General features: G+C 35.3%; 59 protein-coding genes and 3 pseudogenes (1 of these 62 running past the window's edge). 22 read left to right on the top strand and 40 right to left on the bottom strand.

The window, feature by feature from the left end; genetic code table 11:
* Positions 1 to 337 precede the first annotated feature (337 nt).
* Complete coding sequence (locus ACE199_RS18845; protein WP_375351134.1) at positions 338 to 511, top strand: SNARE domain-containing protein; 174 nt, start codon at positions 338 to 340, stop codon at positions 509 to 511.
* A gap of 38 nt (positions 512 to 549) precedes the next feature.
* Here ACE199_RS18845 and ACE199_RS18850 read toward each other — a convergent pair whose 3' ends face one another.
* On the bottom strand, positions 550 to 747 hold the full coding sequence (locus tag ACE199_RS18850) for a cold-shock protein (protein WP_110928937.1): 198 nt from the start codon (positions 745 to 747) through the stop codon (positions 550 to 552).
* Positions 748 to 953: 206 nt separating this feature from the next.
* Entirely contained in the window at positions 954 to 1433 is a 480-nt protein-coding gene (locus tag ACE199_RS18855; RefSeq protein ID WP_252293123.1) for a hypothetical protein, read from the bottom strand.
* A 188-nt stretch (positions 1434 to 1621) separates the two neighbouring features.
* Here ACE199_RS18855 and spx point away from each other — a divergent pair, with 188 nt between their 5' ends.
* Positions 1622 to 2017 (top strand): transcriptional regulator Spx, encoded by a 396-nt coding sequence (spx, locus tag ACE199_RS18860; RefSeq protein ID WP_375351135.1) that lies wholly within the window; start codon positions 1622 to 1624, stop codon positions 2015 to 2017.
* A gap of 43 nt (positions 2018 to 2060) precedes the next feature.
* Here spx and ACE199_RS18865 read toward each other — a convergent pair whose 3' ends face one another.
* The 3 genes from ACE199_RS18865 to ACE199_RS18875 all read right to left on the bottom strand — a co-directional run bounded on the left by ACE199_RS18865 (position 2061) and on the right by ACE199_RS18875 (position 4580).
* Complete coding sequence (locus ACE199_RS18865) at positions 2061 to 3494, bottom strand: HAMP domain-containing sensor histidine kinase (protein ID WP_375351136.1); 1434 nt, start codon at positions 3492 to 3494, stop codon at positions 2061 to 2063.
* Positions 3478 to 4173 (bottom strand): response regulator transcription factor, encoded by a 696-nt coding sequence (locus tag ACE199_RS18870; RefSeq protein WP_375351137.1) that lies wholly within the window; start codon positions 4171 to 4173, stop codon positions 3478 to 3480. Before ACE199_RS18870 ends, ACE199_RS18865 begins: the two co-directional genes overlap by 17 nt.
* Before the next feature lie 263 nt (positions 4174 to 4436).
* Positions 4437 to 4580 carry a hypothetical protein gene (locus tag ACE199_RS18875; RefSeq protein ID WP_375351138.1) on the bottom strand — a complete coding sequence of 48 codons (144 nt, stop codon included), beginning with the start codon at positions 4578 to 4580 and terminating at the stop codon, positions 4437 to 4439.
* Positions 4581 to 4739: 159 nt separating this feature from the next.
* On the opposite strand from ACE199_RS18875, the gene ACE199_RS18880 reads away from it, so the two are divergent.
* Positions 4740 to 4859: a YjcZ family sporulation protein gene (locus tag ACE199_RS18880; protein ID WP_375351139.1), complete on the top strand. Its 120-nt coding sequence runs from the start codon at positions 4740 to 4742 to the stop codon at positions 4857 to 4859.
* Between the two features lie 23 nt (positions 4860 to 4882).
* On the opposite strand, the gene ACE199_RS18885 is transcribed toward ACE199_RS18880, so the two are convergent.
* Positions 4883 to 5479, bottom strand: coding sequence for a DedA family protein (locus tag ACE199_RS18885; RefSeq protein ID WP_252289050.1), 597 nt, complete (start codon positions 5477 to 5479; stop codon positions 4883 to 4885).
* A 295-nt stretch (positions 5480 to 5774) separates the two neighbouring features.
* Here ACE199_RS18885 and ACE199_RS18890 point away from each other — a divergent pair, with 295 nt between their 5' ends.
* The 3 genes from ACE199_RS18890 to ACE199_RS18900 are packed head-to-tail and all read left to right on the top strand — an operon-like array spanning position 5775 to position 9519.
* Positions 5775 to 7310: a spore germination protein gene (locus tag ACE199_RS18890; protein WP_375351140.1), complete on the top strand. Its 1536-nt coding sequence runs from the start codon at positions 5775 to 5777 to the stop codon at positions 7308 to 7310.
* On the top strand, positions 7307 to 8407 hold the full coding sequence (locus tag ACE199_RS18895; RefSeq protein ID WP_375351141.1) for a GerAB/ArcD/ProY family transporter: 1101 nt from the start codon (positions 7307 to 7309) through the stop codon (positions 8405 to 8407). Before ACE199_RS18890 ends, ACE199_RS18895 begins: the two co-directional genes overlap by 4 nt.
* Positions 8404 to 9519 carry a Ger(x)C family spore germination protein gene (locus ACE199_RS18900; protein WP_375351142.1) on the top strand — a complete coding sequence of 372 codons (1116 nt, stop codon included), beginning with the start codon at positions 8404 to 8406 and terminating at the stop codon, positions 9517 to 9519. The genes ACE199_RS18895 and ACE199_RS18900 overlap by 4 nt, the downstream gene beginning before the upstream one ends.
* A gap of 356 nt (positions 9520 to 9875) precedes the next feature.
* On the opposite strand, the gene ACE199_RS18905 is transcribed toward ACE199_RS18900, so the two are convergent.
* From ACE199_RS18905 to ACE199_RS18920, 4 genes are all read right to left on the bottom strand, one after another.
* Positions 9876 to 11258 (bottom strand): allantoinase, encoded by a 1383-nt coding sequence (locus tag ACE199_RS18905; protein ID WP_375351143.1) that lies wholly within the window; start codon positions 11256 to 11258, stop codon positions 9876 to 9878.
* Between the two features lie 4 nt (positions 11259 to 11262).
* A complete protein-coding gene (locus ACE199_RS18910; protein ID WP_375351144.1) occupies positions 11263 to 12516 on the bottom strand; it encodes a pyridoxal-phosphate-dependent aminotransferase family protein in 1254 nt (417 codons plus the stop codon).
* Positions 12517 to 12531: 15 nt separating this feature from the next.
* Complete coding sequence (allC, locus tag ACE199_RS18915; RefSeq protein WP_375351145.1) at positions 12532 to 13776, bottom strand: allantoate deiminase; 1245 nt, start codon at positions 13774 to 13776, stop codon at positions 12532 to 12534.
* Positions 13777 to 13998: 222 nt separating this feature from the next.
* The gene (locus ACE199_RS18920) at positions 13999 to 15051 is read right to left on the bottom strand and encodes an aromatic ring-hydroxylating dioxygenase subunit alpha (RefSeq protein ID WP_375351146.1); all 1053 of its coding nucleotides are present in this window, start codon (positions 15049 to 15051) and stop codon (positions 13999 to 14001) included.
* 203 nt (positions 15052 to 15254) lie between these two features.
* Here ACE199_RS18920 and ACE199_RS18925 point away from each other — a divergent pair, with 203 nt between their 5' ends.
* The 4 genes from ACE199_RS18925 (at position 15255) to uraH (ending at position 19310) form a co-directional block, all read left to right on the top strand.
* Positions 15255 to 16871: a PucR family transcriptional regulator gene (locus tag ACE199_RS18925; RefSeq protein WP_375351147.1), complete on the top strand. Its 1617-nt coding sequence runs from the start codon at positions 15255 to 15257 to the stop codon at positions 16869 to 16871.
* 196 nt (positions 16872 to 17067) lie between these two features.
* Positions 17068 to 18390: a nucleobase:cation symporter-2 family protein gene (locus ACE199_RS18930; protein ID WP_375351148.1), complete on the top strand. Its 1323-nt coding sequence runs from the start codon at positions 17068 to 17070 to the stop codon at positions 18388 to 18390.
* Between the two features lie 15 nt (positions 18391 to 18405).
* Complete coding sequence (gene uraD / locus ACE199_RS18935) at positions 18406 to 18954, top strand: 2-oxo-4-hydroxy-4-carboxy-5-ureidoimidazoline decarboxylase (protein WP_375351149.1); 549 nt, start codon at positions 18406 to 18408, stop codon at positions 18952 to 18954.
* Entirely contained in the window at positions 18951 to 19310 is a 360-nt protein-coding gene (uraH, locus tag ACE199_RS18940) for a hydroxyisourate hydrolase (RefSeq protein WP_375351150.1), read from the top strand. The genes uraD and uraH overlap by 4 nt, the downstream gene beginning before the upstream one ends.
* A gap of 125 nt (positions 19311 to 19435) precedes the next feature.
* Here uraH and ACE199_RS18945 read toward each other — a convergent pair whose 3' ends face one another.
* Positions 19436 to 20341 (bottom strand): hypothetical protein, encoded by a 906-nt coding sequence (locus ACE199_RS18945; RefSeq protein ID WP_375351151.1) that lies wholly within the window; start codon positions 20339 to 20341, stop codon positions 19436 to 19438.
* Between the two features lie 260 nt (positions 20342 to 20601).
* Positions 20602 to 22176, bottom strand: coding sequence for a gamma-glutamyltransferase (gene ggt / locus ACE199_RS18950; RefSeq protein ID WP_375351152.1), 1575 nt, complete (start codon positions 22174 to 22176; stop codon positions 20602 to 20604).
* Between the two features lie 221 nt (positions 22177 to 22397).
* Between ggt and chrB the strand changes: the two genes are divergently transcribed.
* Positions 22398 to 22994: a chromate efflux transporter ChrB gene (gene chrB, locus ACE199_RS18955; protein WP_375351153.1), complete on the top strand. Its 597-nt coding sequence runs from the start codon at positions 22398 to 22400 to the stop codon at positions 22992 to 22994.
* Entirely contained in the window at positions 22991 to 23530 is a 540-nt protein-coding gene (gene chrA, locus ACE199_RS18960) for a chromate efflux transporter ChrA (protein WP_375351154.1), read from the top strand. The genes chrB and chrA overlap by 4 nt, the downstream gene beginning before the upstream one ends.
* A gap of 303 nt (positions 23531 to 23833) precedes the next feature.
* Here chrA and chrS read toward each other — a convergent pair whose 3' ends face one another.
* Positions 23834 to 24307: a chromate efflux transcriptional regulator ChrS gene (gene chrS, locus ACE199_RS18965; protein ID WP_180319817.1), complete on the bottom strand. Its 474-nt coding sequence runs from the start codon at positions 24305 to 24307 to the stop codon at positions 23834 to 23836.
* A gap of 450 nt (positions 24308 to 24757) precedes the next feature.
* The gene (locus tag ACE199_RS18970) at positions 24758 to 25702 is read right to left on the bottom strand and encodes a DMT family transporter (RefSeq protein ID WP_375351155.1); all 945 of its coding nucleotides are present in this window, start codon (positions 25700 to 25702) and stop codon (positions 24758 to 24760) included.
* Between the two features lie 125 nt (positions 25703 to 25827).
* On the opposite strand from ACE199_RS18970, the gene ACE199_RS18975 reads away from it, so the two are divergent.
* Entirely contained in the window at positions 25828 to 26718 is an 891-nt protein-coding gene (locus tag ACE199_RS18975; RefSeq protein ID WP_375351156.1) for a LysR family transcriptional regulator, read from the top strand.
* 91 nt (positions 26719 to 26809) lie between these two features.
* On the opposite strand, the gene ACE199_RS18980 is transcribed toward ACE199_RS18975, so the two are convergent.
* Positions 26810 to 27607 (bottom strand): enoyl-CoA hydratase/isomerase family protein, encoded by a 798-nt coding sequence (locus tag ACE199_RS18980; RefSeq protein WP_375351157.1) that lies wholly within the window; start codon positions 27605 to 27607, stop codon positions 26810 to 26812.
* A 459-nt stretch (positions 27608 to 28066) separates the two neighbouring features.
* Between ACE199_RS18980 and ACE199_RS18985 the strand changes: the two genes are divergently transcribed.
* Positions 28067 to 28702, top strand: coding sequence for a hypothetical protein (locus ACE199_RS18985; RefSeq protein WP_375351158.1), 636 nt, complete (start codon positions 28067 to 28069; stop codon positions 28700 to 28702).
* 94 nt (positions 28703 to 28796) lie between these two features.
* Here ACE199_RS18985 and ACE199_RS18990 read toward each other — a convergent pair whose 3' ends face one another.
* Positions 28797 to 29390: a hypothetical protein gene (locus ACE199_RS18990; RefSeq protein ID WP_375351159.1), complete on the bottom strand. Its 594-nt coding sequence runs from the start codon at positions 29388 to 29390 to the stop codon at positions 28797 to 28799.
* 561 nt (positions 29391 to 29951) lie between these two features.
* Between ACE199_RS18990 and ACE199_RS18995 the strand changes: the two genes are divergently transcribed.
* Positions 29952 to 30611, top strand: coding sequence for a transglycosylase domain-containing protein (locus ACE199_RS18995; RefSeq protein WP_375351160.1), 660 nt, complete (start codon positions 29952 to 29954; stop codon positions 30609 to 30611).
* Positions 30612 to 30848: 237 nt separating this feature from the next.
* On the opposite strand, the pseudogene ACE199_RS19000 reads toward ACE199_RS18995, so the two are convergent.
* From ACE199_RS19000 to pssA, 4 genes and pseudogenes are all read right to left on the bottom strand, one after another.
* A pseudogene (locus tag ACE199_RS19000) lies at positions 30849 to 31034 on the bottom strand (stage V sporulation protein R); the annotation flags it as partial.
* A gap of 135 nt (positions 31035 to 31169) precedes the next feature.
* Positions 31170 to 31301, bottom strand: a pseudogene (locus ACE199_RS19005) (DNA-binding response regulator); the annotation flags it as partial.
* 47 nt (positions 31302 to 31348) lie between these two features.
* On the bottom strand, positions 31349 to 32626 hold the full coding sequence (locus tag ACE199_RS19010) for a VTT domain-containing protein (RefSeq protein ID WP_375351162.1): 1278 nt from the start codon (positions 32624 to 32626) through the stop codon (positions 31349 to 31351).
* A gap of 187 nt (positions 32627 to 32813) precedes the next feature.
* A complete protein-coding gene (gene pssA / locus ACE199_RS19015) occupies positions 32814 to 33305 on the bottom strand; it encodes a CDP-diacylglycerol--serine O-phosphatidyltransferase (RefSeq protein ID WP_375351163.1) in 492 nt (163 codons plus the stop codon).
* 368 nt (positions 33306 to 33673) lie between these two features.
* Between pssA and ACE199_RS19020 the strand changes: the two genes are divergently transcribed.
* A complete protein-coding gene (locus tag ACE199_RS19020) occupies positions 33674 to 34099 on the top strand; it encodes an efflux RND transporter permease subunit (protein ID WP_375351164.1) in 426 nt (141 codons plus the stop codon).
* Between the two features lie 8 nt (positions 34100 to 34107).
* On the opposite strand, the pseudogene ACE199_RS19025 reads toward ACE199_RS19020, so the two are convergent.
* A pseudogene (locus ACE199_RS19025) lies at positions 34108 to 34740 on the bottom strand (SpoVR family protein); the annotation flags it as partial.
* Between the two features lie 120 nt (positions 34741 to 34860).
* Positions 34861 to 35295 (bottom strand): YhfM domain-containing protein, encoded by a 435-nt coding sequence (locus ACE199_RS19030; RefSeq protein WP_483878207.1) that lies wholly within the window; start codon positions 35293 to 35295, stop codon positions 34861 to 34863.
* A gap of 132 nt (positions 35296 to 35427) precedes the next feature.
* Here ACE199_RS19030 and ACE199_RS19035 point away from each other — a divergent pair, with 132 nt between their 5' ends.
* Positions 35428 to 36603, top strand: coding sequence for an HNH endonuclease (locus ACE199_RS19035; protein ID WP_375351166.1), 1176 nt, complete (start codon positions 35428 to 35430; stop codon positions 36601 to 36603).
* A gap of 157 nt (positions 36604 to 36760) precedes the next feature.
* Here ACE199_RS19035 and ACE199_RS19040 read toward each other — a convergent pair whose 3' ends face one another.
* The 7 genes from ACE199_RS19040 to ACE199_RS19070 all read right to left on the bottom strand — a co-directional run bounded on the left by ACE199_RS19040 (position 36761) and on the right by ACE199_RS19070 (position 43852).
* Positions 36761 to 37612, bottom strand: a complete 852-nt coding sequence (locus ACE199_RS19040; protein WP_375351167.1) for a hypothetical protein — start codon at positions 37610 to 37612, stop codon at positions 36761 to 36763.
* A 1-nt stretch (position 37613) separates the two neighbouring features.
* Positions 37614 to 38561: an ATP-grasp domain-containing protein gene (locus ACE199_RS19045; protein WP_375351169.1), complete on the bottom strand. Its 948-nt coding sequence runs from the start codon at positions 38559 to 38561 to the stop codon at positions 37614 to 37616.
* Between the two features lie 4 nt (positions 38562 to 38565).
* Entirely contained in the window at positions 38566 to 38772 is a 207-nt protein-coding gene (locus ACE199_RS19050; RefSeq protein WP_375351170.1) for a hypothetical protein, read from the bottom strand.
* A 391-nt stretch (positions 38773 to 39163) separates the two neighbouring features.
* Positions 39164 to 40219 (bottom strand): DUF4179 domain-containing protein, encoded by a 1056-nt coding sequence (locus ACE199_RS19055; protein ID WP_375351171.1) that lies wholly within the window; start codon positions 40217 to 40219, stop codon positions 39164 to 39166.
* Positions 40209 to 40739: a sigma-70 family RNA polymerase sigma factor gene (locus ACE199_RS19060; protein ID WP_375351172.1), complete on the bottom strand. Its 531-nt coding sequence runs from the start codon at positions 40737 to 40739 to the stop codon at positions 40209 to 40211. Before ACE199_RS19060 ends, ACE199_RS19055 begins: the two co-directional genes overlap by 11 nt.
* Before the next feature lie 279 nt (positions 40740 to 41018).
* Complete coding sequence (locus ACE199_RS19065; RefSeq protein WP_375351173.1) at positions 41019 to 42431, bottom strand: SpoVR family protein; 1413 nt, start codon at positions 42429 to 42431, stop codon at positions 41019 to 41021.
* 422 nt (positions 42432 to 42853) lie between these two features.
* Entirely contained in the window at positions 42854 to 43852 is a 999-nt protein-coding gene (locus tag ACE199_RS19070) for a toll/interleukin-1 receptor domain-containing protein (RefSeq protein ID WP_375351174.1), read from the bottom strand.
* Between the two features lie 625 nt (positions 43853 to 44477).
* On the opposite strand from ACE199_RS19070, the gene ACE199_RS19075 reads away from it, so the two are divergent.
* A complete protein-coding gene (locus tag ACE199_RS19075; protein ID WP_375351175.1) occupies positions 44478 to 44906 on the top strand; it encodes a DUF3888 domain-containing protein in 429 nt (142 codons plus the stop codon).
* Positions 44907 to 45290: 384 nt separating this feature from the next.
* Here ACE199_RS19075 and ACE199_RS19080 read toward each other — a convergent pair whose 3' ends face one another.
* The 9 genes from ACE199_RS19080 to ACE199_RS19120 all read right to left on the bottom strand — a co-directional run bounded on the left by ACE199_RS19080 (position 45291) and on the right by ACE199_RS19120 (position 52106).
* Positions 45291 to 45605 (bottom strand): hypothetical protein, encoded by a 315-nt coding sequence (locus ACE199_RS19080; protein ID WP_375351176.1) that lies wholly within the window; start codon positions 45603 to 45605, stop codon positions 45291 to 45293.
* Positions 45606 to 45687: 82 nt separating this feature from the next.
* Complete coding sequence (locus tag ACE199_RS19085; RefSeq protein ID WP_375351177.1) at positions 45688 to 45885, bottom strand: hypothetical protein; 198 nt, start codon at positions 45883 to 45885, stop codon at positions 45688 to 45690.
* A gap of 125 nt (positions 45886 to 46010) precedes the next feature.
* Positions 46011 to 46523 (bottom strand): hypothetical protein, encoded by a 513-nt coding sequence (locus tag ACE199_RS19090; protein WP_375351178.1) that lies wholly within the window; start codon positions 46521 to 46523, stop codon positions 46011 to 46013.
* Positions 46524 to 46655: 132 nt separating this feature from the next.
* Positions 46656 to 47117 carry a hypothetical protein gene (locus ACE199_RS19095; protein ID WP_375351179.1) on the bottom strand — a complete coding sequence of 154 codons (462 nt, stop codon included), beginning with the start codon at positions 47115 to 47117 and terminating at the stop codon, positions 46656 to 46658.
* 75 nt (positions 47118 to 47192) lie between these two features.
* The gene (locus ACE199_RS19100) at positions 47193 to 47864 is read right to left on the bottom strand and encodes a hypothetical protein (protein WP_375351180.1); all 672 of its coding nucleotides are present in this window, start codon (positions 47862 to 47864) and stop codon (positions 47193 to 47195) included.
* Between the two features lie 132 nt (positions 47865 to 47996).
* Positions 47997 to 48371, bottom strand: a complete 375-nt coding sequence (locus ACE199_RS19105) for a DUF2750 domain-containing protein (RefSeq protein WP_375351181.1) — start codon at positions 48369 to 48371, stop codon at positions 47997 to 47999.
* A gap of 567 nt (positions 48372 to 48938) precedes the next feature.
* Positions 48939 to 50459 carry a recombinase family protein gene (locus tag ACE199_RS19110; RefSeq protein ID WP_375351182.1) on the bottom strand — a complete coding sequence of 507 codons (1521 nt, stop codon included), beginning with the start codon at positions 50457 to 50459 and terminating at the stop codon, positions 48939 to 48941.
* Entirely contained in the window at positions 50446 to 51954 is a 1509-nt protein-coding gene (locus ACE199_RS19115) for a recombinase family protein (protein ID WP_375351183.1), read from the bottom strand. The genes ACE199_RS19110 and ACE199_RS19115 overlap by 14 nt, the downstream gene beginning before the upstream one ends.
* Positions 51951 to 52106 carry a hypothetical protein gene (locus ACE199_RS19120; protein ID WP_375351184.1) on the bottom strand — a complete coding sequence of 52 codons (156 nt, stop codon included), beginning with the start codon at positions 52104 to 52106 and terminating at the stop codon, positions 51951 to 51953. Before ACE199_RS19120 ends, ACE199_RS19115 begins: the two co-directional genes overlap by 4 nt.
* A gap of 158 nt (positions 52107 to 52264) precedes the next feature.
* Here ACE199_RS19120 and ACE199_RS19125 point away from each other — a divergent pair, with 158 nt between their 5' ends.
* Entirely contained in the window at positions 52265 to 52597 is a 333-nt protein-coding gene (locus tag ACE199_RS19125; RefSeq protein WP_375351185.1) for a helix-turn-helix domain-containing protein, read from the top strand.
* Positions 52598 to 52692: 95 nt separating this feature from the next.
* On the opposite strand, the gene ACE199_RS19130 is transcribed toward ACE199_RS19125, so the two are convergent.
* Complete coding sequence (locus ACE199_RS19130) at positions 52693 to 52938, bottom strand: hypothetical protein (RefSeq protein ID WP_375351186.1); 246 nt, start codon at positions 52936 to 52938, stop codon at positions 52693 to 52695.
* A 112-nt stretch (positions 52939 to 53050) separates the two neighbouring features.
* On the opposite strand from ACE199_RS19130, the gene ACE199_RS19135 reads away from it, so the two are divergent.
* From ACE199_RS19135 to recJ, 3 genes are read left to right on the top strand one after another with little or no spacing between them, the layout of a single operon-like run.
* Positions 53051 to 54514: a recombinase family protein gene (locus ACE199_RS19135; protein ID WP_375351187.1), complete on the top strand. Its 1464-nt coding sequence runs from the start codon at positions 53051 to 53053 to the stop codon at positions 54512 to 54514.
* A gap of 14 nt (positions 54515 to 54528) precedes the next feature.
* Positions 54529 to 54921, top strand: a complete 393-nt coding sequence (locus ACE199_RS19140) for a hypothetical protein (protein ID WP_375351188.1) — start codon at positions 54529 to 54531, stop codon at positions 54919 to 54921.
* Positions 54918 to 56576: a single-stranded-DNA-specific exonuclease RecJ gene (recJ, locus tag ACE199_RS19145; protein WP_375351189.1), complete on the top strand. Its 1659-nt coding sequence runs from the start codon at positions 54918 to 54920 to the stop codon at positions 56574 to 56576. The genes ACE199_RS19140 and recJ overlap by 4 nt, the downstream gene beginning before the upstream one ends.
* Before the next feature lie 784 nt (positions 56577 to 57360).
* Here recJ and ACE199_RS19150 read toward each other — a convergent pair.
* On the bottom strand, positions 57361 to 57671 hold the 3' portion of the coding sequence (locus tag ACE199_RS19150; RefSeq protein WP_375351190.1) for a hypothetical protein. Its footprint extends 112 nt past the window's final position; 311 of the gene's 423 nt are visible here — the last part of the coding sequence; its start codon lies off the right edge, out of view — the gene reads right to left on this strand; its stop codon occupies positions 57361 to 57363.

Below are 57671 nucleotides of genomic sequence, written 5' to 3' on the forward strand. Positions count from 1 at the left end.
GTTGTTTAAATTCTTGTGTAAATGTTCTCCGCTCTCTTTTGGTCATGGTAGGTTCTCCTCGTTTATATTAACTGTAGTCTACTTGACCTTAAAATTTCTGTCCAACTAAGTGTAGCCTATCCATAGACTTATCCAAAGAAAGCTTAATATAATAAGAAAGCCAAATAATTTTTTCACTATTTGCTATTCCTCTCTAATTTTAAACATTATAACTTTCATAGTTTACTATGAGGAATAGCTATAAAAACAGAGGTACTTTTTAGGTATTTTCCATAAAACACTCTCCGTTACTCCATTTATTGGTATAATATATTGACGAAAGGCAGGGGATTGTAAGATGCACTTTAATATTGGAGATATTATTTTTCAAGTAGTCTTCCTTATTTCTCTCGTAGTACCGATTGTTCTTATTATCCTATTTATTACATATCTTACAAAGCAACGGCAGCAAACAAATAGAATCGAAGAAAAGCTAGATCAGCTATTAAAGGACAAGAATAGCACAAAATAAAAAGACTCCGATAAACGGAGTCTTTTCTTAGCGTTCAATTATTTTTGAACGTTAGCAGCTTGTGGTCCACGAGCGCCTTGCTCGATTTCGAAAGTCACGTCTTGACCTTCTTCAAGAGTTTTGAAACCTTCACCTTGGATAGCTGAGAAGTGTACGAATACGTCGTCTTGACCTTCAACTTCGATGAAACCGAAACCTTTTTCTGCGTTAAACCATTTTACTTTACCTTGTACCATTGTAGTGCCTCCCATTTGGAAAAAATCCATTTTATTACTATTCTTGATTCTGGATAATGTCTCAAGAGGAAACCTATAACGGTACTTCCTTCTATCAATCTTATTCCGAACAAAAATAATTATCTATAGTATATCATGCAGATGCTTAAAAAAACAAGGTTATCCCTTAATAATTCAACGACAAATTCCGCCAAAATCCCACGAATTTAGCTCTTTTTTTTACGAAATCCCTCTTCCAATAAGTAACGTTCTGCTTCAATCGGTGATTCAAAACATTCCTCAAGATTCACTCCTGCATATATATTCCAGAGTAAATCTTCTTGAGCAAGCGTTAACTCTTGCTTTTCCGGCCCTATCCAAACGCCTTCAAGATCAGCAAATTCGTCCACCATTTCTTCCGCTTCGTCAAAGTGCGATAAATAAGCGATGCTGTCTTCTACTACTGTTCGAAGCTCTTCCTCTGAATATTCACGGATATTAACCATCCCTTTTTTATCGGTCATGTTAGGAGATAAATGACCTGCATAAACAAATCCATTACCGTTTGGATGTAAATGCTGCACTACAACTTTTCTATCATACACACTTTCTTCAAAGTGAAAATTAACACGTCCTAATGACACATCTTTTCTTTGTAGCTGTGGAAAAGATTCAATAATAGCTAATTTTTCTGCAAACGTTAACAAACACTCATCCTCATTTCCTCTAAATCATGTTGTACATTGTACCACAATCGCCTTTAGTATATTCGAAAAAAAAAAGAATTTTATTCTTGACATACTGCTGACACATAACAAGGTTAAAGTAAATGTATCATCATCCAATACAATAACTCACTTAAATAGAGAAGAAAATATAAAGGAGTCGATGTGAAATGGTTACAATTTATACTACTCCAAGCAGTTTGGCTTGTCGTAAAGCGAAAGCCTGGCTTCAAAAAAACGACATTATTTATACAGAACGCAACTTATTCTCACAACCTCTTTCTGTCAAAGAAATTAAAGCTATTTTACAAAAAACAGAAGGTGGAACAGATGAAATCATCTCGACACGTTCTAAAAAATTTAAGAACTTAAAAATGGATATCAATAGTATCCCTTTAAATGAGCTGTGTGAATTAATTCAACAAAATCCTGACCTTCTTCGCCGCCCTATTATTTTTGATGAAAAAAACCTACATGCAGGGTACAACGAAGAAGAAATGGGCCGCTTTCTTCCTAGAAAAGCTCGCCACCTTCAATTATGGCAAGCAATCAGTCAATTAGTATAACAACAAAAAGCCTTTTCCTTAGTTTTGGAAAAGGCTTTTTATATTATGCCTGGCTGTCTTTTTCAATATATAAAGTGAAAGTCGTTCCCTGCTCACTGCTTTCTTTTAAAACGAGGTCACCATTTTGTGCTTTAGCCAGCATTCTGCTAAACGGAAGCCCTAATCCTAAACCGCGAATTTTCAATTTTTTATTTTCCCCGCGATAAAATGGTTCAAATATAAAGTCCTGTTCATGTTTAGGTATCCCTCTTCCATCATCTTGAATATCAATACCGATTAAAGCTTCGTCCGCTTCATATACAAGCAGGCTAATACTTCCTTTACCTTCTATTGCTTGTTTAGCATTATTCAACAAATTAATCATAATTTGCTGCATTCTTAATGAATCGATTCGCCCGAATAGAACTTCATCAGGAAGATGAACAACTAATTCAATATGTTGTTCTTCCTGCGTAACCTTCCAACGATGGGAAATTTCCTGAATAAATTGATTCATATTTTCTTTTTCTACTTGCATTTTAAAAGAGCCTGAAGACATTGCATTATAATCCAGCAAATCTTCAATCATTCGTTGCAAACGCTGCGTTTCTTTTAAAGATATATCTAAAAATTCCTTTCTTTCCTCCCCTGTCACGACATCATCTTTTACAGCCTGAATAAGTCCACTTATAGAAGTTACGGGGGTTTTTAAATCATGGGTCACCCCAGCAAGCATTTCAGCTCTCATTTTATCACTTTGTTTCAATCGACTTGTCATCGCCTTAAATGACTCCACCAATTCATAAATCTCTTCTTCACGGGCTTCTTCTTCTTTTAAGTTAGTATCATAATTTCCTTTGCGTACTTGAACGGCAGCATTCGCAACATTTTGAATAGGGCGTGATATTTTTCGTGAAAGAACATAAATGACACTACAGCCTAATACAAGTACTGCCCCCATCATCATCGCCAACCAGCCGTGATCTTGGTTTACTTCCTTCAACGCCCCTTCTTCTTGAGCGATTACGACCCATCCTTTTGTCTCATAGTCAAAATTAATTGGAGACTTAATCACATATAATTGACTATCTTCCTTTATTTCAACTCTTTGCATGATATCCTTACTATCCATAATGATAGACGGAAGCTGCCTGTCCTCAGGCTTAATGTATAATTGCGGCATCGTATAAATAATATTACCGTCCACATCCACAATATAAATAATAGGCTGTTGATCCAAATGAAGAATTTTTTCCCGTTCTTCAATAATTTCAGCCAACATTGGTCCAACAACAATTTGTCCATTATCCTTAATCGCACGATCGGCTGTTTCATCTGCTAAATACTTAAGCAGGCTTAAACGATATTCCAGTGCTGTTTTTTCCATCCACCATAAAGAAAAAAGCGATAAAATAAGCACACCTGTCATCAAAGTAATAATATATCTAGTAGTCCAATATCGTAATAATGTCGTCCGTTTTTTAACTTTGATAGACACTTAACTGATACCCCAATCCACGCAACGTTTTAATTTCCCCTTCTGACTCAGGCCACTCTTCAAGCGCCTTCCTTAGACGTTTAATCGCCAAGTCAACCGCTCGATCGCTTCCGCCGTAATCCATTCCCCAAACATGTTCAATCAACTGCTCCCTTGTAAAAATTTGATTAGGATGCTTCGCAAAGAAAAGAAACAACGACAAATCGCGTGGAGTTAAATTGACTTCCTTATTGTCTAGCTCTACAGTATAGGCCTGAAAGTCTACACGTAATCTTCCAAACTTACGAATATGCTCTTCACCTTCATCCGTAACAAAACGGGGCGACCGACGCAATACCGCTTGTACCCTTGCAACAACTTCATCCGCTACAAACGGTTTAGCAATATAATCATCCGCCCCCGATTGAAAGCCAGATAATCGATAATCTACATCCGTTAAGGCTGTTAACATAATCACTGGACATGCACTTTCCTCACGAATTTCAGTAAGGATGTCCCAGCCCTCTTTTCCCGGCAACATGACATCTAATAACACAAGATCCGGCTGAATATCCGTAAATACAGACATTGCTTTAAGCCCATCATATACTTGAATTACTTCAAACCCCGCACGCTGTAAATAGGCTTTCAACACCATAGAAATGGCGATTTCATCTTCCACCACTAATATCTTTTTCATACTAATCGGACGCCCCCTCTCCCTAGATTATAATCAATTGACAAAACAAGCGCCATTGAAGGTAACAGCTCCTGACAGACATAGCTTTAGCATACTTTAGAAATGTGTCAAGAACATGTTGACTGTCCCCCTTTAAAATAGGCTTTGTTAACTAATATTGCTGATTATACAATTGAGGGCGTTTCATGGGGGCAGAACGAAAATGAGCCAAGCATCAACAGAGCCTTAAAGTAAAAAAGAGCTTAGCCAGCTCTTTTTCTCATTTACATGGAAGTTTCATCCTCAGCACGAGCCGTATCATCTACAATAGCTCTCAGGTCTTTTTCAAATAATTCATCACTGCAAACAAAACTATGCTGGTCTAAGGGTTCTTCCTTTTTCTGTAAAGTCAGATTCTTTTCTTTCATAAGTTAAGCCTCCGTTCTTTATTTGAGACTTATTTTATCCAAACTGTTAAATCCTATGAGAAGGATGAAAAGTCCGCCCATTTTTCTCAATACAATAAACAATGCAGCCTAGTTGGCATAGTATGAATGTATTCTAGGCTTCAAAGGAGGAATGCACAAATGGGTGGTCATGTTGATGGAGGCTGTGGTGGACACAGCTCTGGCTTTGCATTGCTAGTTGTTTTATTTATTTTGTTAATTATTATTGGTGCTAGTTGGGGATTTGGCGGCTGCTTCTAAGAAAAACAAAAAGGTGCCTCTTGTTAGGCACCTTTCTGTTTATTTTTTCTCGCTTTCACAATAAGCCAAACAACAAACAAGAAAATCGGAATTAATAAATAGTTTGCATATTGAGAGAAAATTTCACCAGCCTGCTCCCAACGCGGTCCAAGTTTATACCCTAAATAGACATAAGCTGCGGTTACGGGCAGCATAGCAAAAAAAGTATATACACAAAACTTCCATACGCTCATCTTCATGATGCCGCATGGCAATGAAATCGCAGTCCGAATCCCTGGAACAAAGCGCCCAAAAAAGGCGATGCTTGCACCATACTTATCAAAAAAGCGATCCGCTTTATCGATTTGTTCTTCCTTAATTAAAAAATACTTTCCATACTTCTTAACAAGCGGGCGCCCTCCATATCTTCCTAACGCATAAAGCGTCAAAGGACCAAGTACCCCCCCGATAGTTCCAAAGAGAATAACGACATATAAGTTCATATCGCCTTGATACACCCAGTATCCTGCAAGAGGCAGCACCAACTCAGCCGGCACAAATTCAAAACATAAAGCGAGCATAACGCCAAAATAAGATAATGATTTAAACGCTTCAATCATACTAAGAATGATGTCTTCCATATTGTTTGTCCTTTCACATACATAAAAGAAGGAGCCCCTATTTGAATATCTAGGCACGCCCCCGCTTACCGTCCTTACATTTCTATTAACTCGTTATATCGTATAATATCGCAAATAGAAGAGTCAATCTTTTGTTACCTCTATTTTAACATAAGGAACTATACCATATAACACGGTTAACCAGCACTATCCTTATTACGGTTATGACATAATGTGCTTTTAAAAAGAAAACAAATGCATGATTTTCCAACCTAAGATACAAACTAAATCATCATAATATTAGGTGGAATCCTTAATGCTATTTTTTCGAAGATACAATCAGAAACCCAGTTCTTCTCAACAACTTAATAATAGCCTCCACCAAGGTCTGATAAGCTCCGAATTAATGGACAATATTGCAGAAGTTCATTCCATTTTTTGCGATGCACCAGATCTCATTGTGAGGTATTTAGTGATAAAACAAACACAGAGCCAAGCAGCACTAGTTTATTTGAGTGGAATAACCGATAGTACAACAATTTTTGATCATGTGCTGAACCCACTTTTATTTGAGGATGGCAAGAATAATAGTGAATCTGATTTAAGAATATCACTTGGTCACATCAAAGAAACGAATACGTGGCCACAAATTGAGAGCGCGATTTTAAATGGTGAATGCGTCTTGTTTGTAGATAAACGTACAGAAGCCTATATATATGATACGACTAATTTTCCTAAAAGACCTATTGAAGATACACCAATAGAATCTTCCCTAACTGGACCACATGTTGGATTTACCGAGACCGGAAATGATAATGTTGCGCTAATTCGTAATCAGATTCGCAACCGGGAACTGAAAATAAAAGAAATGACTGTTGGTGAAAGGGGGAAATTGAAGCTATCTATCTTGTATCTAGCAGATGTCGCGAATCCAGAAGTGTTGAAGGAGCTTGAGGAACGAATACAGAAAGTGGATGTCGATAGCATTATAAACGCGGGTGTACTTGCAGAATACATTGAAGATCATCCATACTCTCCTTTTCCGCAACTATTACTGACAGAACGTCCTGATTTTGCGGCTTCAGAGATTTTACAAGGAAGAATCGCAACAGTGGTAGACCGATCACCGAATGTAATAATCGGACCCGTAACATTTGATTCCTTCTTCAAAACCATAGATGATTATAGCTCCCGCTGGATGGTCGCTTCTTTTATTCGTCTAATGAGATATTTCGGTTTTTTTATGGCCATATTTCTACCTGCTACATATATCGCCATTATTTCCTTTCATTTTGAAGTCATCCCTTTAAAGCTGCTATTGTCCTTAGGCGCATCAAGAGAACGGATTCCCTTTCCTCCTTATATTGAAGCATTTATTATGGAGCTTACTTTAGAAATGCTAAGGGAGGCGGGGATCCGACTTCCAACTAAAATTGGACAAACGGTAGGGATTGTTGGCGGTATTGTCATTGGTCAAGCGGCTGTAGATGCAGGAATTGTAAGTAATATCATGGTGATTGTTGTAGCTTTGACAGCCGTGGCCTCTTTTATTATTCCCAATTATGAAATGGGTTCAGCCATTCGAATCATCCGGTTCCCAATGATGATACTTGCTTCGTTGTTCGGATTTGTGGGACTTACGGTTGGTTTAATGATCTTACTAGGACATTTCATTGCGCTTGAATCTTTAGGAACTCCGTACGGCAGTCCAATTGCACCTTTACGATTTCCAGATTGGAAGGACGTATTTATTCGATTTCCACAGTGGTCAATCAATAAGCGCCCTTTAAGCACAAAAGCCATTCAAATGATAAAAGCAAATTCCAATCGTCCAAAGGATGACGAGCAATGATGATAAACATAAACAATAAAATTACATTGATGCAATTTATTTTATTGATTCACGGAGTGCAAATGGGGGTTGGCGTATTAACCCTGCCACGTGAATTAGCTCAAAAAGCAGGGACAGATGGCTGGATAGTCATTATCATTTCTTGGTTTCTTGCGACAATGTCTAGTTTAATCATTATCCAAATTATGAAGAAATACCCGAATGGAACAATCCTTGATCTTTTAACCCATTATTTCGGAAAATGGATTGGAAGGGCAGCTACTATCATATTTGCATTGTATTTTGCTTTATTGGCTAATGTTGTTTTTATTAGAGAGGCTCTCTTTATCCAAGCATGGATTTTACCCCGTACCGAGGTATACGTATTAATTTTGCTGTTATCAATTCCTAGCTATCAAATCGCTCGGAAAAACATCAATATATTAGGCAGGTATTCTGAACTCATTTTTTTCATGACATTGTGGACGATTATCATTTATTTAATTCCTTTACAATATGCCCATTGGCTTCATTTATTTCCGGTTCTTAAGGAAGGGTGGTTACCAATTATCACCACTGTAAAAACGGCCATTTTTTCTTTTTTAGGTTTTGAAATAGTATTTTTTCTCTATCCTTTTTTACAAAAGAAGGAGAAAGCCTCTATAGGAGTTGTTATTGCTAATACACTTTCGTTGCTCGCATTCTTAATGGTCACTATAGGAGCCTTTGTCTTTTATAGTCCTGATGAAATTACCATATATAATGAACCTACAATCGAGATGTTAAAGGTTCTTGAATTTAAATTTATCGAAAGACTGGAAATTGTATTTTTTTCTTTTTATTTATTTGTGATGTCTACAACGGTCCTGCCATTCATGTTTATGACAGTATTTTGTACAAGTCAGTTGGTTGGAAAACAAGATCATAGTAGACATTTAGCCTGGTTTTTGCTAATTGAATTTGCAGTTGTTGTGTTATTTCCTCCTAGTTTTGATGGAAATACCCACCTTCAGCAAGTAACCGAACAAGCTGGAATGATTCTTGCGTTTGCTTTTCCTTTATGTTTATGGGGATATGTCTGGGTGCACGGGCTTTTTAAAAGGAGGACAATTAAATGAAACGCATGTGTCTTGCCATTCTTTTCATTTTTCTTATCGCGATACTTTCAAGCTGTGGAAGACATGTCCCACTAGAGGATTTAACGATTTCCTTGATACTTGGTGTTGATCTCGATGATCAAAATAATCTAATCATTTCTGAATCAAGTCCAGTCTTTAATAAAGATGCCAAAAAAAATATTGAAACCTACGAATTAAAGGCAGAATCAATACGGGGATCTAGGAAATATTTTGATGCTTTGGCAACAGGAGAGGTCACTGCTGCGAAAATTCAAGTATTACTGTTAGGAAAACGAGTACTAGAACATGAAGATTGGTTTTCTATCTTGGATACGGTATATCGGAATCCTACCTTTTCCATAAATACAAGAGTCATTGTAGTTGATGGTCCTGTATCTGACGTTATTTTTTATAACCCAGCAGATAAACCACAATTAGCTTTGCATTTGAAGGAAACCATCGATAAAAACAATGAGAGATCAAGAACTGTAAATAATACTCTTCAGGTGCTCCATAGACAAATGTACGAGAAGGGATTGACTTCTTCAATTTCGGAAATAAAAAAAGAAAAAAATCTTGAATTCGTTGGAGTGTCATTGTTGAATGAGAATGGAAAGTATGTTGACACTCTTGGTATTCAAGATTCGTCACTCCTGCTTATCTTAAAGGAGGAACAGAAGCAAGAATTAACCCTTACCATTCCGATGAAATCGTTGGATGACAAGGGAGGAATCTTTAATAAGAACGAGTTAAGTATAGATGTTAATCGGGTTAAATCCAAAGTAAAGACCAAATACGACCAGCATAAATTTCATTTCAACTATAAGATTCATATGACCGTAACTATTGTAGAACAATTATTTCCTGTAGGTAAGGTAAAAGAAAAAGAACTGGAGAAGATGATTGAGAAAGAATTAAACTCTCGATTTGTGGGTCTTATTAAGAAAATCCAAGAAAATAAAATTGATCCAATCGGACTCGGACTTTATGCGAGAGCCTATCAATATGAACAATATAAAAAAGTTGAGGAGCATTGGGGTGAAGCTCTTGCGGAATCAAACATTAATGTTTCCGTAGACATAGACATAAAATCGATGGGTGCCATAAAGTGATTTCTTACAAGTTTAATGGTTAAGGCGTGCGATAAATACAATGGGGAACATTCATAAATTCTCTCACATAAGTGTCTATGATTGTAAAATGTTCGAAGACTTTATGACAAAGTGTTCTACATATGAACATTCTCAGTCTTTTAAAATACCAGCCATGTTACCTGAACTAGTGCGGCTTTGAAGTAAAGTTTAATCAAAAAGCGCATGACACAAAAAAGTATCATGCATTTTTGCAACTCAATAGCAGCATATACGAATACCGGTCAATGGATGATGAAAGCTTTCTACATACATATCAATTAAATGCTAGCGAATATGAAGAGTTTCTAACTTTTTTCATATACGGAAGTTTCACTTTATTTAAAAATAATAGCCGGCTCTTCTTTTCGCTTGTTCTTCATCCATTTTCCTTTATATTTACTAAAGCCTCCTCTATGATACACAACACGTCCACGATTCATTGTGGCGACGACTGTACAAGGAAATGTATGACCGTTATAAATCGTTTGCTTATGCTTCGCAAAGAATCGATCCTCTGTCACCATAAACGGCTCCTTCAAGGAAACAATGGCAAAATCAGCATCCATTCCGACCTGTATGCTCCCTTTCGTAGCTGATAATCCAAATCTTTTTGCAGGAGCAGCAGCGGTTACTTCAGCTATTTTGAAAAAAGGAATATCATGCTCGATTGCCAATTGAATGACAGACAGCAATGAAAATTGGCCGCCGCTAATTCCTCCCCAAGCTTCAAAAAAACTATGAACCGCTGGATCCTTCAATTCATACGGACAAGGTGAATGATCGGAAGAAATCATATCAAATTTGCCTTCTTTAAATAATTCGATAAGCTTTTCTTGTTCAGATTGAGATCGTAACGGTGGTGCACATTTTGCAACTGGTCCTTTTTCTACAACAGCCTCATCACTAAACAGTAAATAGTGCGGACAAGTTTCTACTGTAACATTAAGCCCTCGTTTTTTCGCCTGCTCAATTTTTTCAACAGCCGCCGCACTGCTAATGTGAACAAAATGGAGCGGGCATCCCGTTAATTCTGCATACGTTAATGCTCGTTCTACCGCCTCTACTTCCGCAAGCACCGGTCTTGCAGCAGCATAGTCCTTTGCACTGATTAGCCCTGCCTGAACTTTTTCTGCTTGTAACCAGCTTGTGATTGCCTCACTTTCAGCATGCAATGCCAATACTTTGCCTAATGAAGCAATCGTCTTCATCCCGTTCAATAAGGTTAGATCGTCCACTCGTTCAAACTCTTCATTACCAGACGCTGAAAGAAAGGCTTTAAACCCTACTACTCCGGACTCCGCAAGCTCTCTTAAATCCGCAATATTTCCTGGGACAAGTCCGCCCCATAATCCAAAATCAATAGATGATTTTCGAGCAGCCATATCCGCTTTCTCAAGCAATGCTTCTTTATGGACCGTTGAAGGAATCCCATTCAGCGGCATATCGAAATACGTTGTACAGCCTCCTGCTGCCATCATTTGCGATCCCGTTTCAAATCCTTCCCAATGCGCACGTCCCGGCTCACTGAAATGAACATGAACATCAATCATCCCTGGAAAAACATATTGACCATCTGCTCGCCATTCCGCTGCAGCCTCTCCAACAAGATGATCGGCAATCTCAACAATCACTCCATCTTTCACCGCAATATTCGTTCGTTTAACTTCCGTCGGTAACACAACTAAGCCATCACGGATAATTAGATCGTATGTCTCCATACTCTTACTCCTCCTTCACAGGCTCTTTCACTTCCGCCATGTAAACATTAAGAGCGGCTTGTAACGCTTCTCCTCGCTTCACTTCAAAACCGTGACGCAATAACACCGCCTCTAAAGCACCTAGCACAAACAAAACATTTTCCTTTCGACAGCTATAACCCATCGTTCCAATTCTCCAAATCTTTCCTTGAAGCGGTCCAAATGAAGACGCAATTTCAATCCCAAATTGATTTAATAACATACTGCGTACGGATTCCCCGTCTATGCCTGAAGGAATTTCGATACACGTGACACAAGGCAGCTTATGTTTGCGACTTCCGAACAAGGTTAACCCCATTGCTTCTAGACCAGCAACTAATGCCGCTTCATGAAAGGCATGACGCTCAAATCTCTCTTCTAGCCCTTCTTCCAAAACGAGACGTAATCCCTCTCGAAGCGCGTACAACATTGAGGTTGCTTCTGTATGATGATTCAAGCGGCGCGGTCCCCAATAATCTTGAAGCATACTTAAATCAAAATAATTACTTTTAATCGGTATACCCTTTCGAACTTGTTGTAAGTCCTCCGCTGTCGCAATCCCGCGCTCTACTTTTTTTCTTTCTGACAGAATTTTCTCAATTCTATCGTTATACGTAATCGGTGCCATACCAGAGGGTACCGATAAACATTTTTGAGTACCGCCAATCATAGCATCAATACACCATTCATCTACTTTAATATCTGTACCGCCAATTGAAGCAACCGCATCAACGACTAGAAGAACATCTAGCTCTCGACACGCCTGACCAATCTCCTTCAATGGCTGCATGCACCCTGTTGACGTTTCCCCATGAACTAGCGCCACGATCTTCGGTGAAACTTTTTTAATTTCCTCAATAACCTCTTCCGGTTCAAATACTTCTCCCCAAGGACATTCTATCGTGTGTACTTCAGCACCATAACGTTCGCAAATCTCGACAAACAAATGACCAAACCGACCGAAAATCGGTACTAATACACGATCTCCCGGTTCAATAATGCTGCAAAGAACCGCTTCGTTTCCTGACCTTGATGTCCCATCTACTGGAAATGCCCAACGATTATTCGTTTGAAAAAGTTGGCGAAGCATCTCCATAACCTCATTCATGATGTTTGTAAAAGCAGGATCAAATTGTCCTAATATAGGTGTGCTCATTGCTCGTAGCACTCGTGGATCAACTTCAACTGGCCCCGGCGTCATAATCGTTCTTAGCGGGGTATGTAGTTCAGAATATTTCATGATTGTCAGCTCCCTTTAATACGCTAATTTATATAATATTTCACTTAAAATCTCGATTCCTGTTTCTAAATCTTCAACGCTCGTAAACTCTCTTGGAGAATGGCTAATTCCATTATGACTAGGAATAAAAATCAGGTTCGTTGGACAAAAACTTCCAAATACTTGCGAATCATGTCCAGCGCCGCTTATCATATTTTGATAGGAAATCTGGTGTGTATCAGCCAATTGCTGAATTACTGTATTCATTTCACGATTCAATTCAACAGGCTTTACATCCATCCATTTCGAAATCGTGATGGTCATACCTGCTTTCTCTACTTTTTCTTCCATATATGCAAAGAGTTCTTGGCAATATCGCTGTAACACTTCTTCTTGATGATGACGAATATCTAGACTAAATTCAATTTCTCCAGCAACTACATTCGGAACATTCGGCTTAACCACTATCTTCCCAACGGTTGCTACTAAATGCGAATCGATTTCTTGTGCACGCTTTGTTAAAAAAGTAATAAGCTCCGAAGCAACACTGACAGCATCTTTTCTAAAATACATCGGTGTTGTTCCAGCATGGTTACTTTCACCAACAATCGTGACCGTAAAACGACGTTGACCAACAATATGACTTACAATGCCTAATGATTTCTTATTCTTCTCTAACACAATACCTTGTTCGATATGAACTTCAACAAATCGTTCAATATCCTGACGTTTAGGTGATTGATAATTCTCCGGAGGAAAACCCGCTTCCCTCATAGCATCAAGAAATGAAATCCCTTCTGAATCCTTTACGACTCGTACTTGATCCAGACTGTATGCACCCTGAATGTTTCTTGAACCCCAAAATGTTAATGGAAAACGACTGCCTTCTTCTTCGCATAAAGACACGACCTCAATTGTTTTTTTCGGTGTTCCATACCTAGCTTTCAATCTTTTTACAGCTAGTAAACTGGCAATAACCCCGTAAGCCCCATCATATTTTCCACCATCAACAACCGTGTCAATATGAGAGCCTGTTAAGATTGCTTTACCATCTGATTCAGTTCCGTCTAATCGACCGAATAAATTCCCTACACTATCAAAATATGCATCGAGTCCAATCGATTTCATTTCTGCTTTTAATGCTTGTTGTGCTTGAACCCATGCTTTCGAATATAGTAAACGAGTGACGCCTCCATTTGCTGTAGCTCCAAAGGAAGCCAGCCATTCAATCATTGAGACAACATTGTTTTTCCCTGAAATAGTTTCTAGCGGTATCGCCATCACAATCCTTCCCTTCAACTGTTCTGTAGTTGACTACTATTTTACGTTTTAGCATCGCAGGCTTCATTAGCAAATATGTGCGAATTTGTTTATCTTTTTGTGCAATCTAACCAACGCTAAAGCTGAATTGTATAAAGCGATTAATTAGCGATATCGTTTAGCATAGCCGAGGTTACAAAGAAGAGCGTGCCTACAGATTATAGGACACCCTCTTCATACAAATTAACTCGTATAATTCTCCCCTAATCCCATTTGTCTCAGAATTTGACGATAATTAATCGATGTTTTATCTGCTGCAATATGAGCCTCCGCTTGCAGGTCTAAAGGTAACTCTTCGGGCTTTTGATTTTCCACCATTTCACGGTCTTCATTAAAAATTTGCAAATTAAACTCGTACGTATCTTCAATCGGTGCATCTTTATCGAAATTTCTTGCCATTGGGGAAAACATGCGCGTTTGACGGGCAGAAACAGGACTTGCACAATTTAAAATAAACAACTTCCCGTTATTCGGAAAATGAACAGTCAAACGAGCAGCAAAAGGAGGATATACATCAAACACTCGTAACCATTTAAAACCGGGCGGCTCTAAATGTTGTTGACTCTTGCCATAATTGCTAACCGTACTTACATACTCGACATGCAAACCATAATCTGTTTTATCTACTTTGTAGCTTGGAACAAATGCATTATTTCGGTCAGCAAAGCTTTTCGAATGAACCCAAGCAAAGTGGGCCACATCCAAAAATCCTTCCATTTGACGACCAGCAGATCCTGCAATATCAATAAACGGCGGTAAAATATTCAAATATTCTTCATCATCCCACGCCTCAAGCGGCGGAATATTCTCTTCCTCTCCAGCTAGCGAAGTCCATACTAACCCATAGCGCTCTACAGTCGGATAAATGGTGATACAAAGACGCGGAGAGATTTTCGCATCAGGATGAGCTGGAATAGATGTACAATTTCCTTCAGGTCCATAACGAAATCCGTGATAAGGACAAACGATGTCATCTCCTTCCACCCACCCCATACTAAGTGGAACACCACGATGAAGACATAAATCGCGCGCGACAATAATCTTTCCATTCGCCCGATATAACACAAGATGAACATCTAATAACTTAATACCGATTGGCTTTTCCGTCACTTCTTCAATCGTCGCCACCGGATACCAATATTGAGATAAAACGGTCCAATCTTCCGCACTAAATGTACACTGTTTCGGCATTGGAGTGACTCTTTTTTTCTTTTTTATCGCCATAGATTCATTCATCCGTATTCGCTTCCTTTCATGCTACTTTTTTAAATAGTAGCAAAAATTGTAACAAAAATCATTCTTATATGTTATATTTCCTTACATATATTGATATTTTGTAACCTTTCACAATCGAAAAAGTTCATTTTAGAAGATATGCCAAAGGAATTGTATGATAATATAAAAGAAATTTTATTGTTAGCACACTAAGGAGGTTCGTTATGAAGATTGCCGAATTATTGCAAATTCCCAACTTAGCCAACACAAATCTAATCGCCGGATCAGCAGGAATGGAACGCGAAGTTTTTACCGTCAATATGATGGATGCACCCGATATCATCCCTTATCTCAAACCAAACGAGCTGCTCGTCACAACAGCCTATCATTTAAAAGACCACCCAGATGCCCTTCTCGAGCTTGTTGAGGCTATGGCTGAACAAAACTGTGCTGGACTTGGCATTAAAACAAAACGCTTCGTTCAGGAGGTACCTGAAAAAGTTATCGAGACAGCTAATCAATTAGCCTTTCCTATCATAGAGCTCCCATTGGAACAATCACTCGGCGAAATTGTCAATCACTCCCTCCATGCAATCCTTAATCAAAGAGCCAATGAATTAACATATGTCATGGAAACACATAAACAATTCACTAATTTAATCATGGACGGAAAAGGGATTCCAAAATTATTAGACCGTTTATCAGAAATGATTGGCTTTCCTATCGTATTAATTAACCAATACCTAAAACCAACTTCACAGCCAAACTCAAACTCCAAGCCTCTCACCATCATCAAGCATTTACTAACAGAAGGGTTTAGTTTTTCCATCTCAAAGACAACGTTCCTTTCTTTTTCCGTTCTCTTTAACCAGCAAACCTATTCCGTCTTTCCTATCTATACAAGTGGTAAAAATTTTGGTTATTTAGCTATTTTAGGAGAAATCAAAGGGTCCGACCACCTTACTACACTAACAATCGAACAAGCTACCAATGTCATTTCTTTTGCCCTTATGCAAGAACATACACTCAAACAACATGAACGTAGTGTTCGCAATGATTTTTTCACTCATTTTCTAGAAGATGCTTTCTCATCCCAGGAGGAAATTACAAATCGCGCAAAAGAATTTTCCATACAAGTGAACAAACCGTACATATGCTTAGTCGGCAAATTAGATGAAACAAACATAAACACTAGTTATAGCGAGCTCCAACAAAAAATAGATACGATTTTTGAATTCATTGAAGAAGAGTTGTTCGATTCAACGATTTCCATTCACTTTTTTTCAAAAGGAAAGCTATGCATTCTGTTATATGAAGGAGAAGAAGTTTCAAGTGACACGATGGACTTCATTACCGAACTATTGAGCGAGCTTCAAACGAAGATTTCCACACACTTTGAAACAACGATTTCATTCGGGGTTAGTAACTTTAGTCAAAATTTCTTTCATATAAAAAACGCCTTCATAGAAGCAAAGAGCGCTCTAAAAGAAGGCAGTCTTTCACGAAAAACGCAATATATTAGCTTTTACCGAACAAAAGACATTATCGAATTATTGCGCGCTATTCCTCAAGAAGATCTTAAAAACTTCTATACTTACACATTGCAAGGATTTACTACAACGAATAAAGAGGAAGAGAATATTCTGTTGCAAACCATGTCTGTTTATTTAGAAACGCACTGTCAAATCTCGGAGACAGCTAAACGTCTATATGTACATCGAAATACAGTCATATACCGGTTAGAGAAATGCGAAGATTTATTAGGAAAAAGTTTAAAAGATGCCGATACAACCCTTCAAATCCGAATTGCTCTGCGAATTAAAACATTATTAAATCTATAGGAGAGACTTTTGAGTTAGATTTTTCTAACTTAGAAGTCTTTCTTTTTTATCCCACACTTAGACAAAATGCCTAGATAACTAGATGAATATTGTCTATATTATCTAATGACAATTTTCAGAATATTTATTAGTATGTAAATATCAATAACATTTTATGTTAATAAAAGTAACATTTATTTCAGGAAGGAGTTTTATTATGGGTGATCAAATCGGAAAAACAAAAACGCTTTCACTCGGGCTTCAACATATACTTGCTATGTATGCTGGTGCTGTTCTTGTCCCATTAATTGTTGGCGGAACACTAGGATTTAATGCACAGCAGCTATCTTATCTAATCGCTATTGATTTATTAACGTGCGGAATTGCCACTTTACTTCAAACATGGAAAAACAAATTTTTCGGCATTGGATTACCTGTTGTATTAGGCACTTCCTTCGTTGCTGTTACACCGATGATTTCAGTTGGTATAAACTACGGAATCACCGCTATATACGGAGCTATTATCGCAGCCGGACTATTCATCATTCTCTGCTCAAACATCTTAGGTAAACTGATTAAATTATTTCCGCCTGTTGTAACAGGTACAGTAGTCATGATTATCGGACTTTCACTCATCCCTACAGGTATTAAAAATATGGCTGGCGGACCAAACAGCTCTACTTTTGGATCAGCCGAAAATTTAATTCTTTCCCTCGGTGTTTTAACAATCATCTTATTAATCAATCGTTTCTTCACAGGCTTCATTCGTTCCATTTCCGTTTTAATCGGTATTATCATTGGAACAATTGCCTATGCATTCACAGGTAAGGTTGATTTAACTCCTGTTCGCGAAGCATCTTGGTTCCACTTACCAATGCCCTTTTACTTTGGTGTCCCGACATTCGAGGTTATTCCTGTCCTAACAATGATTATCGTTGGAATCGTCATTATCGTGGAATCTACCGGCGCTTTCCTTGCACTTGGAAAAATTACGGGTCGAGAGCTTTCTGAACAAGATCTCGTTCGCGGCTATCGAGCGGAAGGGCTTGCCTTCACATTAGGAGGTCTTTTCAACGCTTTCCCCTACAGTACTTTCGCTCAAAACGTCGGACTTGTTCAATTATCAGGCATTAAAACACGAAATGTTACAATCGCCGCTGGATTTCTTCTAATCGGGCTTGGTTTAGTTCCAAAAATCGCAGCATTAGCAACAATCATCCCAACCCCTGTACTCGGCGGCGCAACGGTTGTCATGTTCGGAATGGTTGTTTCATCCGGTATTAGAATGCTGAATAATGTAGATTTTTCCGATAACAACAACTTACTGATTATCGCTTGCTCAATCTCACTAGGTCTTGGTGCAACAGTAGTTCCTGAATTATTCTCCAGCCTTCCGGAAGGATTAAAAATCATTGTCGGAGATGGTATCATTACGGGGAGCTTAGCAGCGATTTTAATCAATTTACTTCTCTCTAAAACAAAAACAAAGCAGGCAGATCCTGTCTCTCAACAAGTCGAATTATCATCTAAAATTTCTTAAAAGGAGCTACCATATATGTTAACTCTCGAAACCGTCAATCAAACAAGCCGGGAGGAGTTCGTCCAACTGTTCGGCGATTTATTTGAACATTCAGCTTGGATTGCTGAAAAAGCATATGATGCCAAACCATTCTCTTCTTTTCAAGAGATGCATCAACATATGGTGAGCATTGTTAAAAACGCCTCCACTGAAGAAAAGCTTACACTCATCCAAGCTCACCCTAATCTCGGCGACAAAGTGCAAATGAGCCAAGATTCTATCAATGAACAGCAAGGAGCTGGATTACAAAATCTCACTCCTGCAGAATACGAAAACTTTCTTACATTAAACCAACATTACCAATCTAAATTTGGCTTTCCATTCATCATTGCTGTTCGCGGCAAAGATAAACATCAAATTTATGAAGCGATGAACATAAGAATTGACAATCCAGCAGAAGCGGAATTCGAAACAGCATTATTACAAATTTACCAAATATCTAAACTGCGGCTACTTGAAAAAACGACTATGAAAAACGAAGCTGCAGCAGCAAACAATAATCTTATCAATAAGGAGCGCTTATGACAGGCTTAACAACACATATTCTCGATTTATCTCACGGCCAACCCGCTGCCAACGTAAAAATTGAACTGTATTATTTCGAACCAACATCAAACGAACGAAAACTTATTCGTACAGCTGTTACGAATGAAGATGGACGTTGTGACGCTCCCCTGCTTTCAGATGAGGAGGTCACAACAGGAAGCTATGAACTACTCTTTTATATTGGTGAATATTTCAGAAATAAGGAGGTAGTTTTACCAGATCCTCCTTTTCTAGAACAAATCCCAGTCCGGTTCGGAATCTCCAATCCTGCGTCCCACTATCACGTACCCCTGCTTGTTTCTCCTTGGGGATATCAAGTGTATCGTGGAAGCTAAAAAAATGCCTGTCTCATTATAGAGATAGGCATTTTTTGAGGGGAATTTTCCCTACATAATAAATTGTTCTAAATAAAAAATACACCAATAATGCTTCATTTTGAGCAAATCTTTATGTCTATCTTTTATTTATACATATAAAAATATTTATCTGAAACAATATATAATTTGTCTTTATACAACTTTCCATCCCAAATAGATTGCTCACTAAGTTTAATTTCTTTCAATGTTGAATTCTTTTTGTTCAATACTTTAATGATAGCATAAGGTTTTGATACATCCCTTTTATTCAACGAAACATATATATTTTCTTTTGTAGAAACGTCTATGTCCGCACCATGATAGTCGCCAAGGTCTTTTTGTGATAAATATTTTCCGCTCTTTGAAAAGGTAAAGAGCACAGAATGTGAAGAGCTTTCCTTACCTGCTTTTGTGCCAGTAATACTATAATTGGCAAGGATGTATACAGTAGACCCTTGTGATTCAGCTGTATAATATGAATAATAACTAGCTCCTTTTCCGTACTTTTTCTCAAACCCTTTTTTATCTTTAATAAAAGCAGGAAGCTTCGTTTTTTCTAATGTTTGTACAATTTTTTTAGAAGGTTCCCTATCCCAGTTTTCCATATTCGGCTTAACAATTGTTAGATTTTTGAGTGCCTTATCTGAGTATTTAATAGAGGAAATTTTTTTTCCTTGTTCATTGATTTCTATTATGTTCTTCATATTCTCGTCAAGCACGTATAAAGTGTCCTTTTTCGAAACCCCATGAAATTCACGAAGTTCTGTACTCCAAACCTTTTTCCCTTTAGGGCTTAAGATAATCATTTTGGCATAACCCGTTCCAGTACCCATAATATAAAACGCTGAACCATTTTTGGTTACATGATATATCCATTTTTCCGGCAATGAAGATTCACCAACTTTGTATGTCCACTGTTTTGTCAACGTAAATTTGCTGGCTGCAAAAGTAGTTGAGGTAAAAGTGAATACTAATAAAAATGATAAGATACATATGAAATAACGCTTCATATTAAACCTCCTTTGATAAAATAGTATGATGTGCATATAAGGAAAAACCCAGAAAACATTATAGGTAATTATAACTAACTTTAATACAATAAAGCAATAAAATAGATCTAAGTCACCGAATGATTCGATGGCTTAGATCTTGAAGTATTTATGGTCATTAAATTATAAGAAAAGGCTATTATTTTAATTTGGATAAGAGGTTATTTTACAAGTCTCACAAGACTAGTTGTCTATATTTATACGTATAAACAATTCTTCTTTTAAGACCCAATTGCAGCGCCATCGCCCCTTGGATCGACTCCACCTTGAAGGAAATTATGCTCATCAATTCGAATGGCTTGAGCGTGCCCCATGATGCCATCGAATTCTTCAACTACTTCTACGAGATGTCCTTTGTTCTTTAACGTTTGAATGGCATCGGCTGCTACTCGACTTTCGATTTTTAAAGCCTCACTATCTTCTCCCCACGTTCTTCCCCAAACAAAGCGCGGCTCACTAATAGCCTGTTGCGGGTCCATTCCGTAATCAATCATCCGAGTAATAATCGCGGTTTGTGTTTGCGGCTGTCCTTCCCCGCCTTGCGTTCCGTACAAAATACGAGGCTCTCCATTTTGACAAGCAATAGCCGGCATTAATGTATGAAACGAACGCTTAGCAGACTCCAACGTATTTACATGGTGCGGATCCAACGAGAAGAAGGAACCGCGGTTTTGTAAAAGAACACCCGTATTCCCCGCAACAACCCCTGAACCAAATTCAAAATATAAACTTTGAATAAACGACACCGCATTTCCATCACCATCAACGACTGCGGCATAAGCTGTATCACTTCCAAGCGAAGGACTCGTCAATGGCTTCGCATCCGTTTGAATCGCATCCGCTAGTTTAGACGCGTATTGCTTACTTAATAATTTTTCAAGCGGGATATCAAAAAACTCCGGATCTGTTAATACCTGATTTCGATCACGAAAACCTGATTTTAAAGCCTCCACAAGTAAATGATAATATTCGGCTGATCCATGTTTGATTTCTTGTAACTGAAAGTTCTCAAGAATATTTAATGCCATCAAACCAACAAATCCTTGAGAGTTAGGCGGCACTTGATAAATCGTATAACCGCGATAATCTGTTGAAATAGGCTCTACCCAATTGCCACGGTGAGCGGCAAAATCATCTATTGTAAGCAATCCGCCTTGTTCTTTTAAAAAGGAAACAATCTCTTCTGCTAGTTCACCTTTATAAAAAGCATCTCGTCCTTTTTCTGCAAGCAACGCTAATGTAGTAGCTAAATCCTTTTGAATAAATCGCTCACCAGCTTGCGGAATCTTTCCATTTGGCATATAAATATCCGCAGTAACTGGGGTTTTCGCAATCCACTCTTGATTCTTCTCTGTATAGACAACTTGATTTTTTGTAATGGGGAAGCCCTTTTCTGCATACTCGATTGCAGGCTGTAATACTTCAGCTAATGTCATCGTTCCATACTCTTGTAAAATAGCATCCCAGCTATCTAGCATTCCAGGTACTGTAATGGCACTGCGAACTCCGCGAAACGGAATGCTCGTCTCATTCTTATAAGCTTCTCTTGTCACACCCATTCCAGATCTTCCACTGCCATTATAACCGCGAATTTCCCCTTCACTTTTCTTATACGTTAACCAAAAAGAGTCACCGCCTAATCCCGTCATATGCGGATAAACTACCGCAAGACAAGCACTCACTGCAATCGCAGCGTCAAAAGCATTTCCTCCTTTTTCTAACATTTGATTCCCTGCCATTGAGGCTAAATAATGAGGACTAACAACCATGCTTTTTGTACCAACAATAGATTTCATCTTCTTCCCTCCTGTAATTTATTAACTATTCAGTAAATTTATTATACCTCTTTTTAACAACAATTTGTTGATTCATTCATCATTTTTTATTTCTTTTTTTATATATAATCCCTATTTTTATTTCACTTCGTAACTTTTTAAAAAACTTTATATACTTTTGGAAATATTTTTTGTTATTATAAATACAAATAGTTTAGAAGATTCAGTAAGGAGGAACCCATATGGGAAATCGGTATAAAGAATTAACAGTAGGCATGATGCGCAGCGGAATTTTAGGATTCGGCGGTGGACCTTCCGTTATTCCCTTAATTCGCCATGAAGCGGTTACCCGTTATCAATGGCTGGATGATGATGAATTCGGTGAAACGCTAGCGATTGCCAATACATTACCTGGACCAATCGCAACCAAAATGGCTGCTTACTTAGGCTATGTAACAAAAGGATGGACTGGAGCACTTGTAAGCGTATGTGCACATATTTTACCAACTTGTTTTGCGATGGTATTTTTAGCCGCTTTTATAAGCGTATTGAGCAGTTCTGCCGTTGTAGCGAGCATGATTGCAGCTGTGATGCCCGTTGTTGCTGTAATGCTTGGACAGATGGCGTATGAATTCGGTGAAAAAGCAGTAAAAGGGCTGGGTATCATCCTTGGTATTGTCTTCTTTGCTCTTTCTTTTATCCTTCTGCAAGTTGTTTCTTTACACCCAGGCATTGTTATTATGATTTTCCTTGCCTACGGAACGGTTCATTTTAAGTTCAAAAGTAAATTCGCATCAAAACGCCATTCTAATGATAAGAAGGAGGAATCTGCCTCATGATTTGGTTTCCCATCTTTTTAGCCTTTTTCATCGCCAATATTCTTGGATATGGCGGCGGTCCTGCATCGATTCCACTCATGTACGACCAAATTGTTACCCGTTATGGCTGGCTCAACAATACGGAATTTTCAAATATGCTGGCACTCGGTAATGCTCTTCCGGGACCTATCGCTACGAAAATCGCCGCCTTTGTTGGATATGAAGTATACGGATGGCCAGGGTTTATTATGGCGTTAATCGGTACAGTTGTCCCTTCAGCGGTTGCACTCATTTTATTACTAAAAATCATTCGACGTTATCGTCACTCCCTTGTCTTCAAAGGGGTATCGCTGCTCGCCCAACCTGTCATTGCCATTATGATGCTTCTTATTACTGTAACGATAGCAACCGATGCTGTTCATTCAATCGGCTACGTACACTCACTCATTATTGCGCTTTTTGCCTTTCTAGCATTAGGGAAATTCAAGATCCATCCGGCATTTGTCATTATTCTTGCCTTTATGTATGGTGGAATTATTATCCCATGGACGTCATAATCCACCTTAAACAGGTGGATTATTTGATTTTTGGCTTAGGAGGCTGCCCCAAAAGTTATGAAGGACAATCTTTAGAAATCCAGACAAGGAAATGTCCTTCAACGGAGCCATGAAGGACACATTCTAGGAATCCAGACAGGGAAATGTCCTTCAGCTGAGTCATGAAAGACAACATTCCGAAATCCAACAAGAGAAATGTCCTTCAGCCGAGTCATGAAAGACAATATTCCGAAATACTGCAAAGAATGGGACTATCCATTAGATTTTCATTGATGCTTTTTATTTTCGGGACTTAGTCAGCCCTTATAACTTCATGCCCATTCTACTTTTATAACGCTTAATTAAAATTTGACAATCTACACTGACAACGCCCTCTACAGCGTATAACTTTTCCGTTAAAAAGCGTTCCATTTCTTGATTATCACTAAAAATGCCATGCATATGTAATTTACTAGGGCCTGTCATATGATATAAGCTCGTTACAGCGGGATCTTGTTCAAGCAGCTCAGCAACAGACTCTAGAAACTTTGGTTCGACTTCTACATTAAAAAAAGCCGAAACATGAATTCCAACCTTCGTTGGATTAATAACAGTCGTGAACTTTTCAATCACACCCTTTTCCAGTAAATTATTAATTCGTGTTTGTACAGCGACACGGGATACCCCTACTTCTTTTCCTAAATCCGTATAAGAAATCCGTCCATCTTCATGTAAGATAGAAAGAATTTTTTTATCTAATTCATCGATTTTTAAATTTGGAATTTGATACTCCTCCATTTTTTCATCACCCGCTTTCTTTTCTTTTATTATCTCAAAAAAGGTCTGGAACTTAAAATATTTCTAGACCTTTCCTTGCGATATATTCACTTTGTCTCCTTCTTTCTCATTCACTTGCTCTAGTTTTATTTGCACGAAAAAAAACGGCTCATCCGCAAGCCGTTTTTTAATGCTCCTTTACTTGATATGTCTCAACAATATATTTATATTCCGCCTCATTAAAAATTCCGAGCTTTTTAAACAAAAGTGAATAGCCTATAATTTTATGTTGGATGCGGTTTGAACAAATCATCTGAACCAACTCCTTTTTTATATTCTATTCATAAATCCTAAAAAGTTTCCTTTACGCAACATATTTGTCATCACGAATATCTTATTTATCACCATACAACAAAAAACCACCAAGGGAACTTAGTGGCTCAATGTCTCCATGCATACCCCATTCTATAGCTAAGCTTCAGAACCTTCAGCTGTTTTGCTGTATCTTTTTCTCATTAGGGCTTTATTAAAATCTATCTTGGGAATTAGGATACCTATTAAGACAAGACCTGCTCCTAGATAACCTCTTTCTGCCAATACTTCACCTGCGAAAATAAAAGCAAATAATGCTGCAAAAACGGGTTCTAATGAAAATATGAGGCCTGTGTGCGTTGGTGTCGTATATTTTTGGGCTACGGTTTGACCAATAAATCCAAATGCACTGCAAATTATGCCTAATATCAAAATAGAAACCCATGATTCCGTTGTGGTAGGAAGATGCGGAGTTTCAAAAACAGATGAAAATAGCAGCCCCCACGCCCCCGTAAAGCCAAGTTGTAAGACTCCAAGCATAATAGAATCTGAATTTTTCGTTACCTTATCTGTAACAATGATGTAAACAGCATACAATAATGCACCTAAAATGATGAGGAAATCTCCAGAACTAATTGTTAATCCATTATTTAAAGTTAAAAGAGCAATACCTATTATAGAGAAGCCTACGCCAAAAACAATTCTTTTCTCAAGCTTTTCTCTAAACAAACCGGCTAATAACAAGGGAACAAAGACCACTGTAAGACTGAATAAAAATCCTGCATTTGAAGCAGACGTGGATTTTACCCCTATGGTCACAACCGAAATTGCTGAGAACAAGATGGTCCCTAATAAAAAGCCATATTTTATAGTACGAAAATCCACACGCACAAAGCGTTTATAAAATATGATTCCAGCTAAAATAAAGGCTATTCCAAACCGTAATGCGACCAAGTTAAATCCTTGAATAGATTCCAGTCCCATCTTCATAAATAAATAGGATGAACCCCAAAACATTGTGACTATCAACATGGTGAAATCTGCTTTCAATTGAGCATTTGCACCCGCTCCCTTTGTTACATCGAGCATTTTAATCCCGTTCATTTTTACCACCTGACCTAATTCTTATGTATTGATTATTAATTAGTATAAAAGTAAAATTTTAATAAGAAAAATGAATGTTTTTAAGTAATTAGATGAAAAAAATTCATGTAAGTGGAGTGAGGAATTTGTCGCTTGCTAAGTTTGAAATTTTTAGTACAGTGGTAGAATTAGGGAGCCTTACAAAGGCAGGAGAAACTCTTGGTTTAACCCAGTCCGCGGTCAGTCATGCTATCGCCAGTCTTGAATCGGAATGGGGATTTTCGCTTCTCAATAGAGGACGATCAGGTATTAATTTGACAAACAACGGGGAGCATGTCTTAAAATACATACGGGAAATTTTAAAATGGAACGAGGAAATGCTTCAAGAAATAGCTAATATCAATGGTCTAACAACCGGTAAGGTGCGTATTGGAACGTTTTCAAGTGTATCGGCTCAATGGCTGCCGGAAATTTTGAAAAATTTTCATACATATTATCCTTCTATAGAAATTAAATTGCTGGAAGGAAATTATGATGATATTGAATATTGGATATCAAATGGTATCGTTGATTTTGGTTTTGTGTCTTTACCAACTTTGCATCGCTTTGAAGTAATCCCTTTAAAAAAAGATAGAATGCTTTGCCTCCTCTATGATGAACACCCTCTTGTTCACCAAAAGGAGCTTAGTTTTAAAATGATCGAAGAGGAGCCATTAATCATGTCAAAGAAAGGGAGCGATAATGATTTAAGACGGCTCTTAGAAGAAAATAACATAACACCTAATATAAAATTTGAGCTTGCAGATGATCAAGCCATATTTTCAATGGTTCAACATGGTATGGGAATCGCTATTCTTCCTGAAATGGCTTTGTATCGCGTTCCAAAGAACGTTCGTATTCTTAACTTTGAACAAGAGAATTACCGTACTATTGGCATCGCCGCTACATCTTTTAAAAACCTTGCTCCAGCTACAAAAAAATTCATTGAATATTTGAAATCGTGGTTAAATGAGCCTGCACACCCCAATACACTTTGAAATACTAGTTGTTGAATAGAGGAGGCTGATCCACAAGTTGTGGGTCAGCCTCCTGATTTTGCACGAATAAGCAATTCTTATTCCATCCATATTATTCTTTATTAAACTTCAAATAGTCAGCCTCTCGTTTTTCCAAAAATGCAGAAATCCCTTCTCTTCCCTCTTCGCTAGTTGCTCTTTCAGCCAACGATTGTGTCTCTAAGCTCATTTGAGATTCTAGAGTTTCCTGCAAAGACTGATAAAACAATTTCTTAGTTGCACCATATGCTTCCATTGGCCCGCTCGCAAGCTTCTCTGCTAGTTCATGAACAACACTCATTAATTCTTCTTCAGGAACAACTTGGTTAATGATTCCCCACTCATATGCTTCTTTAGCATCCAACATACGATTTGTATACATCAACTCTAATGCACGTCTGACTCCAACAATTTTCGGTAAGAAATAACTGCCCGAACCATCAGGAGTTAATCCGATTTTATTATACGCCATCACAAACTTTGATTTCTCTGAAGCATATGCAATATCACATGCACAAGCAAGACTCATCCCTGCACCCGCAGCTACTCCATTGATCGCTCCAATAAATGGCTTATTCATTCTAGCAAAGTAGGAGATAGCTTGATGTAAATAGGCAGTAACGCTTTTTAAATGGGAACCAATTTGATTACCTTCGTTAGCAAAACTTTTCAAGTCGCCGCCAACTGAAAATTTATTTCCAGCTCCAGTGATGACAACTGCTCTAATTTCATTACTTTCTGAACAATGGATAGCTACTTCCATCAACTCTTTAGCCATCGCTAGATTCAAAGCATTACCAACTCCTGGACGATTCAAAGTAATTACGCCTACATGGTTTTGAACTGATAAAAGCACAAATTTATTATCCATATGTATTTCCCCTTCATATTAAAATAGTATTTCTTTACATTTATTCGTTAATTGCATTAAACTATCCTGCTTCATTCAGTACAATTAGTTCTACAAAAATAAGCGTTAATCCTATTTAGATCAACGCAATAGTTACTTTAATTTTTTTAAGTGATAAGGCATTCTTGAAAAGAACTAATATCAACCCTAAGTTTTTCATATAATTTACCTAATAAACCAAATTATGTTATGGTAAAGATAAGGAGTTTCTTAAGTTATATGGAAGAAGAGGTCCTCAGCTAATGTAAGCAGGTTTCTTAGGGAAAATATAATATTTTAAAGGTTATTTTTTGAATGGCATACTGATGTTATTGGTTTTATTCAGTATGTGACTTGTTGCCGCAACCTGTACACCAAAAGACACGGTTAATAGAAAAATAGTTTTAATCGATATTAATGTAAAAAGGCAGGAAATTCACAATGAATACATTCTTAAAAGGATTCCTTTTGGTAATTGGGATTGGAATCGTTGGGATTGGAATAATTATTTTTTCGTTTATACAAGATATGAAGTCAGATCCTGATGAAGAAGCGAAAGTTAAAGAACAAGCTCAACAATATTTAGACCAAACATTTAATTATGAAACCGAAATATTTGATACTCTTTATGACAATATGGGCAACTTCAATTTCGAGTATGCAGCTAAAGTCGAGAGTAAAAAAGATCATATTCAATTTTTAGTTTATCTAAATGAGGGAAGCAATGAAATGGAGGATAGTTATATCTCTGAAAAGTGGACAAAAGAATTAGAAACGGTCATTCAGCCTCCCCTTGAAAGAAAACTTGGAAAATTAGATGCTAGCCAATTCTTTGTATTCTATGATCATAGTGTAGGAAGTACATTTAATATCGATCCAAATAAGCCTTCCAGTTATAAAGATTCACTAGCAAGCCCGTCTATTAAAATTAGCCTGGATAGAAAACCCGAAGCTGGAGATGAGAAACTATTTAATGAGTTAGTCTCTATTATTAAAAAAGAATCCCAATTAAAACATGCAAGTATTACTCTAAATTATATAGATAAAAAAGGTGTATTCTTAGATGAAAAAGAATAGATCCATACTTTTTAAAAATAGACTTGTGGCAGTCACAAGTCTATTTTGTTATTGTCCATGTTCAAGACCATTCATTGATCTTCAACCCTTAAGTTTAATAAGATGCTACCCAATACCAATTTCCCTCTAACTTTTTTATTTCTTTAAAGTCCCCGTCAAAATCATTTCTAGAAGGTTGTTGGTCAGTTGGTGAATATACAAATCCTGAAAAACCCTCTAACATGCCTCGAAAAGTAAAAAATAGAATGGAAGAGCGATCACCTTTTTTCTCTACAACAATCTCCCCTCCTCCTTTAGATAGTTGGTCAAATTCTTTAGGTAAATGAATAAGGGATGAATCGTGTGAAACATTCGGTTTAAATGTTCCATTCTCCACCTTACTTACAACCTTTTCTCTTTCGGATTTATTCATTTTAAAATCTATATCTAATACGACTTGTGTAAAAGGAAAGAAGATCCATAACATGATGACAATAGCTTGGATGACGAATGGCTTCCAAGCTTTCCTTTTGAACAGAGCAGTTACGGTACGTACTGTTATAACAAAGAAAAAGCCAAATACCACTAACCGTAGGAAAGGCATAAGAAATGGTGTCAATACTTCAACGATTTGCCATTCGAGAAACTTATATAAAACAACTAAAATGCTACTTAATACAGCTAAAAAGAATAATCGATTACGTTGCACTATTTTCCTCTTTCTGAATTAAATTCTTTTCTGGACTTAATTGTACACTAAAAAACTAAAGCAAGATGAATGTGTCTACTATTCAGCAAATCCCAGCCTGTATATTGTACTACCTCCGTTTAATTCCTACAGCATATATAAAGTTAGGTTGGATAATCTATAAGTACCCTTACCCAAAGGATATCCAGTACCAGAAATGGCTGATATGCCAAATGAACATGCACCTGGACTATATGACCTAAACAATTAGGAGCCTGCATAGGCTCTTTCTTTTTGCTTAACTGATTTATAATTAATGGAATGTGAACACATATTTACATTCCTCGCCTTTCACTTTAATAATTTAATTCAAATATTTTAAAGATGATTAATCATTGATTATTTATTTGATTAAGCATTGAATTCTTCACGTCTCCTTGTATAATTTAAGCATCTTTTCGATAACCTCCATGTTTATTTTCAGCTTCTAGTCGCATGCTTCTCGCTTTTTTGATGATTCCTTATACTTTTTCCTCTATTTGATATACTAAAACTATAGGTCAAAATATAAGAGGTAAATTCATGATTAGATTGGTAAAAAAACTAATAAAATTAGGATTAATCATTGCCCTCCTTATCGGTTCAATTATTGGATTGCTTGGTTATTTAAAATATAAAGAAGCCATTACAGAGATTCCGCTTAACGAAAAAGTTGCCTCTATTAGGGAAGATGAAAATTTCGCGCCTCTAGAGGAAATCACTCCTGATTTCACGGATGCCGTTGTCGCCATCGAGGATCACCGCTTTTACAAACACGGTGCCTTCGATTTTATTTCGCTCGTCAGGGCAACTTTCGTCAACTTAACAGCGAAGGAGGTCGCACAAGGCGGCAGCACATTAACCCAACAAGCTGCCAAAAATCTTTATTTCAGCAATGACAGAACCTTTATCCGGAAAGTTGCAGAACTATTTGTTGCCTTCGACCTTGAAAGAATCTATAACAAAGATGATATTTTAGAACTCTATGTCAATATCATTTATTATGGAGCCGGTAATTATGGCATTAAAGAAGCTAGTGAGAATTATTTTGGTAAAACACCTGCTGAACTAAGTTACGATGAAGCAACTCTCTTGGCAGGCTTACCGCAAGCACCTAGCGCTTATGCTTTAAATTCAAATAATGATCGAGCGAAACAAAGACAATCCGAAGTTATAAAAGCATTAACTGAGTATCGAAAATAATGCAGGAAATTTGACTTTGTACTTATTTTTTGTTGTTACTTTAGATTGAACTTCCCCCCTCCTTCCACTACGCTGCGCCAAGGCAGGGGACGTTTTCGCCTATTTTTTAGTAAAAATGACATTGTAAAGAATGGTATAGAAAGTCCAAATATAAACAAGCCTATAAAGAAAACAACAACATAAAAGCCATCCCATAAGTGGATTTTCCCACTACGAGACAGCCGCTTAACATTACGCTTATAAATACTTTCGATGAAGTCCCTTTCCATCATATGAAAACAACATCGCCTTATTTTCCATAATCGATTCTAAGTGAACTGGACGTCCCCAAAGCTGATAAATGTACGGTAACACTTTCTCCAAATATTTCAGATCGAGCTCACTGCCTTCGTACCAATGCTTTAAATACAGCTCGCCATTACGTGCAGGGTTTTGAAGCACCAACGCTAACAAATATCATAAAAATTTTCACGTTCATTGGTGAAACGATACCAGTTATGCTGGATTTCTCTTCTGTGCATTTTTTCCCTCATTTCCATTGCTAATTGGTAAAAGTAATTCTACATTCGTCCCTAATCCTGATTTACCGTCATGTTCTACTGTGACTTGATAACCCTCATACTCCAATTCTACTTTTAAGACACGAGCAATCTGAGTTTCATCTTCGATTACAAGAATATGTGTTTTCAACTTTACTCACCCCGTCTAACTATCTTCTTTATTACCCCATTTTCAATTCAATACTTTTCTATTACAAGTCTTAACATTTCAAACAACAAGAAGTTAAAAAATATCCAGACACCACCATACACATATCCACCCACAATATCACTTGGAAGTAAATCAGTCGATGCAATATTTGCAATTGTTAACCCCATTAATAATATTAACCCAATTAAAGGAACAAATATGGATATATAATTTTTTTTCGAATGACGAATAAGTAAAAATAAGCATGTTCCATAAATAATTATTATAATAGTAGCTTTCATATCAGGAAAATTGGCGGAATGAAATTTCCCCACGAATCCTAATGATTGGAGATAGGAAAAAATCTGTATAATTGATTCATGAAACAGCCTCGCTCCTAAAATCGAAACGATAAGTAGCAGGTACTCAAGCAGCCTATTCCTTCTCTTTCTCCAAATACAGATGATTGTTCCCCCAATAATTACTCCAAGTACATAAGGGGTTTGAAATACTAACAACCCTTTCATCCAGCTCATATATATCGAAGACTTCACTATATATTCAGCAATTTCATTAAACTGAGTAAACTCATTATATAAATAGTCTTGAGCCATTCCCAACATCAAGGTCACCATACCGATTAAAACTAAAGTGAGAAAAATAAGAAAAATCTCTGTTTTTCTTATGACTTTTAGTCGATTTGTTAACCATTTAATTAAATGAATAAATAAGTTTTTAATTTGAAGTTTATAAAACCGATAAGCGAAATACCCAACTAACAATACCGCAAAAATAATAATAAAAATAATGAAATATTTATTGGCTGATTGATGGAAAACCTCCCAGCGAGGTCCCAATACTTTTCCTAGAGTAATAAAACAAAATCCCCATAAAAATGAACCTAGATAAGCTGGAATAATAAATTTTCGAAACGGTATTCTAGAAACCCCCGAAATGTAACCAGTAAAATGTCTAACGCCTGGAATGAAATAAGCAAAGACCAACAGTTTACTGCCTGAACGCTCAAACCAAGCTGATATTTTTTTATACCTTTCTGGTCCCAGGTGGATATACGTTCCGTATTTTTCAATTAATTTATACCCTCCTACCTTACCAATCCAATAGGTTACAGTAATTCCCGCACTACCTGCAACAAAGACTGTCAGGAGTGCCAAAAGGTAATTCATTTTTCCCTGAAATACAAAATACCCAGCGTAGCTCATTAAAAATTCGCCTGAAATAGGTAGAGCCATGAGTTCTAGAAAAATCCCTATGAATAATATCAGATAACTGTTCTGTTCAAATAAAGTTATTAAGTATGACATATAAATGCCTCCATTATTTATAAAAAGAAACTTTAGAATAAATAATCCTTCAACTTTAGATCTAATTACAATTTAGCACGATAAATGAATTCTTAATCTTGTATTAAGGGAACAAAAAGGTTTGATAAAATAAAAAAGCTATACCCTTTTCGAAAAGATTACTAGCTTTTTTACAAAGATAATAAAATTAAAGTTTTTTCACCCTAATTGGACTTACCATTAAGAGAGCAAGTATTAAGGTAATCCACGCATTGCTATATAAAAAGAATCCCATACCAGCCAATGGTAATCCAGCAGCTGGAATAGGTAATCCTTTAAAATACCCAATGGTTGGTTTAACACTAAACTTAGCTAATCTTAATGCTCCCATCGTTGGGAAAAGGATAAATGCCAAAGACGTTAAAATCGATGGTGTTGCTATCGAATGAAATAAAAGTGCAGGAGCAACTCCGAAACTAACAATATCAGCCAAGGAATCCAATTCCACGCCAAATTCACTGTTCAATTTTAATTTTCTCGCAATCCTTCCATCAAGAAGATCTAAAACAGCCGAAAAGAAAATAAAAACGGAGGCTACTTCCAAAAAGCCACTCATATTATAGGTAATTGAAAGAACACCGCACAATAAATTTCCAATTGTAAATAAATTAGGCACAGCTTTTACTATCTGATTGAACAAGTTAGTCCCTCCTGACGTCGAACAATCTCTCCATTTATGTAGCATTTTCTATATATTTATCCGCTATTCTTAAATATTAAAGGAAAAACTATCCCTGTGCCCCACACAGCACTAAATACAGAAGCCACCAAGTAACTCACTTGCCTTAAGATTCGTAATAAAAACAATCCTTACCTAATATTCTTTTTGCATCTTAAGGAATTCTTAATCATTTATTCATAGAACGAAAAGTTTCCTTTTATATATTTAGGTTACCCAGTTTTGGATAGCAGTATCATATTCGAATTCATGACATCATGTAGCTGCCAAAAGATATTAGGGCTTTTTTTCATAATAGTTATTGGTTAAAAAATCGGGGAGGTACAATAATGAAAAAATTAGTAGAGACAACCATGCAAAGAGCCATTCTAATGATGGTGTGTGTTGTCATCATTTGGGCTTGGGGTGGTATTTCTGCATTCCAAATGCAACGCGATTATTTGCCTGGAATTAACAATACAACTCTTTCGGTAAGTATGAGAGTACCTGGGTATCAGGCAGCTCAGGTAAAACAGCAAGTGACCGATAATCTGGCAAGTGCTGTCAAAACAGTGGATGGTTTGACCAATGTAGAAACCACTTCTTATGACGGTGGATTATTTATGAGTGGTTGCATAAAAAAACAACTACAAAAAACACCAACCTTATTTCGGTGTTTTTTGTATTTTTCACTTAATTATCATAAGAAAGAATTCATCCCAAAACATAAAAGCCATCCCATAAGTGGATTTTCCCACTACGAGACAGCCTTTTAACATTACGCTTATAAATACTTTCGATGAAGTCCCTTTCCATCATATGAAAACAACATCGTTTTATTTTCCATAATCGATTCCATGTGAACTGGACGTCCCCAAAGCTGGTAAATGTACGGCAACACTTTCTCCAAATACTTCAGATCGAGCTCAATTCCTTCGTACCAATGCTTTAAATATAGCTCGCCATTTCGCATATAGTCACCATCGTTTACCGTAATATACGGGAACCCTCCATTCACACGCATGCTGACAAGCTGATCGCGCACTTGCTCCCACGCTTTATCCACAATTTTATAGTCTTTCCCTTGTTTCTGAAATAAGTACATATCTTCCCGCATGACAAGATCTTTTGTCAAGTAATTTCGGATAAACGAAATATCCGATTCAATTTCGCGTACTTCAAACAGCTTTTCTCTTCCAGACCCAGGCTTCACGCCCCTCTTTTTCATCTCATCTGTCGGATTATCGTATCTTTCTTCAATATCTTCAAGCACCTTTAAACCGAGATAATAAGGGTTAATACTTGTTCGGGAAGGTTGAACAACACCCGCATTGAGTTTAGCAAATTCAATTGCTTCTCCTGAACTTAAATCCATCTCACGAATAATTCGCTGATGCCAGTAAGAAGCCCAGCCTTCATATCGCTAAGGTGCTTTCCAATTAGTTGAAGCTAAGCTTTGTATTTTTCCAACGTAAGAAACAGCGCTTGAAATGTTTAGAAGTGCATAATACAAGAGCTCTAATTCGAGGTCAAATAATTATTTCTGGTCAGATAACTTTTCACCAGTAAGTATTTCAAATAGTTCTACTGAATTCTTCTTGTCTAATTGAATATATTTACTTTCAGCGTCTATTACGAGTTCCACTTTATCTTTATTTGGACTTATCCAAAGTTCATACAACGCCGCTTTTGCTTCTATTTCAGGATTTTTAAATTGAAAAAAAAATCTGTAATCAGCAGGGCGTGCCATATCTACTTTCGCATTTTTCCAATCAATATCATCTAATATTTCCTTCACCTTTTGAACTTGTTCATTATTAGTGATTTCTTTGAAGTTCTCATATTTATTTTCATCACCAATACGCTTTTGAACTTCTATATTTTGCTCTTCATTTTTTATTACGTTTGAACAACCTGCTATAAAAATTGAAATTATTCCAATCAAAGCAATTAAATATTTTAAATTTTTCAAGGTCATCTCCCCCTTTATATAATAAGACGTTAGTTATTTGAAAAATACCCAAATTTACCCTTCAATTATAACATCTCTTTAATTATTGATATAATCGTAGAAAATACTTCCAAGTAAAAAGGAGCAATAAATATGAATAAATGTATCTACTGTAATCAGGAGTTTATAGAATTATCGGAGCATATTTTCCCAAAAGGATTAGGAGGGGGCAATATATATGTGGATTTTGTATGTAACGACTGCAATAATAAATTCTCTAATATAGAAAGAGAATTGATCCAAAAGAGCTTTATTGGATTTATTAGAACTGTGGAGGGTATAGAGGGGTACCGTAAGAACCGACATCCAGCTGCTTTAAAATATCTAGATATATTTTATAGGGATACAGACTTATCTTTATTATTAGAGAGTGGGATAGAGGCGGGGCTTAAACCATATTTTAAGCCTCAAATAATAGAGCATGGGAGTAATTACTTAGCAATTGCAGCGAACAATAGTGATGGAGAACAATTACAAAAACACTTTCAACGTTGGTTTAAAGACCCTTATATAATTACAAAGTTCCCTGATAAGGATAATAAAAAATACGATACAGTTCAATTTAGTATAGATGAAAATAAAAATATTCATTCTATACATCAAAGTGTATCTAAAACGAAAAAGCATAACATAATTTATCTTCCTATGACAGTCAAGGAATATGATGACATATTCACACCAAGAGTTTTTTTAAGTGCGGATGGTCGTTTATATGTCCGATCTAAATCTCCAAAACAATGCATTAAATTTTTAAAGAATCTTGTGAGCTATCTCTTAGCCAACGGCAGTATCTCATCACCAGCGAGCATGCCTTCTTCGGCAACAATCGAATCACCAAAAATAACAATGCATTTCGATTTCAATTTAAAAAAATGTGATCGAGCGGCAGCGAAAGTATTACTTAACGTTTTATTACATTTCTATCCAATTCTTAAAAACCATAGATCAATAGAAAACATTAAAGATTTTGTGTTGGGGAGTAATGTATTTTTAAAAGGCGGATTTACTGACAAAAAAATACCTTACTTTAAATTCACAGATCATCATCAAATACTTTTCATTGTTTCAGATAAAGACCTAATTCTTTACATTTCTTTATTTGGCACAATGAATTATTCATTTGTAGTGGAAGGAATCGGTAATGAAGCAAAAAAGGAATTTGGTGTATATGAAGCTATCTCGGTAAATTATACAGATGGACAAATTAAAGAAGAAAATCCCCTGGATTATGTCCAATTGCTACAAGATCAAATTAATAATTTAATATAAGTCATAGTATCTAGATTAAACGTCTATACGAAACGAAGCCCTATCTTCGTTTCGCATAGACATAAAAAATGAACTTCTCTGATGTTAATAATCTAGTCCTATTTATCAATAAACCCGTTACTAACTTTAATACATTATCTAACCTTTCCTCACTAAATTAATCTACTTTGTGTGTATCTTTAAGTGCTTTTTGTAATGTTTGAATTTGATTAAGTATTTCTTGTTGTTTAACAATCTGATCATTATACTGTTCACTTGTTCCCTTAGTTTCACTTTGAAGTTTGGAAAGATCTTGTTCAATGCTTTCTAATAACTGTACATGTTTATTTAGTTCTTTCTCTAATTTAATCTGCTCATCATTTTTTCCAAAGATAAACATAGAACAAAATACAATTCCTATAATACCAAGAAAAATAAGTGAGTTTCGGATGTTAGCATAAGTACAGCTAACATAATTATTAATTTTCCAATTTATTGTCATGTTTAACTCGGCATATTGTGAATAGAAGTACCTAATTTCTTTTGTTCTTTCTGTTTCATCAGAAATACTCGCAAGATATTGATAGTCAGAAGGCGATAGATTATATATTTCTTTTGACTCTCCAGAATTTAAAGTGGCTAGAGAAATTATTGACCCGATTGTTAAGTAAACTAAGCTTAAGATAAAAAGGAATATTAAGAAAATACTAAATACTATATTATCTGGTATTTTTCCTTGGACAGTAAAAAGGAAACTCGAAAGACCTAAAATAACTGTTACCGCAATTGTTACAATTAAAACATTGACCTTAGCCTTATCTTCCAACGTTTTCCTATTAGATAAGATTGAATTAAAAATTTTTTCTGCTTCCTCAACTGGAATATTTTCGAAGCTTTGCATATAAGGTGATAAATAAGTTTCATCGTTTTCAAGGTTTCCTTTAAATTCTTCAACTTTTTTAGTAATTTTTCTGTTTGCAATTACCATCTCAGCAAAAGGAAAAATCCAATATAAAATTGTTTTTATCATTTTATTGCTCGCCTTCAAGATAATCCACTATGGCTTCATAAATTTGAAGTCCCGCAGCATCGACCAACCAAGCCCATTCCCCTGTTGGATTCACTTCAATAAAATAATACTCACCATTTGATTCTATAAGGTCTATACCACCAAATACTAATCCCAAATTTTTTACTAACTGAATACATTTTTGCTCTATATCAGTTGATAATAATATCGGGACATATGATAAATTGTGCTTTTGCAATCGCCAATCTCCATCTATTCCTTTTTGATCTTGCACTATCTTAACAGCATAAGTTTTATCACCTATTACTGATACCCGAATATCTATTTTAGGGAATATGTATTCTTGGATAACCACAGGTGAAATTTTTAAATTAGCTTGCAATATTTCCAATCCTTTAATTACAGAACTATACACAAATGCTTCTTTTTCATCGGTCCTCAAAAGTGCTGTATCCAGCGACTTAACAATATAATATTCATCCTTGTCAAGTTGAACCTCATTAGTGTTCGATACAGTAGTCTTCGGATAACGTAAACCAATTTTTTCTGCGTATTTAAGTTGAAGTAATTTATTTTCAGCCTTGAAGGTAGACACAGGATTGTTTATCCAAATAATATTTTCGAAAATCGAAAGGTTTCGAATAAAAGCCGTCCATTGAGTTCTAAATAACTGTTCTTCCATATCTATGTTAGGTTGATATATATCCCTTAGATAAATCGGTGCACGATAATATATGGCTTTTAGGGACTGTTCATCAAGACAATAATTAATACCCTCTATTTGTATATTTAATATCATTCGATTAATATCAAATTGGATTTCATACTTGTCAAATTCGTCTCTATTTATCCTTAAGTAATTTTTCCCACGACGTTTTAGCTCTAAACAAACATAATCTGATGTAAAATCCAAGGTGCTTGCAATAACCAGTATCTCAGTAAAATTCATATAACTATTCACCTTTTTGATCTTCCCCTGTTTCAACATCTGCTTTTTTTGTCTGTGGCTTAGGTCTCCTTGTATCCAACACATATGGTACTTCGTCCTTATCTACCCAGTATCCTAATGAATTCAAAAAATAGTAGCCGCGAAGTTGTGGTTTTTCCTTAGGTTTAGTATAAACAAATGCTTTCTTAATTAATAAATGTTTATCGTACATATATTCATCCCCCTTTTAAATAAAATAACTCCTTTATATTATACGATATTTGGAGATTTTCAGCAGATTGATTACCAAACTAAATTAACTTTTGATTTTTATATTTTAAAGGACGAAGTTAAATAAAAAAGCACTATACCTAAGTAGAGTGCTAACTAAAACTAAGGTTAATTTTTCCTATGCCTTTTCCCATACAATTTTTTATTTTGTTATACACTGAATAACATATTATGATATTCTTAACAGCAACAGAACGATAGTGAAATATTCCAAACAACTTCAAGTGAACACCACTGCGAAACGAAGCCCAGCCTTCGTTTCGCAGTGGTGCTTTTCAATTAGTTGAAGTTAAGCCTATTACCTTATTTCAAATTCGTTCATTAAAATCAGTTCAATTTATCTTCTTTTTGTCCTTACTATTTACAATAATTCCATAAGATTCATCACCTAATATTGGTGATATTTCCTCTGATTTCAGAAATTCAACAATCATTAATTCGATTTCAGTCCCAAGTGCTTTAGCTGTTGGATCAGAACTTAAGACAGAAGTGCTTATTATAAAACTCAATGGTTTCCCTTTATACCCTACCCCTGTAACCTTAAACTCTTTTTTTGACATAAGCCCTTCAGCAATCGCAGGTGTAATTTGCGCTCCTTTATCGGCTTTTTCTACCTTGACCGTTACTCTAGTTACATTAATTTTATAACTCGTATATTTATTCCTATCTGCCACTTCTATTGCCATTTTCTCAACATCATCTTGAACAGAATTATAATATTTATCGGAACCCACTATATTTATAAAAATTGTTTTCTCCGTGGGGTCAACTTGTACATTATCAAATTTATAGTTCAATTGTTTTAGCTTCTTTGTAACCTCGTTTTCAAGTATATTTTTTTCTTCCGTTTCTTCTTTATTAAGGACATAATCAGTTCGAACTGACCCTTTACTAACTTTTACAGAATAAGCATCATAACCTTTTGATTTTAGAATTTCTCTTATAGTCTCTTCGACATCATCTTTTACTTCATTATAATAATCATCTGAACCTTCTAATGTTACTTCAATTACTTTTTTAGGTTCATAACTGGTTCCTAATGAACTAACTTTGTAACCTTTTTTCTCTAATTCATTCTGAATTAAGCCGCCTATTGGTTCTGATTGAAAAATCAAATTTAAATATGGAATATTAGAAATCACCTTCGCCATCGTAGGGGAAACAAACGCAGAGCTTATAAACACTCCAAACGATAATACAGCAACGCCGCTAAAGAACATTATTTTCTTTTTAGGGCTCCATCTTTTTTTATGATTCTTACGTTCAGATTTAAGCTGCCTAGATATTTCATTATCTTGTTTTGCCTGTTCCATCCCTAATATAACTCTAGTATGCAATTCCTCTGGAATCTCTATCTTATCCATCTCTTGTCGAATTTTATTGTCCATACATATCTACCCTCCTAGCGCCTTTACGAAGTTTTTCTAATGCCCGATATAAAATAGATTTCACAGTGCTTAATGGTGCATTTATAACCTCCGAAATTTCACTAAAAGTGCATCCCTGATAAAACTTCAATAATACAATCGTTTTTTCATCTTCATTTAATAATTCTAATAAATCTTGTAAAGATAATGACAAAGGAATATCTTCCATACTGGAAGAAAGAAATTCAATATCTTCTTTCTTTAAATGAATCACTTGCTTATTTTTTCTTAAAAGGTCAATTGCGCAATTAATTGTAATTTTTATTAGCCAAGTTTTAAACATCTGCAAGTTATTCAATGTGTTGAATTTTAGAAATGATCGGTATGCTGCTTCTTGAACAACATCCAGCGCATCCTCCTTATTTTTCACATAAACATACGCCATCCGATAAATATCCTGTTCGTATTGCTGAAATAGCTCTAAAAAAGCTTTATCATTATCTCCTTGATTTCTACGATTAGACTCAATTATGTTAATCACCTTCTTTTTTCTATATACCTATTAGACGAAAAACTTACTATTTTAGCCGAAGTTTCCAATAAAAATGTTCCATATTTTATCATTTTGAAATTGATTAAAGTGCTCACCCTCTAAATAGAACATCAAATCACTCTTTTACATTATGTATATCGTTTACTTTTATTAAATAAGAGGTTGCCCTTACTTTCACTTCAAATTTTAAATTTTACCTCTCCTACATTTTCGTATATTATGACTACATAAAAACCACTGATTACCTCAGTGGTTTTCACAATTACCTTATAAATGCTTCCGATGAATTCCCTTTCCATCATACGAAAACAACATCGTTTTACTTTCCATGACCGACTCCAAATGAACAGGGCGTCCCCAAAGCTGGTGAATATATGGTAATACTTTTTCTAAATATTTCAGATCTAGTTCGATATCTTCATACCAATGCTTTAAGTATAGCTCACCATTTCTCATATAGTCTCCATCATTCACTGTAATATATGGAAAGCCACCATTTACTCGCATGTTCACGAGTTGATTGCGCACTTGCTCCCACGCTTTATCGACGATTTTATAATCTTTTCCTTTCTTTTGGAACAAGTACATATCCTCACGCATAACCAGATCCTTTGTTAAATAATTGCGTAGAAAAGAGATATCAGATTCAACCTCCCTTACTTCAAATATCATCTCCCTGCCAGAGCCTGGTTTTACACCGTTGCTTTTCATTTCCTCGGTCGGATTATTATATCGCTCTTCAATATCTTCGAAAATTTTGAGCCCTAGATAGTAAGGATTAATGCTCGTTCTTGACGGTTGTACAACTCCTGCATTTAACTTGGCAAATTCAATTGATTCAGCGCTTGTTAATTCCATCTCACGTAAGATTCGCTGATGCCAAAAACTCGCCCACCCCTCATTCATTATTTTCGTTTCTAATTGTGGATAAAAATATAACATTTCTTCTCGCATCATCGTTAAAATATCTCGCTGCCAGTCTTCTAAGTTTCGTCCGTATTCTTCAATAAATAAAAGGATGTCTTTCTCTGGATTCGGTGGGATTTTTTTTAGCTTCTTCAGTGGTTTTGGCTTTTTGCGATCTTTATAATCTAAATTCCATAAATCATCATAAGCACTTGAAAGTACTTCTAACTCCGTCTCTTCTTCATCATTCGTATTCCAGAAAAGTTTAGATCTCATCAGCGACGGATCAATGTGTTCCTGAATGGATAACACAGCATCTAAAAATGTCTCCACTTCCTTCTTTCCATAAAGCATCTCATACTTATGAATTCGGTCGGCTGTCGCTGCCATGCTCTCAACCATATCCCTTTTTGTATTACTAAAACGGCAATTGTTTTTAAAGAAGTCACAATGTGCTAAAACATGGGCGACAATTAGCTTATTTTGAATCAGTGAATTAGAATCAAGCAAAAACGCATAGCAAGGATCTGAGTTAATCACTAGTTCATAAATTTTACTTAATCCTAAATCATACTGAAGCTTCATTCTGTGAAACTGTTTTCCAAAACTCCAATGTGAAAAGCGAGTTGGCATTCCATAAGCACCGAAAGTATAAATAATATCAGCTGGACATATCTCGTAACGCATTGGATAAAAATCTAGACCGAAATGAGTGGCAATTTCCGTAATCTCATCAATGGCTCTTTCTAGTTCCTTTTGCTGACCTATTTGCATAACGTCTCCCCTTTCTAACTTACTCTTACTATATGAAACTGCCTGTCCAAGAATGATAAAACTAAAGTAATTCAAAATAGTTTGATGTAAAGTAAGGACTACCGTTACATTTTGTTTGATGCTATGTTACTCTCGTAAAGTTACTAAAATATCAACTTGATAATCAAATTTTTTCTCACTATCTCTTTACTAAACTAAGTATTTCCAATCTATAATTACCTTGTGCCACCGACAAGCAATTCTTTTTTAATTGATTATATAGACAATCTCTTAGTTAAAAGGTAATAACAGCTTAAAAACCTTTAACAAAATTGCTAAAAGGCAGCTAAAAATATTTAGCTGCCTTTCCTTACAATCCACATTTACAACAATAATTAAATACTATTCAGAGGGTGAACTTATTGCAGATTTTTCGCTATAATTTATTTAAGATAGTGCTTTAAATGATGCTCCCAAATCTGCATGACGAGTTTTTCAGGGGTATAAAATGGCGTTTGTTCATGCGAATAGAAATTACCAATCATTGCTTTAAGAAGTAGTTGGTGTTCTTGCGTTACTTCGCATGTAATAAGCTCATTGTATGACTGATCCGAGGTAGATAAATGCGGACCGTACGAAATATGAATGTTTTCTGTATGGCTTCCCATCCAATTTCCTAACCACATCTTTATTCCCGTCTTATGTGCTCCATCCATATAAAGTTTTGTTATGAGCTTTTTGTCTCCGCTCCATTCGATTGTATAAGTAATATGAGGGTTTTGTTTCTTGACATGCTCTAGTAATTCTCTTATCTTTTCACAAATTTCTTTAAAAGCTGTTTCCATAAATAAACTTTTATCATAATCTGTAATCTTTTTCGGAACAGAAACTTCAATATTTGAGAGCCAATCTAGTTGTTTATTTAGTATGAATGGTTTTTCAACAGATTGAGGAGTTAAATCAGGTATAGGTCCTAATGGAGCCACTTCAAAGTAATCCACCCCATGTATCCGATAGACGAGCTGTTTCATATTTGATTCAAACTCTTTATCATTGGAAAAATCAAAAACAGGATAATCCTCTAAATGAAACGGCAAAACATCTTCAAAACTCCCTGAACTCCTTTTAATTAAAATCATTTTATCTGGAGTTCTGCGGACTATCGGAAGAGATAATAATTGCTCGAATCCTACCCCTCCTTGAAAATCGTCAGCCTTATTTTTATAATTCTCAGTGAGAACATAAATAACATAGTCGTTATCTCTAATCCCTTCAATCATCATTTGATTTAAATTTTTAGTTTGCCGTTGAAGAATGAATTGATCGCAGTTTGCATCAACGCCTCTTCCTCTTAATTCATTAGTAAAATATCGAATCCAAGCTTGATGATCAGAACTATCCCAACTGTAACTCACAAAAACCTTTTTATGCTGTCTTTGCATCGTATTCCCCCACCTAAACTATCTATTTTTAAGCATAACGCGTCATAACAAATTCATGTACCTGATTCAGTAAAATTATACATCTAAAATCACTCTAATAAAATTATTTCCGTAATGTTATAAAAGTAATATAAATTCTAAAGTCTCATTAAGGAAATAAAGAAGGTTTTATGAAACAGCAGTCTATTTCCTTGAAAACAGTTTTTTAATACATAGCCAATTATCCATTGTTAAATAAGCTCACCTAATGACCGAGAAAGCCTTTTAAATACCTCCTAAAAACCGAGAGCTCATCAACGACAGAATTTTTGCCCATTATAAAAACAGGATAAACCTTAGCTTGTCCCTTGAAATCAATGGTTTTTGGAGAAATCCAGTCATATCAATCTCGGTAATAAGAGGCAGTATGCGATCGCATACTGCCTCTTATTACCGAGAAAAATTACAATGTAAGTACCTAATTGCCGAGAAATAGTTTGTACAAATTAAAGCAATAAGAAAAAGAGCTGCCGACTCATTCATTAATCTTCAACTCCCGCACCTTTTAATCACCACATATCTTAGTTCATAAAAACAAATAATAAAATTGAATAGACAGACGCAAAGCGAGGTATATCGATAAGAAATGAAGAAATCCATTTATGTTTTCATGTTATCCGTCGTTCTTATTACATCCATTCAAACAACAACCGCTTCGTCAACCAAACCAATTCAAGATTCTGAACAACTTAGGTTACAAGATATGCTTATGAACATGCTTACTCCTTATATCGAAAAAGATTTGCATAACTATTATTATCCGAAGATTTTAAAGGATTTTTCACCTGCTGTCGCTCCATGGAAAATTGAAGTAATTGAAACAAGAAGAGTAAATGGCTTCCGTGGCTTTATATTGGACATTACATTTGAAATTGAGCCTACCGATGGTGGACACAACGTTCCAGTAGGAAAAGACCGAATGACTTATCGAATTTCTTATGGTCCTTCAGTAGAGTTGGTAGAACATATTCACTTAGCAACTTCTGCTTTACCTCCCGACATTCAAGAACAATGATTGTCAGTTATTGCATCTAATCAACGTACTGCGACATAAACATAATGCTTGTTCCTGAAGAATTATGGAAACCTTTACCTTTAAGTGTTAAACTTAATACATGAAAAGAAGGGGGCTATAATATGTCGCCATTTTTATTTGTCATCATCCTTATCTTGGTTGGTATTTTTTTAATTAGCCGTTACAATAAGTTACCTCACCCAATAACAACCTTCATCTGCATATTTGCTATTATGTGTATTATTTATGTAATACCATATATCACAATGTTGATTTCTACCTTCTTCTAAAACAGCAATTTAAAATTCCTTCCCTTCTGCTACACATCATGTGTCAAAAATGACATAAAGCGTCTCCACTTATTGTAGAAACGCCCCCGTTTGTTTAGGAAGATTGATTATTTATTAATTCATCATAATACTTTTTTGGATTAGAAATATTGTTATCAATAAAAAACTTTGCCTGACCTTTGAACATATCAATATAAGAATCCTTACTAATGGTTAAATCTCCTAATTCATCAACGTCTCCTTGAACTTGTACAGTATCATTTTTCAAATCAACCATAACAGTCATATATGCTTCCTCTTTGTATAAAACAATACAGGTTACTTGTTGTTTAACTAAATCAACATGAGGATATTCATGACGTACTCCAGTTGGTTTGAAAATCGTATATCCAACATTTTTATCATTCATTTTTACACCCCATTAATGAAATTTATTATAAATACCTATATTCGTTTTTTTATTGGGCTAACCTGCTTCGTTAATTGAATAACTATTTGTTCTTTTTCCTATCGTCAAGTTTTCTTGAACAGTACAAACATAATAAACCAGAAGTTAAAGAAATAAAAAAGGGAATGATTGCTAGCAAAGGCATAATGATTGTCCAATAAAGTAAATAAGCACTTACAGCAAATATAAACCAACTGACTATAAATAAAAAACTTGATGCAAACTCTTTTATTGCAAACAAAATATCCCCCCTCTGTATTGCCATTGCTAATACTTCTTTTTTTACTAAACTGCCAGTTACTTAAATAAGAAAAAGCGATCCCCCCCTTATTGAAGCATCGCACTCCGTTAGTTCAGCTAGGATAGTCAGGGTAGAATGACCTTATAGAGCTGTTCTTTCGTTGATAAACTAATATCATTTGTACCAACGAGAAAAGATTCTCCGTGTAAAATCACTTCTGTTAGAGTGTCACTTGGACCTAATTCGAATATAGGATACTGTACAGAGACCTTACCCTTCAATACATCTCTATCCTGTATCTTAAATTTTATTTCCTTTGATGAATTAGTTATAAAGAAATCGTCAAAGGTTAATTTCCATCCAACATCGTCTAGTATTCTATTCAGTTCATTTATCGAATGAACTTCATCAATTCTGTACCTAAACCGTTTGTCATCATCGTCTAAATCATCAAATTCTCTTACAAAGTTATGGATAACCTTTAGAGGAAAACGGTTATAGTTTTTCCAGAAATCAGATAAAGTTGTTCCATATTCTCCGTTAACACTATACATATATTCTGGTTCTTTTATACAATCACAAGCCCACAAATCTATACGTTCATTTTCATACGCCGTTCGGTCATCAATATTAACCATATTACTTTTTCCATCCTATTCCTTTTCATTATTCCTTTTTCTTATTCAACTATTCTGCCATTATAGTTGAATAAGAAAAGGCGATATCCCTTATTGAAGCATCGCACCCTTTCGTTGAAGAAGCGTTATTTATCACTCGTTATAAAAAGAATCCCACATCATTTTCATTCGTTTATATTGAAGTCTAAAATAACCCCAAGTATCTTCTCCGAAATTCCAAGCAAAACCCTCAAATGTTTGTTCAAAAAATGACCCATTTTTATCTTTTATATCTTCAGTAACAATTGTAAAGTTATTAATTAGCTTTAATAGCGGAATCTCAACATAAGTACAATCTTTATCAAAGTCGATGGTTTGTTTTTGGACTTGTGAACAATCATAATAACCTGAATCTAATACTTCGAAGTCGTAAAAAGCTAATACTACCTCGTTTGTTTCACATTCAGTATCAAATGGATTTAGAGGGTGTTCTTTTACCATTTGAATACATTCAAGTGTTAAGAATAGATTGTTGTTTTCAACTTTGACTTCTTCAATATAAACGGACTGCCAATTAATAGACTCAAAGCAATTTTCTGATATATATTTAGCCACTTTTTTCAGTCCTTTTATTTTATATAGTATCATCTTGTTCAAGTGAACTGCTTCATTAGTCGAATAATAATTGAGTTAATAAATATATCTAACAGTCTCATATTCCCCATACTTGATGACAGTTTCAAATACTTCTCCACCATTTTTATCTTTTAACAAAGCATCCATCTTATCATCTTTAATATTGTAATGTCTCTTATTTAGAAAGCCTGCACTTCGGATTGTTGGATGGTCTAAAATTGGTGTTAAGTCACCGTTTAACACATTAGTATCAACAAATCTAAAGTCAATTAGATTAGGAAATTGATATAAAAAATTCAAATTTTCAAGATTACCGCAAGAATTAAGGCATAGAACTCGAAGATTTTTCAGAGAGAATAATTCTTCATTTGGTACAAATTTTTTTGATTGATTAATATGTAAATGTTCTAGCGTATCGGCTAATCCAGACAAACCAAAATCATTTTGTAATTTAGTACAATAATGTAATTCTAAACGCTTTAATTTATTCATTTTTTCTATCCCACGGAATTCTTGTATATTGGACCAGTTTAATTCTAAATAGAGGAGATTTTCTGGAAAACCAACAAAGTTACCTAGCTTATTCTTTTTATGGTGCCAAAGAGTTAAATATTCAATGTTTTCAAGCTGCATCTCATTAAATTTATCTTCTTTTAAGTTTAAGTAAGCTTGAAGATTATCTGGTATTTGCTCAAACCAAATCCCCATATTCCTCCAGTTATCCATTTTGAATCACCCCGATATTTGGTAATACTTCTTCTATCTTATCATTTGGACTTATTAAACTAAACTCCCTCTATAAAATAAGAAAACGGGATCGCCGCAGCCATCCCTTCTTTAACATAAGCACCCATTAGTTTAATAATTTTCAAGTTCAACTTCTAAATCTTTTAAGATTACATCTATTTTAACCACTGCTGTATCATCATCAGTTGGAAAAATAGATGGTTTTATGCCATCATTTTTCATTCCAGTAAGCCATTTATCAACAAAATCATTCAAGTCAATCGGTTTAGCTTTACATTCTGACCATTCATTTTTAGCACAGGCTTCTGCAAATTCCTCTTTAGGAAAGAATGGAATAATTGTATTACCTTCCTCATCCTGTCCTGTTGCCCAACCATCATTGTACAAGCCCCAAACTTCTTCAAAATCTACAACCTTTTTTATGAAATACTCGTATCTAATATTTGGTGGTTGTTTCATTACTGCTTCCAACTCTTTTTTATTCATTAGCATTATTCCTTTTTCGATTATTAAAATATCATTTTCTGATATTTTATCACCAGTTCTTGTTCAACTAAACTCCCGTTAGCACAATAAGCGACTGTTCTTATTGGACAATCGCCTCCGTTACTTTAAATACAAGTATTCACATTCATTACAATTGAAAGGGAAAATTAAATAGCAATTTAAATAAATATCTTTTACTTCATTGAAGTATTATCAAGTCTATAAAAATCAACTTTGTCATCAACCAACCAAAATTCTAAAGATATTTCTCTTTTCTTAGTAGAATAACTCCTCGGTCAATAGATTTTATATGAAATGAAGACTTCGTCCCTTTTCTATGTAGCTCTCATTTAACCTACATCCTTATCTTAACAAACGAACAAATAGGAAAATACCCCGTTTTTTCAGGATACAACTAGCTCTGAAGTATCAAGATGATATAGCGAAACTTTAATATACTCAAACAAAAACACAGGGCAAAGTTCATTATTAAAAGCCCTGTGTTTTCATTTTCCATTTGACTGTTTGCCACTCTGAAATAAACTTATTATTTTTGTTGATAATTTTTCACCTATCCCCTTCTAAATTAAAACGTAGTTTGCATTTCAGAGCCCCTTGATTATTCACAGTAATTTTTTCAAACAAATATAAAAATAGCACCCGTAGGTCTTGTTGGGTAAATGAATTTAAATAAAAATTCTTTAACTGTCCTTCAATTAAAATTTGATTTTTTTGAACTTCTTCTAAAAATTTGATCTTAGATTTTTTTTCCTCGATTACAGCTTCAATTTGATGAATCTGGTTTAATAACTTTTCTTTAGTAATCAAAAATATCTTGATACGAGTTTCGTTTGTTTCGCTCTCCTTAAATGCTTTTTCAATTTCTAAATCACAATTTTGTAATTTTCTTTTTTCTGCATTCCAAACCACCTCCAAATCTTCAATATTCCCCTCTATGATTTTTATTTCATTCTCAACTTTTCCCTGAATACCTTCGATTAACTGTTCAGTATCTACTCCTTGGTAGGTTTTAAAAATTTTTATGGCAGTTTCATGTGCTTCTTCCGCATTTAATTTAAAATTACAGGCTTTACATATATACACTTTCTTACCATAAACTTTTCCCTGATTGCTTTTAGTTCGTTGATCCTTCCCAACTAAACTTCCGTTACAATCCTCACACTTTAACAAACTAGTCAATAGAAAAGACGTTTTAAAGTGTTTTGGAGAAATTTTTCGTTTCATCTTTGTCATATATAAATCCCAACAATATTCCCATTCTTCAATAGATAAAACAGGTGGAATTAAGGAACTTTTCTCCATAACCCACTCATTTCTATCCCTAAGAGAATTGTGTTTTTTCTCATGTTTTCTTCTAATTGCTATATAACCCGCGTAAAAAGGATTGGTTATTATATTCTTCACACGATCTTTATTCCACTCTTTTCCACGGTGGCTATTGACAGGCATATGTTTAGCAATGAAAGAGAATCCATGATTATTTTTGTACAATTCGAATACTTTTTTCACAAGTTCCATTTCAATTTCTTCAATTTCAAATTTTCCATTGTCGCCTCTTTCTTTTAGAGTATAACGATATCCAAAGGGAGCTTTTCCTCCTGTCCATAACCCATTTTTCACTAATGTTTGCATAGCTCCCCTTGTATTAAATCTAATTTTATCTAACTCATATTTTGCGACTCCGTCTTTTATGGCTCTATAAATCGTATCCCCATAATCATATAAATTCTCTGTTTCACTTTCTATGATAGGAATATTAAGTTGATGCATAATAAGACGAATCATTTCATGTTCTTCTGGAATACGAGCAATTCGAGAATGAGAGTAAATAATAACAAAGTCAAACTTTTCACTATAAGCATCTGCTATTAACTGTTTATATCCTTTACGGTCTTTTTTTCGGGAGGAAACACCCTCATCTAAAATTTCATTAACAATTGTACATTCATATTTTTCAGCTAGCTCATAAGCACTACGACGTTGCGTTTCCATAGTTTGTTTATGAGTGGAGTGTCTTCCATAAAATACACCCCTCATACCAGATTGTAATACTTTAGATAAGTCCAATTTCAACACTCCCTTTAACACCAGTAAATAGTGGATGTTGGAAAACAATGATAACTTGCTCTTTACTTAATTGAATTCGGTAAACAATATCTTGAAGTAGTTCGATTTTCTCCTGATCCCCCATATCATCCTGAATAATTTGTAAAAACGCTTCCTCTTTCCATTCATTTACCTTTACAAATTTTTCTTTGATCTCAAAAATTTTGTAATTTAACTCGGACCAAATAAACTGGCTTTGCTCATACTTTTCTAATGTTTGAATCATAGATTGATCTAAATTTACTTCCTCACCCTTTTCAAGAGCTAACTCTGTCCGTTCAACCATTGTTTTCTCTAATTGCTTAAGTTCACGATTAATTTGCCCGATCGTTTCTATAAATTCTGACGCTTGTCTCTTATACATTTTTTCAATGACTTCAGCAAAATTCGCTTTCACTATTTCGTTGAAATAATCATTCGAGTTTTGTATAACTGTGTTTTCTAACCAATCCCTTGACGTTCGAATTGTGGAATGTGTTTTGCATTTATATACCAAAGTCGATTCACTATTCAATTTATGTGTCTTTCCTGACATCATTTGATTACATTCAGAACAATAAACCAGTCCATTTAATAAATAAATGATTTCTTCTTTATTCTTTTCATCCTTATCTCGCACTTTAATAATTTCATTCATTTTCCTTTGTACTTTTCCCCAAGTTGGTTCATCGATGATTTTTAGATCTTGAACCGTTCTAACGATTAACTCATCTTTAGAATGAAATATTCTTTCTCCCTTATAAATAGGATTAGTTAAAACCCTTTTTATTCTTTGGTAATTCCATTCCTTCCCCTTTCTAAAACGCATTCCTTTTTCATTTATATGGTCAACAAATTTTTGTAAGGAATTAAAATCCTCCTGCAAGAATGCATCGTAAATTAATTCAATATCTTTCCATTCACTTTCGACCTTTTTCCACTCCTCATTCTTCCCATCTTTTTCAATTTCTTCGTATGCTTTTCTATACCCAAATGGAATAGCCCCAGCAGCATGTTTCCCGCCTTTTGCTTTAGTCATTTTTGCATCCTGTAATTTCTGAACTAATTGATTAGCATCTACCTCGTTCATTGCAGCGAGTATCCGTTCTATAAATTCCGATTCTATTGTAAACATCATAGGAAATTCGAAATCAGCAGCAAAAATGACATTGACGGTATGTTGCTTCAATAATTCAAATAAACTCATATACTGTTGAACATTTCTCGCTAATCGGCAACGGCTGTAAACAATTAAATTTTTCACCATCCCTTTCTTTATGTCATCCATTAATAACTTCATTTGGATTCTTTCTTCTAAGCCTGTCTTTCTTGCCGAAGTTTCTCTATCTTCGAATTCATGATCGATAATTAAATGGTTCTTCTTAGCAATTTCATGGATAGATTGCTTTTGCATCTCAATGGATAATTTTTGTTTTTCAATACTAATAGAATTTCGATAATAAGCTACCGTTTTCATTCATTCAATTCCTCCTTATTGTTTACGTCTCCTTGTCTATTTTCTAATTCTTTCAAAATAAGGTTGGTATACAAGTCAAACCATTTTTGTGCTGCTTCGGGATGGTGTACATATTGAACAGATACAATCTTGCACTCGGTCATTTTTCGCATAATGTTAACTCCTTCATATATTTATGGTTTCTACCTTTAAATTATGGTTTTTTACAGGATTTTTTTAATATTGCGTTGAAATCCATTAATAGGACATTCTACGTGTTTCATAAAATGGGGTAATTAAAAAATTTTACTTTTTCGCGGAGGATTCATATATGCTGCAAAATCTCGGACAACGAATTCGCACTTTACGTACCAATAAAGGAATCAGTTTAAATGCATTCGCGGAAACATTGAATGTTTCACCAGGATATCTTAGTAATTTAGAGACAGGTAAAACGGATACGATTCATTTGTCACTTTTACAGAAATTACAATCAGAATTAAATATTATTCCGATTGAGTCTGAATCATCAGATGAAATAGATATCAGACTCAATCATGCCAAGCAACAATTCAAGCAACTGGTACAACACAACCCTGAAGGAGCAACATACCTCCTCAATATATTGGAGAAGGGACTGGAACTTCTTTTAAAGAAAGATTGAGTTGCATTTACAATTATGTCCATTTTTTAAATTTTTATTCATAATTATGAACACACCGTTTATATACGTGAATAAAAGTATAAAAAAAGGAGAGCCTAACCATTAATTGGTGGCTCTCCTTTTTTTTCTGTAAACGTAACTTGAATATTGTTGCTTTGATATGTTCCAATTTTTTCACCTAACAGATGGAGAATTGCCGTCTCTGTTATTTTCAACTCACAATCATTAACTTTTTGTTTAATTTGTTGTGAAATTTCATGGTTGCCAAGGTCGGTGATGGAATCAAATGATACTTTTTCAGAACCGTTATAAACTGAAAATCGAATTTGAACTTCCTCCATTTGCAATCCCCCTTGCTTACATACATATGCAAGGAAATGAGTGGGACAACCCTATTCATCTTTCATTATTTTCGACCATATATTAAGACAAACGGAGTAAGGAGGAATGTATTTGAAACAAGAACAAATTGAGTTTAACGAACGTTCCATCGCTCTGTACTGCCGCGTTTCTACCGATGAACAAGCACGTGAGGGAGTTTCACTTGATGAACAACAAGAACGATTAACCGCCTATTGTCGAGCTATGGGCTGGAGTGAGTCTCCACTTCTTTTTATAGATGATGGTTATTCAGCTAAAGATTTGGAGCGACCGCAACTTAAGCGTTTATTAGAAGCAATGGACAATGGGAAAATTTCAAAGATCTTAGTGACAAAACTTGATCGCCTTAGCAGAAGACTCCTTCACCTTTTGGAACTAATTGAGTCATTTCATCAAAAAAATGTTTCTTTTATTTCTATTAGTGAAGCTTTCGATACAAATACCCCTGCGGGTCGTCTGACGCTTCAAGTTTTAGGGGCAGTCGCAGAATTTGAACGGGAACGTGTTCGAGAACGCGTTTTTGAAAATATGTATCATGCTGCTAGTCATGGAAAATGGCTTACACAAAGTCCCTATGGTTATCGTTTACAGGATAAAGAACTTGTCGTTTACGAACCTGAAGCTAAAATTGTCCATCAAGTATACGATTGGTATTTAAATGAAGGAAATGGTTATTATACTATCGCCAAAAAATTAAATGAAGAAAACATTCCTTCTAGACAGAAAAAGGAATGGTCGATTCGCTCTATTAAATTGATGCTCACAAATCCAGTTTATAAAGGAACTCTCGTTTGGAATCGTATTGACTCCAGTAAAGCCAAGCGATTCGAAAAAGACGATAAAGACTGGGTTGTTCTTGATAATGCACTTCCTGCCATCATTGAAAAAGAAACCTGGGAGAAGGTTCAACATAAAGCGAGCAAAAAGCAGATGGCGCCAAGAGCTCAGACAAGCCCCCATCTTCTTGGTGGGCTACTAAAATGCGGAAATTGTGGCTCAGGAATGAGCATTGGATGGTCTGGTTCAGTAAAAAATCGTTACCGTGTTTATCGCTGTTCAGCAAACAAAAACAAAGGCACTTGTACTAGTAAACAATACAAAGCCAAAGATGTAGAATCTTGGTTTAAAAAAGGACTTCTCCAACTTTCAAATTCGATTCAATCAGATATGATTCCCCGTCTAATTCAAAAAAGTATGGAAGAAGATTCAAATACAATGGAACAAAAAGTACGATCTGCTAAGAATCGTTACAAAAGAAAAGTAGAAGCTTACACAGCAGGACTCATTGAGTTAGAAGATTTGACCGAAGAAAAAAAGCGATTGGAGAAATTCATTGAAGAAAGCAATAATCAGGACCAAACTCCACAGGTTGACATGCAACAATTACAAAAATTAGTGGAGAAAAAAATTAAAAATATTATTGATGCGATTGAAGTTTTACCTGTCCCCGAAGCAAAATCATTAATTAAAACCGTTGTCGAAAAAGTTATTTTGTTAAGTGAAAAGGAACTGGAAATCGTGTTAGATATTCGTTAATGGAGTTGTCGAAAATGTATGCTGTTTCTTTGCAAACAATGCTTGAATCTAGTAGTTACAATAGCCTTCTTCATCTGAAGTCCACGCTAATTCGAAATAAGGCAGAGGGCATTGTATTTTATCAAGAAGACATAAGCTCACTTGATTGGGACGTACCTTTTGAATTTTATTACTTTTTAACGGCTGGAAACATTAAATTTAATAATGCTTTCCCCATGCCTTTTGCCATTTATAGAAAATATTTAATAAAAAATCATCCATTAGATTACCTTGTTCATTTTTATCAAACATATTATGAAACAAACAGTATTCCGACAAATCATTTTCATGATTTAGATGTTTTTCAGGCAAAACAATATGTGTGGTTCTACAATCAAAAAAATGAAGGGAAGGCTTTTATTCAATGACGGAATGGACACCTTACGACATACCATTAAACATGCATCCGCAGAAACCATTAATCACTTATTTAGCACGCTGTTTTAATATTGAGCCAATTCTTATGCACCATTTATTTGTTCACAATATAAAAAATGAAGAATCACTTTCTAATTTTTTATATCCTTGTCTTGATGAAATGCACAATCCTTTTTTATTAAATGAAATGAAGGAGGCGATTGTCCGTATCATTCAAGCGATTAAGAATAACGAAAAAATATTAATTTTTGGCGATTACGATTGCGATGGTATTACAGCTACGTCAATATTGTATAAAGCGTTGAGAATGTTAAAGGCAAATGTAGATTATCGTTTACCAATCCGCAGTGAAGGATACGGACTGTCTCCTATGGCAATTGAACAGCTTGCAGATGATATTTCTCTCATTATTACCGTTGATAACGGCTCCAGTGCCCATCCTGCAATGGAGATTGCAAAAAGAAGAGGCATCGATGTTATCGTAACGGATCATCATGACATTCTCGGTAAACATCCTGATTGTCACGCTTTTATTAATCCAAAAAGATTGGACAACACTTATCCGTTCACAGGTTTGGCTGGAGCAGGTGTCGCTCTAAAAGTAGTACAAGCTTTATTTATAGCTGGTAAAATTAGTTGGCAAAAATACGGACCTTTATTTTTAGAACTTGCAACACTTGGAACTATTGCTGACTTAATGCCGCTTGAAGGCGAGAACCGCATAATTTGCTGGTTGGGACTGCGCATAATGAATAATAATCCGCAACCTACTTTACGAAAGTTATTTAAGCTGTTGAAGATTAACCATGTTGATAGCTCTACCATTGGCTTTCAAATTGGACCTATTTTAAACTCATGTGGACGGATTGATGATCCAAATAAAGCAGTAAGAATACTGATGAACCCTTCTACCACAGATCAGGAACTTCATTACTTAATTAATCTTAATAAAAGGCGGAAAGAAATGACGAAACATCAATTTAGTCAGATTGAAAAGAAAATCATAGAAAACGAATGGTATAAACAAAAAGTAATCGTGGTCTGTGATGAATTTGATAATGGAATAATCGGCATTATCGCAGCTAGGATTACGAATCGATTTAAAAAACCAGCCATTGTCATTTCTCAACATGGTACAGGTTCAGCCAGAAGTTTAAATGGAACAGATTTTTCCATCATCAATGTTATTAACAAATGCTCGCAATACCTTAATAAATTCGGCGGTCATCAGGCTGCCGCAGGACTTTCAATGGATTTACGCGACTTCGATCACTTTCGACTTGCTATTCAACAGGCAGCACTGGAAGAAGAACCATTACAACCAAAAATTAATTTTATTGGTAATATCCCTTTTCACCTATTCTCAAATCATCTATTTGATGACTTATCAGCATTAGAACCTTTTGGAATGGCATTTCCCAAACCGTTATTTTACTGCTCCCCGATTGCTATTAGGCACCATCAAACATTCGGTAAAAATAATGAGCATCTAAAGTTTACCATTCATAAGAAAGAAGCTATCGCTTTCAATAAGGGAGCATTCAAGAAACAGTTACAAGAACAAGCTCTACCTGAATTCCTTTACACTCCAAATTGCATAAAGAAAAAGGATTTCCTTATTCATGATTTAAGAATTGCTCCATAACAAAAGAGTCTTGAGCTTTTCAAGACTCTTTTGTTATATTACTTTATTTTATTTTTCTTTACTTATTTTTTATTTTTCTTTACTTATTTTTTATTTTTCTTTACTTATTTTTTATTTTTCTTCTACTTGTTATACAGATGTATTTAAATGACTTTAAAGTAATGTAACCAAGCAAAGCAAAATGGAACAGACAGATAATAAATGTTTATTAAGCATCCCAAAATCATTGCATATTTTATGATTCTGTGCTTAATGAGAATTGATAAAAACAGCCCAACAATCGGTAAAAAAATAACTACTATTTGTATCGTTATATTTACAAAATTGTGCATTCCCCAAGGACTAACATTCAGCATCCCGTTACTATGAATGAATAAAAAAGTTCCTGATAATATCCAAATGAAGAAAGTAATGAATATATAAATCACATTTCTCATTTTTCGCCCCCTTTAAATCAGAGCTCCTAATCTCCACAGTAAAACTTAACACATAACCCCATTTATTCGGTTCTATACTGGGAATTATTATAACAATAACCTATTTATGCTAGTTAAATGAGCAAAACTGAACAATTTTACATAAAAACAAATAACTATATACTATTTTTATTTGTGATAATACATAAAGTGTGTATTTGGAAATTTTTTAAAAATGCTATTAATGGCAGGATCTTTTACGAATGTAAAAAGAGCCAAAATACGCAAGTAGTGTATAAAAACTTGGATATTTCAGGCTCTTTATTTTTATTCCTTATTGTGTTAAAGCACTCCGTTAGTCGAAGAAGTTATTGTTTTAATATCTCAGTTTTATATTTAAAGCGAACATTTTCAGGAATTTCGTTAAAAATATGAAGAGGGATTCCAACTTTATCTTTAATATTTATTTCTTTTCCTAAATCAAAAAATCTAAGGAATTCCCAATATGCAATAAAAAAGTTATATGTTGGTTCGTGAATAAACTCCATCCAACCCTCTGCAATATGTTCATCTTTTTCATTGAAAATATTAATTCCTGAGAAGTTTTCCACTTCCCCATCTAAATAAGCTGTATCGTGTCCTTCTATACAACTCTCAGACCAATCGAATTTAAACTTAT

This window comes from Peribacillus sp. Hz7, from assembly GCF_042136355.1.
GTDB lineage: Bacteria > Bacillota > Bacilli > Bacillales > DSM-1321 > Peribacillus > Peribacillus asahii_A.

Coding starts and splice junctions, on each gene's coding strand:
- ACE199_RS18845 (WP_375351134.1), top strand. CDS start 338: ATGCACTTTAATATTGGAGATATTATTTTTCAAGTAGTCTTCCTTATT.
- ACE199_RS18850 (WP_110928937.1), bottom strand. CDS start 747: ATGGTACAAGGTAAAGTAAAATGGTTTAACGCAGAAAAAGGTTTCGGT.
- spx (WP_375351135.1), top strand. CDS start 1,622: ATGGTTACAATTTATACTACTCCAAGCAGTTTGGCTTGTCGTAAAGCG.
- ACE199_RS18870 (WP_375351137.1), bottom strand. CDS start 4,173: ATGAAAAAGATATTAGTGGTGGAAGATGAAATCGCCATTTCTATGGTG.
- ACE199_RS18875 (WP_375351138.1), bottom strand. CDS start 4,580: ATGAAAGAAAAGAATCTGACTTTACAGAAAAAGGAAGAACCCTTAGAC.
- ACE199_RS18880 (WP_375351139.1), top strand. CDS start 4,740: ATGGGTGGTCATGTTGATGGAGGCTGTGGTGGACACAGCTCTGGCTTT.
- ACE199_RS18885 (WP_252289050.1), bottom strand. CDS start 5,479: ATGGAAGACATCATTCTTAGTATGATTGAAGCGTTTAAATCATTATCT.
- ACE199_RS18890 (WP_375351140.1), top strand. CDS start 5,775: ATGCTATTTTTTCGAAGATACAATCAGAAACCCAGTTCTTCTCAACAA.
- ACE199_RS18895 (WP_375351141.1), top strand. CDS start 7,307: ATGATGATAAACATAAACAATAAAATTACATTGATGCAATTTATTTTA.
- ACE199_RS18900 (WP_375351142.1), top strand. CDS start 8,404: ATGAAACGCATGTGTCTTGCCATTCTTTTCATTTTTCTTATCGCGATA.
- ACE199_RS18905 (WP_375351143.1), bottom strand. CDS start 11,258: ATGGAGACATACGATCTAATTATCCGTGATGGCTTAGTTGTGTTACCG.
- ACE199_RS18910 (WP_375351144.1), bottom strand. CDS start 12,516: ATGAAATATTCTGAACTACATACCCCGCTAAGAACGATTATGACGCCG.
- allC (WP_375351145.1), bottom strand. CDS start 13,776: ATGGCGATACCGCTAGAAACTATTTCAGGGAAAAACAATGTTGTCTCA.
- ACE199_RS18920 (WP_375351146.1), bottom strand. CDS start 15,051: ATGAATGAATCTATGGCGATAAAAAAGAAAAAAAGAGTCACTCCAATG.
- ACE199_RS18925 (WP_375351147.1), top strand. CDS start 15,255: ATGAAGATTGCCGAATTATTGCAAATTCCCAACTTAGCCAACACAAAT.
- ACE199_RS18930 (WP_375351148.1), top strand. CDS start 17,068: ATGGGTGATCAAATCGGAAAAACAAAAACGCTTTCACTCGGGCTTCAA.
- uraD (WP_375351149.1), top strand. CDS start 18,406: ATGTTAACTCTCGAAACCGTCAATCAAACAAGCCGGGAGGAGTTCGTC.
- uraH (WP_375351150.1), top strand. CDS start 18,951: ATGACAGGCTTAACAACACATATTCTCGATTTATCTCACGGCCAACCC.
- ACE199_RS18945 (WP_375351151.1), bottom strand. CDS start 20,341: ATGAAGCGTTATTTCATATGTATCTTATCATTTTTATTAGTATTCACT.
- ggt (WP_375351152.1), bottom strand. CDS start 22,176: ATGAAATCTATTGTTGGTACAAAAAGCATGGTTGTTAGTCCTCATTAT.
- chrB (WP_375351153.1), top strand. CDS start 22,398: ATGGGAAATCGGTATAAAGAATTAACAGTAGGCATGATGCGCAGCGGA.
- chrA (WP_375351154.1), top strand. CDS start 22,991: ATGATTTGGTTTCCCATCTTTTTAGCCTTTTTCATCGCCAATATTCTT.
- chrS (WP_180319817.1), bottom strand. CDS start 24,307: ATGGAGGAGTATCAAATTCCAAATTTAAAAATCGATGAATTAGATAAA.
- ACE199_RS18970 (WP_375351155.1), bottom strand. CDS start 25,702: ATGAACGGGATTAAAATGCTCGATGTAACAAAGGGAGCGGGTGCAAAT.
- ACE199_RS18980 (WP_375351157.1), bottom strand. CDS start 27,607: ATGGATAATAAATTTGTGCTTTTATCAGTTCAAAACCATGTAGGCGTA.
- ACE199_RS18985 (WP_375351158.1), top strand. CDS start 28,067: ATGAATACATTCTTAAAAGGATTCCTTTTGGTAATTGGGATTGGAATC.
- ACE199_RS18995 (WP_375351160.1), top strand. CDS start 29,952: ATGATTAGATTGGTAAAAAAACTAATAAAATTAGGATTAATCATTGCC.
- ACE199_RS19010 (WP_375351162.1), bottom strand. CDS start 32,626: ATGTCATACTTAATAACTTTATTTGAACAGAACAGTTATCTGATATTA.
- ACE199_RS19020 (WP_375351164.1), top strand. CDS start 33,674: ATGAAAAAATTAGTAGAGACAACCATGCAAAGAGCCATTCTAATGATG.
- ACE199_RS19035 (WP_375351166.1), top strand. CDS start 35,428: ATGAATAAATGTATCTACTGTAATCAGGAGTTTATAGAATTATCGGAG.
- ACE199_RS19040 (WP_375351167.1), bottom strand. CDS start 37,612: ATGATAAAAACAATTTTATATTGGATTTTTCCTTTTGCTGAGATGGTA.
- ACE199_RS19045 (WP_375351169.1), bottom strand. CDS start 38,561: ATGAATTTTACTGAGATACTGGTTATTGCAAGCACCTTGGATTTTACA.
- ACE199_RS19050 (WP_375351170.1), bottom strand. CDS start 38,772: ATGTACGATAAACATTTATTAATTAAGAAAGCATTTGTTTATACTAAA.
- ACE199_RS19055 (WP_375351171.1), bottom strand. CDS start 40,219: ATGGACAATAAAATTCGACAAGAGATGGATAAGATAGAGATTCCAGAG.
- ACE199_RS19065 (WP_375351173.1), bottom strand. CDS start 42,431: ATGCAAATAGGTCAGCAAAAGGAACTAGAAAGAGCCATTGATGAGATT.
- ACE199_RS19070 (WP_375351174.1), bottom strand. CDS start 43,852: ATGCAAAGACAGCATAAAAAGGTTTTTGTGAGTTACAGTTGGGATAGT.
- ACE199_RS19075 (WP_375351175.1), top strand. CDS start 44,478: ATGAAGAAATCCATTTATGTTTTCATGTTATCCGTCGTTCTTATTACA.
- ACE199_RS19080 (WP_375351176.1), bottom strand. CDS start 45,605: ATGAATGATAAAAATGTTGGATATACGATTTTCAAACCAACTGGAGTA.
- ACE199_RS19090 (WP_375351178.1), bottom strand. CDS start 46,523: ATGGTTAATATTGATGACCGAACGGCGTATGAAAATGAACGTATAGAT.
- ACE199_RS19100 (WP_375351180.1), bottom strand. CDS start 47,864: ATGGATAACTGGAGGAATATGGGGATTTGGTTTGAGCAAATACCAGAT.
- ACE199_RS19105 (WP_375351181.1), bottom strand. CDS start 48,371: ATGAATAAAAAAGAGTTGGAAGCAGTAATGAAACAACCACCAAATATT.
- ACE199_RS19115 (WP_375351183.1), bottom strand. CDS start 51,954: ATGAAAACGGTAGCTTATTATCGAAATTCTATTAGTATTGAAAAACAA.
- ACE199_RS19120 (WP_375351184.1), bottom strand. CDS start 52,106: ATGCGAAAAATGACCGAGTGCAAGATTGTATCTGTTCAATATGTACAC.
- ACE199_RS19125 (WP_375351185.1), top strand. CDS start 52,265: ATGCTGCAAAATCTCGGACAACGAATTCGCACTTTACGTACCAATAAA.
- ACE199_RS19130 (WP_375351186.1), bottom strand. CDS start 52,938: ATGGAGGAAGTTCAAATTCGATTTTCAGTTTATAACGGTTCTGAAAAA.
- ACE199_RS19140 (WP_375351188.1), top strand. CDS start 54,529: ATGTATGCTGTTTCTTTGCAAACAATGCTTGAATCTAGTAGTTACAAT.
- recJ (WP_375351189.1), top strand. CDS start 54,918: ATGACGGAATGGACACCTTACGACATACCATTAAACATGCATCCGCAG.